Source organism: Nocardia rhizosphaerihabitans (genome assembly GCF_014646295.1).
GTDB classification, from domain to species: domain Bacteria; phylum Actinomycetota; class Actinomycetes; order Mycobacteriales; family Mycobacteriaceae; genus Nocardia; species Nocardia rhizosphaerihabitans.
Genome location: NZ_BMNE01000004.1, coordinates 339,419 through 396,337, shown reverse-complemented (window position 1 = coordinate 396,337; position 56,919 = coordinate 339,419). Strand labels below are relative to the sequence as shown.

Annotated in this window: 56 protein-coding genes (2 of these 56 only partly in view); 28 read left to right on the top strand and 28 right to left on the bottom strand. The window is 69.4% G+C overall.

Going from position 1 to position 56,919, the window contains the following annotated elements; all coding sequences use genetic code 11:
- The 5 genes from IEY60_RS19435 to IEY60_RS19415 all read left to right on the top strand — a co-directional run.
- Positions 1-1,235: the 3' portion of an ABC transporter ATP-binding protein gene (locus IEY60_RS19435; RefSeq protein ID WP_229739956.1), read on the top strand. 883 nt of this gene lie to the left of the window's left edge; the window shows 1,235 of its 2,118 coding nt (coding positions 884-2,118); the start codon falls outside the window, past its left edge; the stop codon is at positions 1,233-1,235.
- Positions 1,232-1,972, top strand: a complete 741-nt coding sequence (locus IEY60_RS19430; protein ID WP_189030280.1) for an energy-coupling factor transporter transmembrane component T family protein — start codon at positions 1,232-1,234, stop codon at positions 1,970-1,972. The genes IEY60_RS19435 and IEY60_RS19430 overlap by 4 nt, the downstream gene beginning before the upstream one ends.
- Positions 1,973-2,027: 55 nt before the next feature.
- Positions 2,028-2,705, top strand: a complete 678-nt coding sequence (locus tag IEY60_RS19425) for a DUF1345 domain-containing protein (RefSeq protein WP_189030278.1) — start codon at positions 2,028-2,030, stop codon at positions 2,703-2,705.
- Between the two features lie 200 nt (positions 2,706-2,905).
- Complete coding sequence (locus IEY60_RS19420; protein ID WP_308426110.1) at positions 2,906-3,553, top strand: DUF8020 domain-containing protein; 648 nt, start codon at positions 2,906-2,908, stop codon at positions 3,551-3,553.
- 49 nt (positions 3,554-3,602) lie between these two features.
- Entirely contained in the window at positions 3,603-4,244 is a 642-nt protein-coding gene (locus IEY60_RS19415; RefSeq protein ID WP_229739955.1) for a cysteine hydrolase family protein, read from the top strand.
- A gap of 64 nt (positions 4,245-4,308) precedes the next feature.
- Here the strand turns inward: IEY60_RS19415 and IEY60_RS19410 are convergent, their stop codons facing one another.
- The 5 genes from IEY60_RS19410 to IEY60_RS19390 form a co-directional block, all read right to left on the bottom strand.
- A complete protein-coding gene (locus tag IEY60_RS19410) occupies positions 4,309-4,488 on the bottom strand; it encodes an antitoxin (protein WP_189030276.1) in 180 nt (59 codons plus the stop codon).
- A gap of 98 nt (positions 4,489-4,586) precedes the next feature.
- Positions 4,587-6,854 carry an ATP-dependent DNA ligase gene (locus tag IEY60_RS19405; protein WP_189030274.1) on the bottom strand — a complete coding sequence of 756 codons (2,268 nt, stop codon included), beginning with the start codon at positions 6,852-6,854 and terminating at the stop codon, positions 4,587-4,589.
- A gap of 51 nt (positions 6,855-6,905) precedes the next feature.
- Positions 6,906-7,247, bottom strand: a complete 342-nt coding sequence (locus IEY60_RS19400) for an antitoxin (RefSeq protein ID WP_189030272.1) — start codon at positions 7,245-7,247, stop codon at positions 6,906-6,908.
- A gap of 60 nt (positions 7,248-7,307) precedes the next feature.
- Complete coding sequence (locus IEY60_RS19395; RefSeq protein WP_189030270.1) at positions 7,308-8,441, bottom strand: MBL fold metallo-hydrolase; 1,134 nt, start codon at positions 8,439-8,441, stop codon at positions 7,308-7,310.
- Positions 8,441-9,169: an enoyl-CoA hydratase gene (locus IEY60_RS19390; protein ID WP_189030269.1), complete on the bottom strand. Its 729-nt coding sequence runs from the start codon at positions 9,167-9,169 to the stop codon at positions 8,441-8,443. The genes IEY60_RS19395 and IEY60_RS19390 overlap by 1 nt, the downstream gene beginning before the upstream one ends.
- Positions 9,170-9,261: 92 nt before the next feature.
- Here IEY60_RS19390 and IEY60_RS19385 point away from each other — a divergent pair, with 92 nt between their 5' ends.
- The gene (locus tag IEY60_RS19385) at positions 9,262-10,380 is read left to right on the top strand and encodes an NAD(P)-binding domain-containing protein (RefSeq protein ID WP_189030267.1); all 1,119 of its coding nucleotides are present in this window, start codon (positions 9,262-9,264) and stop codon (positions 10,378-10,380) included.
- Here IEY60_RS19385 and IEY60_RS19380 read toward each other — a convergent pair.
- Positions 10,361-11,215: an aldo/keto reductase gene (locus IEY60_RS19380; protein ID WP_189030265.1), complete on the bottom strand. Its 855-nt coding sequence runs from the start codon at positions 11,213-11,215 to the stop codon at positions 10,361-10,363. The genes IEY60_RS19385 and IEY60_RS19380 overlap by 20 nt on opposite strands.
- Before the next feature lie 82 nt (positions 11,216-11,297).
- A complete protein-coding gene (locus tag IEY60_RS19375; RefSeq protein ID WP_189031259.1) occupies positions 11,298-12,800 on the bottom strand; it encodes an acetyl-coenzyme A carboxylase carboxyl transferase subunits beta/alpha in 1,503 nt (500 codons plus the stop codon).
- 99 nt (positions 12,801-12,899) lie between these two features.
- On the opposite strand from IEY60_RS19375, the gene IEY60_RS19370 reads away from it, so the two are divergent.
- Positions 12,900-13,175: a helix-turn-helix transcriptional regulator gene (locus IEY60_RS19370; RefSeq protein WP_189030263.1), complete on the top strand. Its 276-nt coding sequence runs from the start codon at positions 12,900-12,902 to the stop codon at positions 13,173-13,175.
- Positions 13,172-13,711 (top strand): hypothetical protein, encoded by a 540-nt coding sequence (locus IEY60_RS19365; RefSeq protein WP_189030261.1) that lies wholly within the window; start codon positions 13,172-13,174, stop codon positions 13,709-13,711. The genes IEY60_RS19370 and IEY60_RS19365 overlap by 4 nt, the downstream gene beginning before the upstream one ends.
- Before the next feature lie 52 nt (positions 13,712-13,763).
- On the opposite strand, the gene IEY60_RS19360 is transcribed toward IEY60_RS19365, so the two are convergent.
- From IEY60_RS19360 to IEY60_RS19345, 4 genes are read right to left on the bottom strand one after another with little or no spacing between them, the layout of a single operon-like run.
- A complete protein-coding gene (locus IEY60_RS19360; RefSeq protein WP_019044951.1) occupies positions 13,764-14,366 on the bottom strand; it encodes a GTP-binding protein in 603 nt (200 codons plus the stop codon).
- A complete protein-coding gene (locus tag IEY60_RS19355; RefSeq protein WP_019044950.1) occupies positions 14,347-14,721 on the bottom strand; it encodes a DUF742 domain-containing protein in 375 nt (124 codons plus the stop codon). The genes IEY60_RS19360 and IEY60_RS19355 overlap by 20 nt, the downstream gene beginning before the upstream one ends.
- A 7-nt stretch (positions 14,722-14,728) precedes the next feature.
- Complete coding sequence (locus IEY60_RS19350; protein WP_011207200.1) at positions 14,729-15,142, bottom strand: roadblock/LC7 domain-containing protein; 414 nt, start codon at positions 15,140-15,142, stop codon at positions 14,729-14,731.
- Complete coding sequence (locus IEY60_RS19345) at positions 15,139-18,819, bottom strand: ATP-binding protein (RefSeq protein ID WP_189030258.1); 3,681 nt, start codon at positions 18,817-18,819, stop codon at positions 15,139-15,141. The genes IEY60_RS19350 and IEY60_RS19345 overlap by 4 nt, the downstream gene beginning before the upstream one ends.
- Before the next feature lie 319 nt (positions 18,820-19,138).
- Here IEY60_RS19345 and IEY60_RS19340 point away from each other — a divergent pair, with 319 nt between their 5' ends.
- From IEY60_RS19340 to IEY60_RS19330, 3 genes are read left to right on the top strand one after another with little or no spacing between them, the layout of a single operon-like run.
- The gene (locus IEY60_RS19340) at positions 19,139-21,196 is read left to right on the top strand and encodes an AMP-binding protein (protein ID WP_189030256.1); all 2,058 of its coding nucleotides are present in this window, start codon (positions 19,139-19,141) and stop codon (positions 21,194-21,196) included.
- Positions 21,197-21,237: 41 nt separating this feature from the next.
- Positions 21,238-21,942, top strand: coding sequence for a response regulator transcription factor (locus IEY60_RS19335; RefSeq protein ID WP_189030254.1), 705 nt, complete (start codon positions 21,238-21,240; stop codon positions 21,940-21,942).
- Complete coding sequence (locus tag IEY60_RS19330) at positions 21,939-23,306, top strand: sensor histidine kinase (RefSeq protein ID WP_189030252.1); 1,368 nt, start codon at positions 21,939-21,941, stop codon at positions 23,304-23,306. The genes IEY60_RS19335 and IEY60_RS19330 overlap by 4 nt, the downstream gene beginning before the upstream one ends.
- Before the next feature lie 103 nt (positions 23,307-23,409).
- On the opposite strand, the gene IEY60_RS19325 is transcribed toward IEY60_RS19330, so the two are convergent.
- Entirely contained in the window at positions 23,410-24,066 is a 657-nt protein-coding gene (locus tag IEY60_RS19325) for a DUF8020 domain-containing protein (protein ID WP_189030250.1), read from the bottom strand.
- Positions 24,067-24,358: 292 nt separating this feature from the next.
- Here IEY60_RS19325 and IEY60_RS19320 point away from each other — a divergent pair, with 292 nt between their 5' ends.
- Entirely contained in the window at positions 24,359-25,519 is a 1,161-nt protein-coding gene (locus tag IEY60_RS19320) for a YhgE/Pip domain-containing protein (protein WP_189030248.1), read from the top strand.
- A 40-nt stretch (positions 25,520-25,559) separates the two neighbouring features.
- On the top strand, positions 25,560-26,138 hold the full coding sequence (locus tag IEY60_RS19315; protein ID WP_189030246.1) for a Uma2 family endonuclease: 579 nt from the start codon (positions 25,560-25,562) through the stop codon (positions 26,136-26,138).
- A 57-nt stretch (positions 26,139-26,195) separates the two neighbouring features.
- Here the strand turns inward: IEY60_RS19315 and IEY60_RS19310 are convergent, their stop codons facing one another.
- The 4 genes from IEY60_RS19310 to pdxH form a co-directional block, all read right to left on the bottom strand.
- Positions 26,196-26,555 (bottom strand): FKBP-type peptidyl-prolyl cis-trans isomerase, encoded by a 360-nt coding sequence (locus tag IEY60_RS19310; RefSeq protein WP_189030244.1) that lies wholly within the window; start codon positions 26,553-26,555, stop codon positions 26,196-26,198.
- A gap of 32 nt (positions 26,556-26,587) precedes the next feature.
- Positions 26,588-27,901 (bottom strand): citrate synthase, encoded by a 1,314-nt coding sequence (locus tag IEY60_RS19305; RefSeq protein ID WP_189030242.1) that lies wholly within the window; start codon positions 27,899-27,901, stop codon positions 26,588-26,590.
- Positions 27,902-28,172: 271 nt separating this feature from the next.
- Positions 28,173-29,474 (bottom strand): MFS transporter, encoded by a 1,302-nt coding sequence (locus IEY60_RS19300; RefSeq protein ID WP_189030231.1) that lies wholly within the window; start codon positions 29,472-29,474, stop codon positions 28,173-28,175.
- A gap of 50 nt (positions 29,475-29,524) precedes the next feature.
- Positions 29,525-30,220, bottom strand: a complete 696-nt coding sequence (gene pdxH / locus IEY60_RS19295) for a pyridoxamine 5'-phosphate oxidase (RefSeq protein WP_189030229.1) — start codon at positions 30,218-30,220, stop codon at positions 29,525-29,527.
- 96 nt (positions 30,221-30,316) lie between these two features.
- On the opposite strand from pdxH, the gene IEY60_RS19290 reads away from it, so the two are divergent.
- Both IEY60_RS19290 and IEY60_RS19285 read left to right on the top strand, forming a co-directional pair.
- The gene (locus IEY60_RS19290) at positions 30,317-31,441 is read left to right on the top strand and encodes a citrate synthase 2 (RefSeq protein WP_189030227.1); all 1,125 of its coding nucleotides are present in this window, start codon (positions 30,317-30,319) and stop codon (positions 31,439-31,441) included.
- 163 nt (positions 31,442-31,604) lie between these two features.
- Positions 31,605-32,507 (top strand): polysaccharide deacetylase family protein, encoded by a 903-nt coding sequence (locus IEY60_RS19285; RefSeq protein ID WP_229739954.1) that lies wholly within the window; start codon positions 31,605-31,607, stop codon positions 32,505-32,507.
- 106 nt (positions 32,508-32,613) lie between these two features.
- On the opposite strand, the gene IEY60_RS19280 is transcribed toward IEY60_RS19285, so the two are convergent.
- The 3 genes from IEY60_RS19280 to IEY60_RS19270 form a co-directional block, all read right to left on the bottom strand.
- Positions 32,614-33,249, bottom strand: coding sequence for a hypothetical protein (locus IEY60_RS19280; RefSeq protein ID WP_189030225.1), 636 nt, complete (start codon positions 33,247-33,249; stop codon positions 32,614-32,616).
- A 207-nt stretch (positions 33,250-33,456) separates the two neighbouring features.
- Positions 33,457-34,167 (bottom strand): prevent-host-death protein, encoded by a 711-nt coding sequence (locus IEY60_RS19275; RefSeq protein ID WP_189030223.1) that lies wholly within the window; start codon positions 34,165-34,167, stop codon positions 33,457-33,459.
- A gap of 28 nt (positions 34,168-34,195) precedes the next feature.
- Positions 34,196-35,281: a transcriptional regulator gene (locus tag IEY60_RS19270; protein WP_189030222.1), complete on the bottom strand. Its 1,086-nt coding sequence runs from the start codon at positions 35,279-35,281 to the stop codon at positions 34,196-34,198.
- An 86-nt stretch (positions 35,282-35,367) separates the two neighbouring features.
- Between IEY60_RS19270 and serC the strand changes: the two genes are divergently transcribed.
- From serC to IEY60_RS19255, 3 genes are all read left to right on the top strand, one after another.
- Positions 35,368-36,489: a phosphoserine transaminase gene (serC, locus tag IEY60_RS19265; RefSeq protein WP_189030220.1), complete on the top strand. Its 1,122-nt coding sequence runs from the start codon at positions 35,368-35,370 to the stop codon at positions 36,487-36,489.
- A gap of 303 nt (positions 36,490-36,792) precedes the next feature.
- On the top strand, positions 36,793-37,797 hold the full coding sequence (gene sepH, locus IEY60_RS19260) for a septation protein SepH (protein WP_189030218.1): 1,005 nt from the start codon (positions 36,793-36,795) through the stop codon (positions 37,795-37,797).
- 161 nt (positions 37,798-37,958) lie between these two features.
- The gene (locus tag IEY60_RS19255) at positions 37,959-38,702 is read left to right on the top strand and encodes a DUF6928 family protein (RefSeq protein WP_373291737.1); all 744 of its coding nucleotides are present in this window, start codon (positions 37,959-37,961) and stop codon (positions 38,700-38,702) included.
- A 6-nt stretch (positions 38,703-38,708) separates the two neighbouring features.
- Here IEY60_RS19255 and IEY60_RS19250 read toward each other — a convergent pair whose 3' ends face one another.
- Both IEY60_RS19250 and IEY60_RS19245 read right to left on the bottom strand, forming a co-directional pair.
- Positions 38,709-39,011 (bottom strand): DUF2537 domain-containing protein, encoded by a 303-nt coding sequence (locus IEY60_RS19250; protein WP_189030216.1) that lies wholly within the window; start codon positions 39,009-39,011, stop codon positions 38,709-38,711.
- Positions 39,008-39,811, bottom strand: coding sequence for a TrmH family RNA methyltransferase (locus IEY60_RS19245; RefSeq protein WP_189030214.1), 804 nt, complete (start codon positions 39,809-39,811; stop codon positions 39,008-39,010). Before IEY60_RS19245 ends, IEY60_RS19250 begins: the two co-directional genes overlap by 4 nt.
- Before the next feature lie 25 nt (positions 39,812-39,836).
- Here IEY60_RS19245 and IEY60_RS19240 point away from each other — a divergent pair, with 25 nt between their 5' ends.
- Positions 39,837-40,238, top strand: a complete 402-nt coding sequence (locus tag IEY60_RS19240) for a YccF domain-containing protein (protein WP_189030212.1) — start codon at positions 39,837-39,839, stop codon at positions 40,236-40,238.
- On the opposite strand, the gene IEY60_RS19235 is transcribed toward IEY60_RS19240, so the two are convergent.
- Positions 40,239-40,676, bottom strand: coding sequence for a MarR family winged helix-turn-helix transcriptional regulator (locus IEY60_RS19235; RefSeq protein WP_189030210.1), 438 nt, complete (start codon positions 40,674-40,676; stop codon positions 40,239-40,241).
- 62 nt (positions 40,677-40,738) lie between these two features.
- On the opposite strand from IEY60_RS19235, the gene IEY60_RS19230 reads away from it, so the two are divergent.
- Entirely contained in the window at positions 40,739-40,999 is a 261-nt protein-coding gene (locus tag IEY60_RS19230; protein ID WP_189030208.1) for a DUF2530 domain-containing protein, read from the top strand.
- On the opposite strand, the gene IEY60_RS19225 is transcribed toward IEY60_RS19230, so the two are convergent.
- Complete coding sequence (locus tag IEY60_RS19225; RefSeq protein ID WP_189030206.1) at positions 40,996-43,047, bottom strand: neutral/alkaline ceramidase; 2,052 nt, start codon at positions 43,045-43,047, stop codon at positions 40,996-40,998. The genes IEY60_RS19230 and IEY60_RS19225 overlap by 4 nt on opposite strands.
- Positions 43,048-43,166: 119 nt before the next feature.
- Between IEY60_RS19225 and IEY60_RS19220 the strand changes: the two genes are divergently transcribed.
- On the top strand, positions 43,167-43,793 hold the full coding sequence (locus tag IEY60_RS19220; protein ID WP_189030205.1) for a TetR/AcrR family transcriptional regulator: 627 nt from the start codon (positions 43,167-43,169) through the stop codon (positions 43,791-43,793).
- On the opposite strand, the gene IEY60_RS19215 is transcribed toward IEY60_RS19220, so the two are convergent.
- Entirely contained in the window at positions 43,790-46,627 is a 2,838-nt protein-coding gene (locus IEY60_RS19215) for a sacsin N-terminal ATP-binding-like domain-containing protein (protein ID WP_189030203.1), read from the bottom strand. The two genes, IEY60_RS19220 and IEY60_RS19215, sit on opposite strands and share 4 nt — an antisense overlap.
- A gap of 44 nt (positions 46,628-46,671) precedes the next feature.
- Positions 46,672-48,039 (bottom strand): DUF3027 domain-containing protein, encoded by a 1,368-nt coding sequence (locus IEY60_RS36680; RefSeq protein WP_444543801.1) that lies wholly within the window; start codon positions 48,037-48,039, stop codon positions 46,672-46,674.
- A gap of 17 nt (positions 48,040-48,056) precedes the next feature.
- Here IEY60_RS36680 and IEY60_RS19205 point away from each other — a divergent pair, with 17 nt between their 5' ends.
- The 3 genes from IEY60_RS19205 to IEY60_RS19195 all read left to right on the top strand — a co-directional run bounded on the left by IEY60_RS19205 (position 48,057) and on the right by IEY60_RS19195 (position 51,248).
- Positions 48,057-48,833 (top strand): glutaminyl-peptide cyclotransferase, encoded by a 777-nt coding sequence (locus tag IEY60_RS19205; RefSeq protein WP_189030199.1) that lies wholly within the window; start codon positions 48,057-48,059, stop codon positions 48,831-48,833.
- 67 nt (positions 48,834-48,900) lie between these two features.
- Entirely contained in the window at positions 48,901-50,736 is a 1,836-nt protein-coding gene (locus IEY60_RS19200) for an MFS transporter (RefSeq protein ID WP_229739952.1), read from the top strand.
- Positions 50,733-51,248: a DUF2771 domain-containing protein gene (locus tag IEY60_RS19195; RefSeq protein ID WP_189030197.1), complete on the top strand. Its 516-nt coding sequence runs from the start codon at positions 50,733-50,735 to the stop codon at positions 51,246-51,248. Before IEY60_RS19200 ends, IEY60_RS19195 begins: the two co-directional genes overlap by 4 nt.
- 48 nt (positions 51,249-51,296) lie before the next feature.
- Here the strand turns inward: IEY60_RS19195 and IEY60_RS19190 are convergent, their stop codons facing one another.
- A complete protein-coding gene (locus IEY60_RS19190; RefSeq protein WP_189031244.1) occupies positions 51,297-51,716 on the bottom strand; it encodes a cold-shock protein in 420 nt (139 codons plus the stop codon).
- 162 nt (positions 51,717-51,878) lie between these two features.
- Here IEY60_RS19190 and IEY60_RS19185 point away from each other — a divergent pair, with 162 nt between their 5' ends.
- Positions 51,879-52,112: a hypothetical protein gene (locus IEY60_RS19185; RefSeq protein ID WP_189030195.1), complete on the top strand. Its 234-nt coding sequence runs from the start codon at positions 51,879-51,881 to the stop codon at positions 52,110-52,112.
- A gap of 373 nt (positions 52,113-52,485) precedes the next feature.
- Complete coding sequence (locus IEY60_RS19180; protein ID WP_189030193.1) at positions 52,486-53,094, top strand: transglycosylase family protein; 609 nt, start codon at positions 52,486-52,488, stop codon at positions 53,092-53,094.
- Between the two features lie 63 nt (positions 53,095-53,157).
- Here IEY60_RS19180 and IEY60_RS19175 read toward each other — a convergent pair whose 3' ends face one another.
- Positions 53,158-53,349: a hypothetical protein gene (locus tag IEY60_RS19175; protein WP_189030191.1), complete on the bottom strand. Its 192-nt coding sequence runs from the start codon at positions 53,347-53,349 to the stop codon at positions 53,158-53,160.
- Positions 53,350-53,388: 39 nt separating this feature from the next.
- Here IEY60_RS19175 and IEY60_RS19170 point away from each other — a divergent pair, with 39 nt between their 5' ends.
- Entirely contained in the window at positions 53,389-55,689 is a 2,301-nt protein-coding gene (locus IEY60_RS19170) for a helicase-associated domain-containing protein (protein WP_189030189.1), read from the top strand.
- Between the two features lie 62 nt (positions 55,690-55,751).
- Here the strand turns inward: IEY60_RS19170 and IEY60_RS19165 are convergent, their stop codons facing one another.
- Positions 55,752-56,261, bottom strand: a complete 510-nt coding sequence (locus tag IEY60_RS19165) for an LppU/SCO3897 family protein (RefSeq protein WP_189030187.1) — start codon at positions 56,259-56,261, stop codon at positions 55,752-55,754.
- A 109-nt stretch (positions 56,262-56,370) separates the two neighbouring features.
- On the opposite strand from IEY60_RS19165, the gene IEY60_RS19160 reads away from it, so the two are divergent.
- On the top strand, positions 56,371-56,919 hold the 5' portion of the coding sequence (locus IEY60_RS19160) for a hypothetical protein (RefSeq protein ID WP_189030185.1). 312 nt of this gene lie beyond the right edge of the window; 549 of the gene's 861 nt are visible here — the first part of the coding sequence; the start codon lies at positions 56,371-56,373; the stop codon falls past the right edge of the window.

Genomic DNA, 56,919 nt, shown 5'->3' with positions numbered 1-56,919 from the left:
GACTCGGCGAACTGGGCGGCACCGCGCTGGTGCTGCAACGGCCCGAGAGCCAGACGCTGGGCGTCTCGGTGGCCGACGATGTCGTGTGGGGGCTGTCGACGGAGCTGGCCGCCGAGGTCGATGTCGACGCGCTGCTGGCCGAGGTCGGCCTCGACGGCATGGGCAGGCGCGAGACCGCCACCCTGTCGGGCGGCCAGCAGCAGCGCCTCGCCGTCGCCGCCGCGCTGGCCCGTCGTCCCGCCCTGCTCATCGCCGACGAGGCGACGTCGATGATCGATCCCGACGGCCGCCGCGACCTCGTCGCCCTACTGGCCGAACTGCCGCGCAGGCACGGCACCGCGGTCGTCCTGGTGACCCATCACGAGGCCGACGCCGTGGCCGCCGACCGGGTGATCCACCTGGCCGACGGCCGCATGGTCGACCGCCTCGCCAGCTGGCCGCGGCCCGCGCGCGACCAGCGCCGCGGCCCGATGGGCGCGCCCATCCTCGAACTGGCCGACGTGCGCCACACCTACAATCGCGGCACACCGTGGGAGGCGCCCGCCCTGCACGGCGTCGACCTGTCGGTGCGCCAGGGCGAGGCCCTGTTGATCGTCGGCGGCAACGGCTCGGGCAAGTCGACGCTGGCCTGGATCATCGCCGGTCTCATCGCGCCGAGCTCGGGACGCTGCGAGCTGCGCGGCGATCCGGTCGACAAGCAGATCGGCCGGGTCGCCCTGGCCTTCCAGCACTCCCGGCTGCAGTTGCAGAAGCAGACCGTCGGCGAAGAGATCGCCGACTGGGGCGGGCGCGCCACCGGCTCCGGCGCGGTCGGGCGGGCACTGGACGCGGTCGGGCTGGATCGCCGTCTCGCCGCCCGTTCGGTGGAGGAACTCAGCGGCGGGCAGGCCAAGCGGGTGGTGCTCGCGGCGATGGTGGCGAGTCATCCGCAGGTGGTCGTCCTCGACGAACCGCTGGCAGGCCTCGATCCGCAGGGCCGCGCCGAGATCGTGGAACTGCTTGCCCGGCTGCGGGATTCGGGGCAGACCTTGATCGTCATCTCCCACGATGTCGCCGATGTGGTCGCGGTGTGCGACCGCACGGTGCATCTGGACGCGGGCGTCGTCGTCGAGACCGCGGGCGCCCGGCGGCAGGTCGGCGCGCATCCGGCGCCGATCCTGCCCGGCCGCCCGGAAACCGTCTGGCGACTGGACAATCCGCCGCACAACGAACCGGGAAGCGGGGTCGTGCGATGAGTACCGTTTTGCTGCGTGAGGTCCCCGTCGACAGTGTCGTGCACCGGCTGTGGGCAGGCACCAAGATGATCGCCGCCTTCCTGATCAGCCTGCTGCTGATGTTCCTGCCGATGTGGCCGGTGCTCGGGGTGATCGTGGCGTTCCTGGTGGTGATCTGGGTGCTGGCCCGGCTGCCGCTGGGCGCGCTGCCCCGATTGCCGTGGTGGTTCTGGGGATTGGTGCTGCTCGGCGGTCTGATCAACGCGCCGACCGGGATGAAGGCGGTGCTCGTGTACACCCAGGTGCTGGTGTTCGGCTTCGTGCTGGTCGGCGCCTCGTTCCTGATCGCGTACACGACGCCGATGGGCGAGGTGGCGCCCGCGCTGGCGAAACTTGGTGCGCCGCTGCGCAAGCTGCGCCTGCCGGTGGACGAGTGGGCGGTGGTCGTCGCGCTGACCCTGCGCGGGCTGCCGCTGCTGCTCGACGAGATCCGCGTGCTGCGCGCGGCGCGCAAACTGCGGCCCAAGGACAACCTGCTGCACCGCGCCGCCGACAACAATCCGCTCATCGACATCCTCACCGCGTGCATGGCCGTATCGACCAGGCGCGCGGGCGAACTCGGCGAGGCGATCACCGCGCGCGGCGGCACCGGCATGCTCACCGCGCATCCCAGCTCGCCGACCAGGCGCGACGCGATCGCGCTCGGTGTCGTTGTCGCGGTGTGCGCCGGCGCGATCGCGCTGAACGCCGTGCTCTGAACTCCGGCGCGCGGCCTCCCCCGCGCCGGTGTGTGAGCGGGCGATACTGGCTGGCGTGACCGACAGCGAACGCGCGGTACCCGCCTGGCAACGGCCTTCCGAGGGCGAATCCCGGCTGTCCGCCACCGCCGCGATCCTGGGGATCGTGGTGGTCCAGGTGCTGCTGCCCAGCGAGTTACTGCCCTCGCCCGGCTGGCTGCTGCCGATCCTGGAACTGGCCGTGCTGCTGGTGCTGATCATCGCCAACCCGAGCCGGATGGACCGCGAGGAACCGTGGATCCGCGGCCTGAGTCTGCTGCTGGCCGGGTTGATCAGCATCGCCTCGGCGGTGTCGGCGCTGCTGCTGTTGCAGGCCATCTTCACGGGTCAGTCCGACCAGGGCGCCGGGACGCTGCTCGGTAGCGGGGTGCTGATCTGGACGACCAATGTCATCGCCTTCTCGCTCTGGTACTGGGAATTCGACCGCGGCGGTCCGGCCGCGCGCGCCACCGGCCGGGAACCTGTACCGGACTTCATCTTTCCGCAGATGCAGGACCCCGAGCTCGGCGGCAAGGACTGGCGTCCGGAATATCTCGACTACCTGTACCTGGCCTTTACCAACGCGGCGTCGTTCGCTCCGGCCGACGTCCTGCCGCTGTCGCGCTGGTGCAAGATGATGATGATGGTGCAATCCATCACTTCCTTGGTCATCGGCGGCATGATCATCGCGCGCGCGATCAACATCATCCGGTAGTCGCGGCTCACGGTTCGGCATAGCGAATACGGATGGAAATTCTTAGGTTTAAAATTGAAATTCACTGTTCCGCAACCGGCGAGCAGGCTATCGTTCAAGTCGAAATCGAGCTGGACAACCGCTTCACGCGCCGTCGCTAGCTTCTCGGGGGAGCCACGATCTCGGCGCCTTTCGTTTGGGTACGTCACCTGATGAACCAGATGGGAATCGTTCACATGATCATCCGCAAGATCGCCGCCGCGGCCATTCCGGCACTGGCGGTAGCGCTGGTTGGCACGGGCGTGGCAAGCGCCGATCCGGTTACGCCGGACGTCGAGTACCGCACCGAACTCATCGGCAACACAGTCGTCACCACCCTCACCCACGGCACCTTCGCCATCAACGGCGGCACCGTCGACATTCGCGACGAGGCGGGTGCGACCCTGGTCTCGCTGCCGCTCTCGGTGCGTGACGGCAGCCTGGAATACCCGCTGCCGCACACGGTTCGCGAGGACAACCGGGTGCTCGAGCTGACCGCCGTCAAGGACGTCGCCGCGGCCAAGCCCAACCTGACGCCCGTCGCCTCGCCCGCGGAAAACTACGCGGCACAGGCCAATTTCGCGTCGACCTTCGGTCTCGCCACCGCGATCGGCAGTTTCGTCGGCATGGCGATCGGCGCGGTCATCGGCCTCGTCGTCGGCGCGGCGGCAGGCGGCATCGGCGCGCTTCCCGGCCTGATCACCGGTGCCTCCGTCGGCGGCATCATCGGCACCATCGTCGTGGGTGGACCCACCCTGGTGGTGGCGGGCATGGACCTGATCAACACCTTGATGGCCCCGCCCGGCACCACCCAGTGGGCGCAGAAATAGTCTGCGAGACAACCTGATTGCCGTCGCATCGACGCCTACACTGGCTTCGGTGCGACAAGGCAACGGACTCGACATTCCCGACGACCTCGGCGATCTGTGCGCGCCCGACCGGATGGCGCTGATCGTCTACGACATGCAGGTCGGCGTGCTCGGCCAGCTGCCCGACGGCCAGGAGGTCGTCGAACGGGTGGTGCGCGTGGTCGAAGCGGCCCGCAGTGCGGGCTATCCGGTGATCTTCCTGCGGCACTTCTTCCCGCCGCGCCGCCTCTCCGGCGTGTACGCGATGCGCCTGCTGATGGGCTGGCAGCACGCGGAATCCATCGACGACGTGCAGTTCATCCTCCAGCGTGATACCCCGGCCTTCGAGCTGGTGCCGGAACTGGTGCCGCGCGAGGACGAGCTGGTCCTGGACAAGATGACGATGTCGGCCTTCGAGGGCACCCCGCTGGCCGCGCTGCTGCGCGATCTGAAGATCGGCGCCTACGCCATCGCGGGGGTGGCCCTGGAGATCGGAATCGTCCCGACCGTGGCGCATTCGACCGATCTGGGTTTCGTGCCCGTGGTGATCGGTGATGCCTGCGGCGGTCGCGACAAGGAGGCGATGGCGCGGGCCTACGACGAGTTCACGTTCCAGGGCAACGCGCTGGTCACCGATGTCGCGACGATCACCGGTCTGATGGCCGGGAACTGACCGCGCGGCAAACTTTCAGCGCGCTGTTCCGGCGGGCCGGTGGCGGCCGGCCCGCCGGGACAACTCACGCCTGATCGCGGATGGCGTTCTTGGCGGCTTCCTGGGCGGAGTCGACCTGGCCGGCGAACTTGCCGCCGGTCTTCGCATCGACGACGTCACCGGCCTTCTCGATGACGCCGTCGACCTTGTCCGCGTGCTGGGCAGCCAGGTCCATCGCCTTACCCGCCAGGTTCTTGAAATCCACCGTGCACTCCTCGCTGATTGTCGAACTCGAGTCTCGAGCGCACCAGCGCTCCACAACGCGATCACCCTAGCAACACCACAGCTTTCACGTCGACGGCTTCAACCGCGCGACCGCGTCACACCGTCCCACACGGGATGCCACAGCCGCCCGGTGTCGGTCCAGGCCTGGAAGCGCACGGTGCCGGTGAGTTTCGGGGTTACCCACTGGGCGTCGCGGCGCTCGTCGGCGGTCATCTCGTTGACGAACGGCGAACTCTCGCGGTGCAGCCGGTGCAGCTCGGCCGCGATGCGCCGCGCCTGCTCGGTGTCGAACCCGGTGCCGACGCGGCCGACATAGACGAGGCCGTTCTCGTGCGGTATCCCGAGCAGCAGTGATTTGAACTCCCGCTTGTCGCTGCGCCGCCACCCGCCGACCACAACCTCCCGCGAGCGCCAGTTGCGCTGCTTGAGCCAGGTCTGGCTGCGCTTGCCGGGTTGATACACCGAGTCGACCCGCTTGGCGACGACCCCCTCCTGCCCCTGTTCGCTGCTGGCCCTCATGGCCTCGGCGCCCGAACCGTCCAGCAGTTCCGAGACATTCATCGACGGCGCCAGCCTGCCGAGTGCCTCGAGGACCGCGCGCCGGTCGCTGTACTTCTTGCGCAGCAGGGAGGTGCCGTCGAGATAGAGCACGTCGAAGGCCACGAACACCGCCCGCGCCGAATCCGCTTGCAGCGCAGAGATATCCGAGAGGCCTTTCGCATCGAGGACCACCGCCTCGCCGTCGAGCACCACCCGGTGTCCGGCCAGTTCGGTGCCGAGCGCGGCCAGGCGAGGGTATCGGGTGGTCACGGTGTTGCCCGCCCGGCTGCGGACGGTGACGGTACCGTCGTCGATCTCGACTATCACCCGAAATCCGTCCCACTTGGTTTCGAAGGCCCACTCCCCCGCTGTGAGTGATTCCACCGCACCGGCGGTGGCGAGCATCGGCGAGAGCCCACGCGGGAGATCGCGGGAGCCGCTGTCCACCACCGGTTCCCGCCGGACCTGGTCGCGCATGTAGTGCATCAGCCACTGGTCGCCGTTGGTCTGGATGAACGCGTAGCGGCCGTGCAGGCGTTCGCCGTCGAGTTCGACGATCACCTCGTCGTCGCGCCATTTCTCGGTGACGTAGGTGCCCGAGTCCCAGATCGTCATCTCGCCGGCGCCGTACTCGCCCTTCGGGATGGTGCCGTGGAAGTGCAGGTATTCGAGCGGATGGTCCTCGGTGCGCACGGCCAGGCGATTGTGCTTCGGCTCGGTCGGCGGCCCCTTGGGCACCGCCCATGAGGCCAGGACACCGTCGCGTTCGAGCCGCACGTCCCAGTGCAGCCGGCGGGCGTGGTGTTCCTGGACGACGAAGCGGTCACCGGGGCCTGGTTCGGGAGTGGTGGCAGGCACCGGTTCGGGGGTGCGCTCAGGATCGCGCATGCTGCGGTACTTGGTCAGTGCGTCGGGACCGGTCGGCAGCGGCGGATCCAGTTCGGCGAGCAGGTCGCCGTCGGCCTGCCAGCGGGCCAGGACCTCGTCGAAACGCAACTGGCGCAACGATTTCGCGTCCTCGATCTCAGACCAGCTGCGCGGTGCCGCGCCATTGGGCTCGGTGCGGCCGCGCAGGGAGTACGGGGCGATGGTGGTCTTGGCCGCGTTGTTCTGGCTCCAGTCCAGGAAAACCTTGCCCGCGCGGGCCGACTTCGCCATCGTCGCCGTCACGAGATCCGGGTGCAGCTGTTCGAGATTGGCGGCCACCTGCTTGGCGACGGTGGACGCGCCGCGCGAGCTCACCGTCCGGTCCAGCGGCACGTAGACGTGAATGCCCTTGCTGCCGCTGGTCACCGGGAAGGCCTGCATGCCGATGCCCGCGACCATGTCGCGCACGGCCAGCGCGACCCGCGCGCATTCGGCCAGTCCCGCGCCGGGGCCCGGGTCGAGATCGAAGACGATCCTGGTCGCGGGGCCGCGCTGATCGCCGTCGAATCGCCATTGCGGCACATGGACTTCCAGCGCCGCCTGCTGGCCGAGCCAGGCCATGCCCGCCTCGGAATCGATCAGCGGATAGACCACCTTGCGGCTGGAATGCTCGATCGCGCGGCGCTGGATCCACGCGGGCGCGTGCTCGGGCAGGTTCTTCTCGAAGAAATCGCCGGTGTCGACCCCGTTGGGCCACCGTTTCCTGGTGACCGGCCGACCGGCGATGTGGGGCAGGATCGCCGCGGCGATCGCCGAATAGTAGGCGATCACTTCGCCTTTGGTCGTCCCGCTCGCCGGGTACAGGACCTTGTCGAGGTTGCTGAGCTCAACCTCGATGCCGGGCTCACCCGGCGGACCCCGGAACTCCCGGCGGACCATCGACGCGGTTCGGCGGCGGGGACCGAAGTGACCCGGCCCCCGCGCACCGAATCAGGCCTGCGGCCCCGGATCGGTCGGCGCGGGGCCGCCGGGGGTGGCGCCTGGCGTTGTACCGGGCGTTGTGCCGGGGTCGGTCTTCGGCGCGGTGGTACCGGAGTCGGTCTTCGGCGCGGTGGTGCCGGATGCAGGGCCCTGACCGGTGCCGGGCTGCGGCGGAACGACCTTCTTGGCCGCGTCCTTGCCCTTCTCGATCTTGTCGCTGTACTTGTGGCCGGTCTTCTCATCGATGAACGTGCCGGCCTTGTCGACCGCTTCGTTGATCTTGTCGGCGTTCTGCTCGACCGCCTCCTTGCCCTTACCGAGCAAGCCCTTCAAGGTGTCCACGAGACTCATCTGCCGATGTTCCTTTCCCGTTTTGGCGCGATTGCCCGTCGCTGCGCGAAGCCGAAAGGGTCACTCCACATCTTCCCACCACGAAACCCGTGGTGGGAGGTCATTCGGAACCACCCGCTCGCCCGGCTTGGGCACTACGGTGCGGGTACCCGCTTCGGCCGCGGCGGACACCAGCCGGTGCACCGGCTCCGACCATCCGTGGAAGGCGAGATTGAAAGTGGCCCAGTGGATCGGCACCAGCAGGCCGTAGCCCGCGTCGCCGAGGCACAGGTCGGCGTGCGCGCGCACCGCCTCCTCGGGATTCATGTGCACGTCGGTCCAGCGCTCGTCGTAGGCGCCGATCGGCAGCAGCGTCAGATCGAACGGGCCGAGCACGGCGCCCGCCTGCGAGAAGGCCTTCGTATAGCCGGTGTCGCCGCCGAAATAGACCCGCTTGGTCGGCCCGGCCAGCGCCCAGGACGCCCACAGCGTGGTGTTGCGGACCAGGCCGCGGCCGGAGAAATGCCTGGCCTCGGCGCAGGTGATGGTGAGACCGCGGTCGGAGGCATCGTGGCCGAGCGAGACCGAGCCGCCCCAGTCGAGTTCGATGATCCGGTCCTCGGGCACACCCCAGTGCCGCAGGTGCGCGCCGATGCCGGTCGGCACGACGAACGGCGCGAGCTGCGCGCGGACCAGTTCGTCGATGGTGGCCTTGTCGAGGTGGTCGTAGTGATCGTGGGAGATGATCACCGCGTCGACGGCGGGCAGCGAGGACAGTTCGCCGGGCACCGGGTGCAGCCGTGCCGGACCGACCAGCGGGGACGGCGAGACGCGTTCGCTCCACACCGGGTCGGCCAGCACCCGGTAGCCGTCGAGTTCGACGAGCGCGCTCGCGTGCCCGTACCAGGTCACCGCCAGCGGCGCGGCCTCCTCGGGCACCGCGGGGGTGACCAGCGGCACCGGACGCGACGGCCTGCCGACCCGGCCCTTGGTGAGGCCCGACCACAGCAGCGAGGGCGCGGCGCCGGGAGCGAGCATGCTGCTCGGCTCGGTGTTGTGGAAGCGGCCGTCCCGGAACGAGGACTTGCCGAGCGCGGTCGGCTCGATGGCCGCCGGTCCGGCGCCGATCGCCGTGGGCAGTCCCCACACCGCACGCGCCACCCAGGCGAGCCCGAGCGTGCTCGCCACCGACCCCGCAACACGTGCGAGCCCCATCAGCGGCCCACGAACTTCGCGGGGCGCTTCTCCTGCCGGGCCATGCGGCCCTCCTTCGCGTCGTCGCTTGTCCACGCCGCTTCCAGCGCGGCCCGCTGCTGGGCGCTCGCCGGCTCGCGGGTGCCGTCGTCGTTGAGCATGAGCTTCATCGCCCGCAGCGAGAGCGGGGCGAGGGCGGCGATCGACTTCGCCCAGTCCTGCGCGTCGGCGAGGGTGCCGAGCTTGTTGGCGAAGCCGAAGGCGTAGGCATCGGTGGCTGTGACCGGGTCGGCCGCGAGCAGGATGGTGCGGGCCGGGCCGCCGCCGATCAGCGAGACCAGCCGCGAGACCGTCCAGCGGTCGACCGAGATGCCGAGTTTGGCGGCCGGGACCGCGATGTAGGCGTCGGGCTCGAGCACCCGCAGGTCCGAGGCCAGCGCCAGCTGCACGCCCGCGCCGAGCGCGCCGCCGTTGATCGCCGAGATCACCGGGACCGGCAGCGCTTCGATCGTGTGCAGCATGTCGAGCAGGCCGGACAGGAACGTCTCGGAGTACACGCCGGACAGGTCGGCGCCCGCGCTGAAGATCGGGCCGCGGCCGGTGAGCACGATGACCCGCGCACCCTGGTCCACCGCGTCGAGCATCGCGGCACGCAACTGGCCGACCAGATCCTCGTTGAGCGCGTTGCGGCGCTCCTCGCGCTGCATTTCGATGGTGATCACGTCACCATCGCGGGTCACGCCGAGCATGCAATCCTCCCCAGAAGTACCGGACACCTTTGGTGCCATAACTCTGCCACAGGCGGCCGTCGACGCCCGGTAAGGCGATAGCATCGGCGGCTGTGGCGACCGACTTCGACATCCTGGTGATCGGTGCGGGCCAGGCGGGACTCTCGGCCGGTTACCACCTGCGCCGCCGCGGTCTGGTCCCCGAACGCGACTTCCTGATCGTCGACCACGCGCCCGGCCCCGGCGGCGCCTGGCAGTTCCGCTGGCCGTCGCTGACGCTGACCACCGTGAACCGGGTGCACGATCTGCCGGGGATGTCCTTCGCCGAGACGCTGCCGCCCGGCTCGGAGTCCGCACCGGCGGCCACGGCGGTGCCGCACTATTACGAACTCTACGAAAAGCGCTTCGACCTGCGGGTACGGCGGCAGGTGACGGTACAGGTCGTCTGTGATCGGACCGCCGACGGGCAGACCTGCGCAGGCCGCGGCGAGGTGCTTCAGGTCGAGACCGACGGCGCGGGGACCCTGCGCACGCGCGGGTTGATCAACGGCACCGGAACCTGGGAGCGCCCGTTCATCCCGGTGTATCCGGGGGCTGCCACGTTCACCGGCCGTCAGCTGCACACACGCGATTACCGCACGGCCGCGGAGTTCGCCGGCAAACACGTGGTCATCGTCGGCGGCGGGATCTCGGCGGTGCAATTGCTCGACGAGATCTCGCAGGTGACGTCCACCACATGGGTCACCAGGAGCGAGCCGGTGTTCCGGTCGCCGCCCTTCCGCGAGGAGGACGGGCGCGCGGCCGTCGCCGTCGTCGAGGACCGGGTGCGCCGCGGGCTACCGCCCGGATCGGTGGTCTCGGTGACGGGGCTCCCGCTGGACGAGCGGCTGCGCGCCGCGCGTGACCGGGGCGCGCTGGCTCGGCAGCCGATGTTCGAGCGGATCGAGCCGACGGGCGTGCGCTGGGCGGACGGGCGGTTCCAGGAAGCCGATGTCATCCTGTGGGCGACCGGTTTCCGCAGCTCGCTGGACCATCTCGCGCCGTTGCGGCTGCGGGGACCCGGCGGCGGGATCACGATGACCGGTCGGCTCGCCACCCAGGTCGCGGTCGATCCACGGATCCATCTGATCGGCTACGGGCCGTCGGCGAGCACCATCGGCGCGAACCGGGCAGGCCGGGCCGCGGCCGCCGAATTGACCGGCTACCTGGGGATCAGGCCAGACCGAGACTGAAAGTGGCCGGGTCGGCGCCGACCCTGGTGCCCGTGTCGAGGCGGTCGATCGCCGCCATCGCCTGCGCGTCCAGTTCGAAGGAGAACACGTCGAAGTTCTCCGCGATCCGCGACGGCGTGACCGACTTGGGGATGACGATATTGCCCAGCTGAAGGTGCCACCGGATGATGACCTGCGCGGGCGTGCGTTCGAGTTCCTTGGCGAGGGTGACGATGGTCGGGTTGTCCAGCAGCGTGCCCTGACCGAGCGGGCTCCACGCCTCGGTCGCGATCGCCTGATTGGTGTCGTATTGGCGCAGCTCGGGCTGGGCCAGGGCGGGATGCAGTTCGATCTGGTTCACCGCCGGGATCTCGCCTGTCTCGACGATCAGGGTCGCCAAGTCGGCCACCCGGAAGTTGGAGACGCCGATCGAGCGGACCCTGCCCTGCGACTTGAGCGCCTGGAAGGCACGGAAGGTGTCGACGTAGCGGCCTGCCGACGGCACCGGCCAGTGGATCAGGTACAGGTCGAGATAGTCCAGGCCAAGCCGCCGCATGCTCGCGTCGAAGGCGCGCAGTGTGCTGTCGTAGCCCTGGTCGGCGTTCCACAGCTTGGTGGTCACGTAGATCTCGTCGCGGGGGATTCCCGAGGCACGGATCGCGCGGCCTACGCCTTCCTCGTTTCCGTAGACCGCGGCCGTGTCGATACTGCGGTAGCCGACCTTCAATGCCTCGGCCACCACCGGCGTGACGTCGTCCTCCGGCACCTGGAAGACACCGAAGCCGAGCTGCGGGATGACGTTCCCGTCGTTGAGCACGATGGTGGGAACTTGGCTGCTAGCGCTACGGAAGGTCACCCGTTCGACGGTAGAAGTGGTTCGCCGTACCGTCAACGACGCCACCCTGCGTGTTTCCCCAGCTGCGAAAACAGGGCGTAGGTCAGTGAACGGCCCCGATCCGCCGATATCGCGCCTGCCGCAGCGCCCGCAGGTCCGCCGTCGGCTGTGCGCGCAGGGCGGCCAGCTCCTCGGTGACCGCGAGGACCATCCTCCGGGCGAACGCGACCGGTTCGTCGGCGGCGTCGGGGTGTTCGTCGACGATCCGGTCCACCACGCCGTCGGCCTGGAGATCCACCGCGCGGATACCTTGTGCCGCAGCGAGTTCCGCTGCGTGCGTGGTGTCGCGGAAGACGATCGCGCTCGCGCCCTCCGGCGGCAGGGGAGCCAGCCAGCCGTGTTCGGCGGCGAGTACCCGGTCGGCGGGCAGCAGTGCGAGCGCGCCGCCGCCGGTGCCCTGACCGAGCAGGATCGAGACGGTCGGGGTGTCCAGGGTGACCAGGTCGGCCAGGCAGCGGGCGATCTCGGGGGCCAGCCCGCGTTCCTCGGCTTCCTTGGACAGGGCGGCGCCGACGGTGTCGATCACCAGCACCAGCGGCAGGCGCAGCTCGCGGGCCAGCGCCATCGCGCGCCGCGCCTCCCGCAGCGCTGCCGGACCCATGGTGTGCTCGCCTTCCTGGCCCGATCTGTCGTGACCGAAGACCACGCAGGGCTGGCCGCCGAAACGGGCGAGGGCGAGCACCACGGTGCGGTCGGATTCGCCCTGGCCGGTGCCGCTGAGCGGAACCCGTTGTGTCACATGGCGCAGCAGGTCGCGGATGCCCGGCCGGCCGGGTCGTCGGGTGCTCAGTACCGAATCCCAGGCAGTCGCCGAAGGATTCGTGGCCGCTGTCGGCTTGCGAACGGGCGCAGCCCAACCCGGCTCGGCCGATACCGGAAGGACGACACCGCTCGCGACGCTCAAGGCCCGGTGCGCGATCCGGCGGAACACCTCGACGGTGACCACACCGTCGATCACACCGTTGCGGTACAGGTTCTCCGCCGTCTGCACGCCGGGCGGAAAAGGCTTGCCGTACAGCGCCTCATAGACACGCGGACCGAGGAACCCGATCAGCGCACCGGGTTCGGCGAAGGTGATGTGGCCCAGCGAACCCCACGACGCGAACACCCCGCCCATCGTGGGATTGCGCAGATACACCAGATACGGGTGCCCCGCCGCCTTGTGCACCGTGACCGCGCCCGCGATCTTCACCATCTGCACGAAAGCGACTGTGCCCTCCTGCATTCTGGTGCCCCCCGAAGTCGGGGACGCGATCAGCGGAAGCCCGAGCTCGGTAGCCCGCTCCACCGCGGACACGATCCGCTCCGCCGCCGCGACCCCGATCGACCCGGCCAGAAACGCGAACTCACAGGCGATCACGGCGACCCGGCGCCCGCGCAGCAGCCCCTCCCCCGTCAGCACCGACTCATCCGTGCCCGCGCGCCGCGCCGCGGCGACGAGCTCCTGGCGATACCCCGGGGAGACCGCGGGCTCGATCGCTGGGCGGTCCCAGCTCTGGAACGAATCGGGATCGAGCAGCTGCGCGATCAGGTCATCCGCGGACATGTGCACGTGCAGAGCCTAGCGGGGGCCGCGGGTCACGACATCGCGGCAGAGCATTCGAGAATCTTGACAATGTGTTGTGTTTTTACAACACTTCATTGTGTGAGCCCAGTCAGACGAGGGGAAACCCTCCCGATCTTCAATCGCATCGCGGTGCTCCGCGCGGAACACCGGATGAGCCGGGCAGCGCTCGCCGACGCCGTCAACGTCAATGTGCAGACGATCGGCGCGCTCGAGCGCGGCGACCACTATCCGAGCCTCGACCTGGCGCTGCGCATCTGCGATGTGTTCGAGCTCCCGGTCGAGGCGGTGTTCTCCCGCACCGAATTCGGCCCGCTCTCGGCCGAGCTGTACCCACGAACGAAAGGCACGCCATGACCAGCGCGACCGGACTGATCGACCGCTACCAGAACTATCGCGTCCGTCGCTGGCTGATCCAGGAACAGCGCACCGCGGGCATGCTGAAAGGCTGGCGGCCGCAACGCCGCAGGCGAATGCTCGTGATCGGCGTGGTGACCGCACTGCTCGGCATCGCGGTGGCAGGCGTGCTGTGCGCACTGGATCTCGGGGCGGCCCCGGTCGTCGCGCTGATCGCGCTGGTGCTGTTCCTGCCGAGCTGGACGATGCTGCGCATCGCCTCCGGCGGCCAGGACCACGCCCCCGACCCGATGCTCGACGAACTGGAAATCGCCGAGCGCAACAAAGCGCGCTCGGCCGGCCTGGCACTCACCCAGTCCCTGACGATGCCGCCACTGGCCTACCTGATCTTCGTCAGTGCCATCGCACCACACGCCGACGCCTACCGCACCGCCTACGCGGGCGGCCTGATGATGCTCGCCGCCCTCATGGCAGGCGGCTGCGCCCCGGCCATGATCCTCGGCTGGACCCGCCCCGACCCCGAACCGGAATCCTGAGCGGGATCGAATGCGGGGCTGCTGCCTTCATCGCGGCAGCCCCGTCTCCGGGTCAGTAGCCCTGCATGACCTTGCGCAGGGCGTACTCGGTCAAGGAGACCAGGGCCTGCTTGGCTGGTTCACGGCGGCGGGCGTCGATCGACATGATCGGCACGTCGGCGGGGACCGCGAGGGCCTGGCGGATGTCCTCGAGGGGGTACTTCGGTGCGTCGTCGAACTCGTTGAGCGCCACCAGGAACGGCAGACCGCGAGCCTCGAAGTAGTCGACCGCGGCGAAGCTGTCTTCCAGCCTGCGGGTGTCGACCAGCACCACGGCGCCGATGGCGCCGCGGATGAGGTCGTCCCACATGAACCAGAACCGGTACTGGCCCGGCGTGCCGAACAGGTACAGGACCAGGTCGTCGGCGAGGCTGATCCGGCCGAAGTCCATCGCCACCGTGGTGGTCGACTTCATCGGAATACCGGTCAGGTTGTCGATTCCGGTGCTGGCGTTGGTCACCAACGCCTCGGTGCGCAGCGGAACGATCTCCGACACTGCACCGACCAACGTGGTCTTACCGACACCGAAGCCACCGGCGACAACGATCTTCGCCGAAGTCGGCTTGCTCGTGCGGGTGTCGACCTGCGCCGTCGAATCAAATACGCCGGAGTCCACTGAGAACCCTTTCGATCAGCTCGCGACGTTCATCGTCGCTGGAATCGTCTTTCAAAGTCGCCGAGACCCGGACATGACCGGCCTCGATGAGGTCGGCCACGAGTACCCGCGCTACACCGATCGGGATACCCAATTGGGCAGCTATCTCGGCAACGGACGGCGATTGCCTGCACAACTCCACGATGGACGTTTCGAGGTTGTTCAGTTCGAACTGCCGCTCCATGGCGACCGGATGCGATGCAACGAGCGCCTCCAACGCCAACTCGACCGCCGGCCTGGTGCGGCCGGCAGTCAAGGAGTACGGGCGGACGAGGCTGGGCTCGGCGCTCCCCATGCGGTGATCGTCTATGTCCATCCCACCATCAGGAACCCATCGTGACGCGTGGCGTGGCCTGGACGGTCTGGCCCACACGCTCGACCAACAGAGCCATTTCGTAGCCCACCTGACCGATGTCACACGAGGTGTTGGTCAGGACCGCGAGATACGAGCCGTCGCCGACTGCCATGAGCAGTAGGTAACCGTGCTCCATCTCGACGACGGACTGCAGTACCGTACCGCCTTCGAACAGATTCGACACGCCGACGGAAAGGCTTGCCAGTCCGGCGGTCACGGCGGACAACTGCTCGGCGCGGTCGACCGGAAGCTGGGCACTCGCGGCCATCAGCAGGCCGTCAGCCGAGACCAGGACGGCATGGGCTACGCCAGGAACCTCGTTGGCGAAGTTCGAAACCAGCCAATCCAGCTGACGGTTCGTACCACCTAGATCGGGGTTCATCGGTCTCCTTTATCTCCGGTTAGGTTCATTGCCTTCATTGCGCGGCCATCCCGGACGCCCTGCTGGTGACGACTCAAGCTGGACCTGATCGTTTCGGGATCACGTTGCGGGGTGCTGTCGGCCTTGCCGGTCACACCGCCAGGCACGAGCCTGCCGCCCGGGTTGCGTTGAGGCAAGCCCGCAGCGGTACGAACCTCGGGCTGAGCCTCGCTGGCCCGGCGCGCGGCCTGCCAACCTTCGTCACCCGGTGATTCGAAGGCAGCCGCCATCTGGGACCGGTCGGAATTCTCGTCCGTGAGCCACGCCGACATCATCTCCGCGAAGATCGGCGTCCCGCCCATGACGGAATCGCCCTCCGGTGCCGGCTGCAACCTGGTCTGGAAGAACGACGCAGCCTTGGCCGGATTCGACCGGTAGCTGTGCCGACCCGGATCGCGCCCTGCCGACGCAGCGTTCTCCGGTCCCGCAGGATCCGGATCCCGTTGCGGCAGCGCCACTCCCGGCCCGGCGTTCGCCTGCGGTACCACAGTAGCGCCGGGATCGCGCTGGGGCAGCCCAATCGGCGCAGCCGGACGCTGCGGCAGCCCGTTCGGTGCTTCCCGCTGCGGCAGACCGGCCGCGGGAGCGCGCTGCGGCAGACCGTTCTCGCCGGAATCACGCTGCGGCGCAGGGGCGCCGCGCTGCGGCAGACCGTTGGCCGGACGCTGCTGCTGACCGGCCGCCGGATCACGCTGCGGCAGACCGTTCGGCTGGGCGCCACGCTGCGGCAGACCGGTGGCCGGATCGCGTTGCGGCAGACCGCCGGTCTGCTCACGCTGCGGCAAGCCGTTGGACGGGTCACGCTGCGGGAGCCCGCCGGTCTGCTCACGCTGGGGCAGACCATTGGACGGATCACGCTGCGGCAGACCACCGGTCTGGTCGCGGTGCGGCAGACGCGGCGCCGGATCACGCTGCGGCAGACCGTTGGACGGGGAGCGCTGCGGCAGCCCGGACGCCGGATCACGCGTCACCGGACCGGAATCACGCTGCGGCGCACCGTTGCCCGCGGGGTCGCGCTGGGGCAACCCGGTCGACGGATCACGCTGCGGCAGACCACCGGTCTGCTCACGCTGCGGGAGGCCGTTGGACGGATCGCGCTGGGGTAGGCCACCGGTCTGTTCCCGCTGGGGTAGCCCGTTGGCGGGACGCTGCGGCAGACCACCGGCCGACGGGTCGCGCGGCGGCGCGCCGTTGGCGCCCGGCGACCGCTGCGGCAGACCACCGGCGGTGGTGTCGCGCTTCGGCGGCGCGGAGTCACGCGGCGGCTGGGCCTGATCGCGCGACGGAGCACCGTTGGCACCCGGCGACCGCTGCGGCAGGCCACCGGCCAGCGACTGCGGTGCACCGGCGGGCTTGGGATCGCCCGGCTGCCCTGGCGCGGGCGGTGCGCCCTGCGGACGCTGCGGCCCGCCGGGTCCGCCCGGCGTGACGCTGCGCTTGGGCAGGCTGGCCGCGGCGAGCTTGCCACGCTGCGGCGCGTTGCCCTGACCGGGCGCGGCCGGACGCAGGGTCGGCGACGACTGCTCGGCGGCGTCCTGCTGCGCGCCCTGGGCCATCGAGTTGCCCGGCTGACGCTGCGGCAGACCACCGGCACCGGCCGCGATCGGACCGCTGCCCGGGTCGACGGTGACCATCACGTTGCCACCCGGGGTGCGGGTGATCGCGCGGGTCTGCATCGTGCTCGGCTGGTTCTGCGGGTTCGGGCGCACCTGCTGCGGCGTCTGCTTCTGCAGCTGCTGCGGCGCCATCACCGGGCCACCTGCGCCGGTGACGATCAGGCCGACCGGCACGTGCACGGTGACGGTGACGCCCGGATCGCGCGCGGTGTCGAAGGTCGGGCGCAGCCGCACGGTCAGCCCGTGCCGCTCGGCGAGCCTGCCGACCACGAACAGACCCATGTGGCGGGCGGTGTCGGGGCCGGGCTCCGCGGTCTGCTCGAGCCTGCGGTTGATCTCCGACATCTCCTGGGGCGGCATACCGATACCGCGGTCGGCGACCTCGATCAGCAGACCCTGGTCGTGGGCCTGGGCGAAGGTGAACTTGACGTCGGTCTCCGGCGGGGAGGCGCGCAGCGCGTTGTCGAGCAGCTCGGCGAACAGGTGCGCCATATCGGAGGCGGCCGGTTCGACCAGCGAGCCACGCGGGGTCGCGCCGAGCTTGACCCGCTCGTAGTCCTCGACCTCGGAGATCGCGGCGCGCAGCACGTCGGCGATCTCGACCGGGGCCGACTTGGTCCGGCGCTGCTTGGTGCCGGCGAGGATGAGCAGGTTGTCACCGTTACGGCGCATGCGCGCCGCGAGGTGGTCGAGGCGGAAGAGGTTCTCGAGCAGGCGCGGATCCTTCTCGTCGTACTCCATCGCCTCGATGAGGGTGAGCTGATGGTCGACGAGCGATTTGGACCGGCGGGCCAGGGTCTCGAACATGTCGTTGACCTGCGAACGCATCTGCGCCTGATCACTCGCCAGGCGCAGCGCCTGACCGTGGATGTCGTCGACGGCGCGCGCGAGCTGACCGATCTCCTCGTCCGAGCGCACCGGCATCGGCTCGAGCGGCACGTCCTCGGGCGCGGCGCCGTTACGGAGCTGGGCGACCTCGTGCGGCAGATCGGACTCGGCCACGCGCAGCGCGGCAAGGCGCAGGCGGTGCAGCGGCACGATCATCGAGCGGGCGACGAACACGGCGAGCAACAGCGCGGCCAGGATCGTCGCGATGACGACACCGGTGTAGGACCAGGCGCCGGTCGCCGCGGTGGCGGCCAGCTCGTCCATCGCGGACTCGATGGCCTTGGTGGCCGAGTCGACGACGCCCTCGTAGCCGACGAGGCTGGTGACGAGCGAGGTACGCATGTCGCCGATGGGCAGCTTGCCCGCCGCCACCTCGGGGCTGCTGACCAGGTTCTGCCGGACTTCGGCCTGTGCCTTGAGGTCGGCGATCACCCGATCGCCGTCGGGGAAACGGTTGGCGAGCACGTCGAGCAGGTGCCGCTCGGTGGCGACGCCGGTGATGAAGTCCTGGGAACCCTGCGGCAGACCGCGCAGCATCCCGGAGAGGCCGGCGAGCTGGTCGACGAGGATCGAACGGGTGTTGAGCGAGTCGACCAGGCGCAGCTTGGCCTGGTCCATGACCGGGTCGCTCACCTGGGCGATGGTGGTCTCGACGATGTCGACGCTGTCTTTACGCATCTGCTCGACCGAGGCCAGCGCTGCCTCGGCCGACGAGGTGAGGGCCTTGCCCTGCCCACGCACGTTCTTGGCCTGCGAGATCATCCGCTGCAGCGCCTCGTGCGCCCGCGGGATATCGGCCAGCCTGCCGAGCGAGGACTCGGCGGTGGCGATCGCGGCATCGAGGTCGGCGAGGTCCTTGTCGGTGACCAGGGTGACCCCCGGCCCCGCGGGGACCAGCTGACTACCCGACACCCGCGCCGAAGTAGCACTCAGCGAGGTGACCGACGGAATCGAGTCGACCTGCGCATTGATGCTCGACAGCCGGTTGGCCTCCGAGAACTCCGAGGTAATTCTCGACACGCCGAGCCCGACCGCGACCGCGAGCGGCACGGCAAGCACGGCCGTAACCTTCCAACGCAGGTCCCAGTTGCCGAGCGCCCAGCGCTTGCTGCCGGACCTAGCGGCGTCACGCATCTCCCACTCACTTTCCAAACTGGCCTCGTACCTTGAGCCATCAGCGAACCTCCACAGGCGCAATGGTGGCTCGCCAGGCGGAGCTGGCCGAGAACTGCGGCTGGCCGAGAAATTGCGTCTACGACTGCCCGAATAAGTGACAACAGATTCTAACGGATCAATAACTTCTTGGCTGACTCCCGGTAGAGGTCCGCTCGATGACCTGCCCGTTCCAGGCAAAACCAAAGGTCGCGGCACCCCCTCGGGTGTCGCGTGAAGTCTGCCACAATCATCAGGATCTATCGAGCGGGCATCGAAGCGAGGCTAGGGAGTCACGGGGTTGGACACCGAACACGAGTACCGACCGGTCTATCAGACCAGTCTGGTCGACCCAGCCGACTTCTGGTCCGCCGCAGCTCGAGACATCGAGTGGGATATCCCACCGCAGCAGATCGTCGACGCCGCCGACAAACGCGCGGCCCGCTGGTTTCCCGACGCCCGGCTCAACACCTGCGTCAACGCGCTGGACCGGCACGTGCGGGCGGGCACCGTCGCCGAGGGCGGGCACGCCGATCAGGCCGCCCTCATATATGTCTCCGCTATGACGGACACCACCACCGTCTTCACCTACGCCGAACTGCTCGACCAGGTCGCCCGATTCGCGGGCGCCATGCGCGATCTCGGTGTCGTCGCCGGTGACCGGGTCGTGATCTACCTGCCGATGATCCCCGAGGCCGTGATCGCGATGCTGGCCTGCGCACGCATCGGCGCGGTGCACTCGGTGGTGTTCGGCGGGTTCGCCGCGCCCGAGCTGGCCGCCCGCATCGACGACGCCGAACCGGTCCTGGTGGTCACCGCCTCGGGCGGGATGGAACCCAACCGCCGCATCGAATACCCGCCGATCGTGCTGCAGGCACTGGACCTGGCGCAGACGGCCTCGGTGCGCACGGTGATCGTCAAGCAGCGCCCGCAGTTCCCGACCATCGAGTTCCCGGCCGCGCAGCCCGCGACCGATGTGCTGCCGTCCTCGGAGCAGACCGTGGCCGCCCGCTGGGTCGACTGGGACGCCACCGTCGCCGACGTGACACCGGCCGAGCCGGTCTCGGTCGCCGCCACCGATCCGCTCTACATCCTCTACACCTCGGGGACCACCGGGAAGCCCAAGGGCGTTGTCCGCGACAACGGCGGGCACGCGGTCGCGCTGTCCTGGTCGATGCGCAATATCTACGACGTCGGCCCAGGTCAGGTGTTCTGGGCGGCCTCCGATGTCGGCTGGGTGGTCGGCCACTCCTACATTGTCTACGCGCCGCTGCTCGTCGGCGCGACGACCGTGCTCTACGAGGGCAAACCGGTCGGCACCCCCGACGCGGGCACGTTCTGGAAGATCATCGACGAGCACGACGTGCGGGTGCTGTTCACCGCGCCGACGGCATTACGCGCGATCCGCCGCGCCGATCCCGAGGCGACCGCGGCCCACCGCCACGACCTGTCCCGGCTGCGCGCGCTGTTCTGCGCGGGCGAGCGCCTCGATCCGGCCACCTTCGAGTGGGCCACCGACACACTGCTGGCCGGTCACCCCGACACCCCGGTCGTCGATCACTGGTGGCAGACCGAGACCGGCTGGCCGATCTGCGCCGACCCGCTCGGCCTGCAGGAACTGCCGGTCAAGCCAGGTTCGTCCTGCGTGCCGGTGCCCGGTTACCGGCTGCGCGTCCTCGACGCGAACGGCAACCCGGTGGCGACCGGCGTCGAGGGCAATATCGTCATCGGGCTGCCGCTGCCGCCCGGCGCGCTGACCGGCCTGTGGCGCGACCGCGACCGGTTCATCCGCTCCTACCTGTCGGCCTTCCCCGGCCACTACCTGACCGGCGACTCCGGCTACTTCGACGAAGAGGGCTACCTCTACGTCCTCGGCCGCAGCGACGACGTGATCAACATGGCCGGGCACCGCCTGTCGGCGGGCAGTATCGAGGCCGCGATCGCGGGCCACGACGCCATCGCCGAATGCGCCGTGATCGGTGTCCCCGACGAGCTCAAGGGCCACCTGCCGCTGGCGTATGTGGTGCTCAAGCAGGGCGTCGAGGTCGATCCCGAGCAGCTGCGGACCGAGCTGGCCGAGCGGGTGCGCGAGCAGATCGGCGCCATCGCCACCCTGCACAGCGCGATCATCGTCTCCGGCCTGCCCAAGACCCGCTCGGGCAAGATCCTGCGCAAGACGATCCGCCAGCTCACCGCGGGCGAACACGTCGAGACCCCGGCCACCATCGAGGACCCGGCGGTGCTCACCGCGCTGGCCGACCGCATCCTCGCCAATCCCCCGCTCGGCGCACCGCAGCCCGCCGCGGAGGACTCGCCGACCCCCGATCTAGACGGCGACCCGGTGGCGCCGACGACCTGACCACGGCGGTCGGCGGCGCGCAGCGCCCATAGGATTGCACCGTGACCGATCGTGCTGCCTCCACTGTCCTGGTCGTCGACGACGACGAGGATGTCCTCGCCTCGGTCGAACGTGGCCTACGACTGTCCGGGTTCCAGGTGCTGGTGGCCCGCGACGGCGCCGCCGCGCTGCGCGCCGTGTCCGAGCGCGCGCCCGACGCCGTCGTCCTCGACATGAACATGCCCGTGCTCGACGGCGCGGGCGTGGTGACGGCGTTGCGCGCGATGGGCAACGACGTGCCGATCTGCGTGCTCAGCGCCCGCGCCTCGGTCGACGACAGGATCGCGGGCCTCGAGTCCGGCGCCGACGACTACCTGGTGAAGCCGTTCGAGCTGGCCGAACTGGTGGCCAGGATCCGCGCCTTACTACGCAGGCGCACCGACGTGCCGGAGCCCGCCGCACCCGGCGCGATCACCGTCGGCCCGCTGCAGATCGACGTGGCAGGCTATCGAGCGCTGTTGCACGGCAAGGAAATCGAGCTCACCAAACGGGAATTCGAATTGTTGTCGACCCTGGCCAGGAATGCGGGTGTGGTGTTGACGCGGGAACGGCTGCTGGAATTGGTGTGGGGTTACGATTTCATAGCCGATACGAATGTCGTCGACGTGTTCGTCGGATACCTGCGCCGCAAACTCGAAATAGATGACACGCCAAGGATTTTGCACACCATTCGCGGCGTCGGGTTCGTGCTCCGGGAACCGAAATGACCGAGGCCCCGCCGAAAAGCCGTCGGAGACAATCGTTTTCGCTGCGAACGAGAGTCGCGGGCGCGGCCGCGGCGGGTGCCGTCATCATCGTCACGATCGCCGCGTTCGTGGGTTTCCAGGCGATCGAACGCAACAATGTGACCCAGACCGATCAGCAGCTCGAGATCGCCTCGCGGATCGTGCTGATCGAGCCGGTATTGGCGACCGGTTTCGTCAACCTGACCGGCTTGCAGACCACGATGGCGCTCACCGTGCGCGACAACGGCCAGGTGACCGCGTCCAGCTCGACCCAGCTGCCGGATCTGCCGCCGGGCTCGCAGACCGTCGAGGTGAACGACCAGCCGTACCGGGTGCTCACCACCACAGAGAACCAGCCTGTCGGCCGCACCGTCTCCCTCGCCATCCCGACCACCGAGTCGGCCAAGGCCACCGCCGACCAGCAGCGCTGGGTGCTGGCCGGCGCGGCGATCGCGGTGGCGGCCGCAGCGGCGCTGGGCTGGCTGCTCGCCGGGCGCGCCGTCGGCCCGATCGTGAAGCTGACCAAGCAGGTCTCGGCCCGCAGCGCCTTCGGTGATCCGGACGACCCGGCCCAGCCGGTCGACGGTTCCGGTGTCGACGAGGCGGTGAAGCTGGCCGACGCGGTCAACACCATGCTTGCCCGCGTCGACGAGGCCCAGGCCGAGACCGCCGCCGCGCTGGAGACCGCCCGCGACTTCGCCGCCGTCTCGGCCCACGAGCTGCGCACCCCGCTGACCGCGATCCGCACCGACCTCGAGGTCCTGCGCACCCTTGACCTCACCGACGAGCAGCGCCGCGAGATCCTCGACGACCTCGCCCGCAACGAGACCAGGGTCGAGACCACCCTCACCGCGCTGGAACGCCTGGCCCGCGGCGACCTCACCGCCGAAGCCGACCACGTCCCCACCGATGTCGCCGATCTGTGCGATCAGGCCGCCCACGACGCCATGCGCCACAATCCGGGCCTGTCGGTGCGGATCGATACCGACGCCGAGCTCGTCACCCGCGGGCTGCCCGCCGGCCTGCGCCTGGCCGTCGACAACGCGCTGACCAACTCCGTGAAACACGGTGGCGCCACCCACGCCGTCGTTTCGGCGCATCGCACCCCCGACGATCACATCGTCATCGCCGTCGACGACAACGGCACCGGCGTGCCTGTCGCCGAGCGCGGCGCGGTCTTCGCCCGCTTCGCTCGCGGCACCAATGCCAGCAAGGGCGGTTCCGGGCTCGGTCTGGCACTGGTGGCCCAGCAGGCCCAGTTGCACGGCGGTCGGGCCTATTTCGAGGACAGCCCGCTCGGCGGCGCGCGTCTGGTGCTCGACCTGCCGGTCCGCCGCACACCGTAGACAGCGCAAAGCCCCGCACCCGTGTGACACGGATGCGGGGCCGAATTCACTTGCCTGGCAAACGTTCAGCCATCGAGCGGCGGAACGCGGAGTCCACGAGGGATCAGGGCAGGACCTGCGGGACCGACTCCGGGATGACCAGGCCGATGACCGCACCGATCACGGCGCCGGTCAGCGCGGTGGAGATCACCGACGGGATGGCGCAGAAGACGTAGCCGATGATGAACGCGGCCAGGGCGGGCACGCACATGATCGCCGCGGCGATCGCACCGATGGTCGCGCCTGCGGCGGCGCCGTTCTGGACCGGGTCGTGGTTGGCCTTCGACGGGTCGGTCGCGATGTTCTTCAGCTCGGTGCTGGTGTCGGCCGACAGCTGCGGGGCCATCGACAGGGTCTTGCCGTCCTCGGAGACCACCGAGGCGATCGCGATGGCGTTGCCGTCGACGGTGTTGAGCTTCAGCGGGACCTCGCCGACGGTGACGCCCGCGGCGGACACCACGGTGACGGCGTCGGGGGTGACGACGAACCGGGCGTTGTCGACGGTCGCGGAGATGGTGCGCAGGTCCGGCGAGACGACGGTGCGGAAGTCGACGCCCTCAGCGGCACCGGCACTGGACAGGCCGGTGGCGATCTGCGCCTGGCGCTCGGTGTCGATGTCGGCGGCGGCGGTGCCTGCGGTGACCAGCGAGGTGGCCACGGCCAGCGGCAGCGCGGCGACGAGCGCGCGACGGCCGACGCGAGTGATGTTGCGGTGGAACATGTTCGATGTCTCCCTCCCGATGCCCCCGGCGAATCCCCGAACCCCCCGGACGAATCGAAAAAATTCTCGATGTCGATTGACTCGAGATTTGTACCGGACAGACGGTGCCCATGGAAGGCACTGTGACGCAAGCCATATCAGCAAGGGGTTTCACAGTCCCGGTGACCGGGAAAAACCGCGTCCGCCACACCCTCCTGCACACCCGCAGCAATCCCCACGTGGCGGCCTTCCTCACCGAACTCTCAGACATCTCCCACGACCCGGCGCGAACTCTGCCGATACCGTCGGCGCCGTGATCGGAAAACGTGCTCGTGTCGCCTGTCTCGTCGCTGCTGTCGCGCTGGCGGGTGGTGGTATCGCCGCGTGCGCCGGGCAGGACAGCGCGCCGACGGGGATCGCGCTGGTCAACGCCGATACCGGGCCGACCGGAGAGCGCGTCGCCAAGGCCGTGCAGGACGCGGGCGGCTACGAGTGGACGGTGGCCGAGCCCGGCGAGATCGACGCGGCCGACTACGCCGCGGTGATCACCCTGCCCGCCGACCTCACCGCATCGATGGCGACACTGGCGACGCCGGAACCCAAGCGCGCCAAGGTCACCGTGAGTACCCACGAGGACGCCGACAGGGACACGGTCAACGGCGCCGTCGACGCGGTGACGCACCGGATCGGCGCGTCCGGGGTCGACGCCGCGCTGGCCGCGGTGTCGCAGGCCCGCAATCAGATGACCTCGGTGCAGTTCACCGCCCAGCTGCTCAACGCGGGCGTGAACGCGGCCGCCGACGGCGCGAGTCAGTTCAGCGGCGGGGCCCAGGAGATGCTCGGTTTCCTCGACTACGCGAAACAGGGTGCGGGACAGCTCACCTCGGCCATCGAACTGCTGAACCAGACCGTCGACGGCGCCGCCAAGCAGGCCACCCAGCTCGCCGACGCGCTCGGCGCCACCGGCGTCACCATCGCCGGCGTACAGCGCAGCGCCGCCGCCCTCGGCACCGGCCTCGACCAGATCCTGCCGCCGCTCAAGGCCCTGCCGATCGCCAACGACCCCCAGCTCGCCGACATCATCGTCAAACTCGAAGCGCTGCGCGGAGTTTCGAACCAAGCCGGTGCCCAGCTGGACGGCCTGAGCGAATTGACCGGCGCCGCAGTAGATCCCAACACCGACCTCGGCACCCTCCTGCGCACCGTCGTCGACCGCCTCAACAGCGCCCGCGACCAGCTCACCCAGGGCGCCGAACTCGCCAAGGGCCTGCCCACCCTCGCCGAACAGGGCGGTGCCCAACTCCTCTCCGCCGTCGAACAGCTCACCGGCGGCGTAGGCGCCCTCCAGAACATCGTCGGAAACCTCACCACCCAAACCGGCAAGGCCCTCGACGCCCTCCCCCCACGCGGCACCGCCCAGAACTCCGCCCTCGCCCTCGCCCTCACCGACCCGGTCGAAGTCGTCCGGGAATAGGACCCAGAAGTGCCGATATCCTGGCGGTAAGCTCACCAGCATGACGATCCAGCCGACGGATTCGCTGCCTCATCTGATGACCGAGGAGCAGTACCTGCGGCTGCCGGAGGCGGCGGCGCGTGAGATCGAAGTGGTCCACGGGCACGTCATCGTCAGCGAATCGCCGACGCCGGAGCACAATCGCATCGCCCGCCGCCTGGCCGACGCGATGGAGCGGTTGCCGAGCACCGAGCCGTGTCTTCGGATCGACACCGACATCGACGTGGTGCTGTGGAGGGTACTGAAGTTCACCTTTCGGCGTCCTGACGTGGTGGTCTACCGCTGCCTGGACAAACCGGGGGCGAAGCCCGAAGCCACCGATGCCTTGATCGTGGTCGAGGTGTCGTCACCGTCCACGGCCGCCGAGGACCTGCTCGACAAGAAGGCGCAGTATGCGCGCGTCGGGATTCCGCTCTACCTGGTGGTCATGCTGGACAGCAAGTTCGGGATCGACGAGGTGCTCGAGTTCCGTCTCGACGCGCATGCCCGCGAATACAGGCTGCACCAGATCCATCGCGGCACCGTCGCGCTCAGCCACGTCGTCGTCGGCGAGATCCCGATGGCTGAGCTCACTCGCTGACACAGACAACTGTGGCCGGGTTCCGATCGGAACCCGGCCACAGTGTTGTTCAGCAGGTCAGTTCGCGTCGAGCAGGTCGATGACGAAGACCAGGGTCTTGCCGGACAGGTTGTGGCCTGCGCCGGCGGGGCCGTAGGCGAGCTCCGGCGGGATGGTCAGCTGGCGGCGGCCGCCGACCTTCATGCCGGGGATGCCGTCCTGCCAGCCCTGGATCAGGCCGCGCAGCGGGAACGTGATGGATTCGCCACGGTCCCACGAAGAGTCGAACTGCTCGCCGGTCTCGAACTCGACGCCGACGTAGTGCACCTCGACGGTGCCGCCGGGCACCGCTTCCTTGCCTTCGCCCTCGACGAGGTCTTTGATCACGAGCTCGGTGGGCGCGGGGCCCTCCTGGAATTCGATCTCCGGCTTGGTCATTCGGCTATCCCCTTCGATAGTTTCAGTTCGGACTAACGGCCAGCGATGTCACGGTAGTCACGCTCACCGTAACCGGTGTAGATCTGGCGCGGGCGGCCGATCTTGAGCGGCTCGGAGTGCATCTCACGCCAGTGGGCGATCCAGCCGGGCAGGCGGCCCATGGCGAAGAGCACGGTGAACATGCGAGTCGGGAAGCCCATGGCCCGGTAGATGACGCCGGTGTAGAAGTCGACGTTCGGGTACAGGCGACGCGAGACGAAGTAGTCGTCGGTGAGGGCGGCCTCTTCGAGCTGCTTGGCGATGTCGAGCAGCTGGTCGTCGCCGCCGATCTTCGACAGGATCTTGTCGGCGGCCTGCTTGACCAGGGTGGCGCGCGGGTCGTAGTTGCGGTAGACGCGGTGCCCGAAGCCCATGAGCTTCACGCCGTCTTCCTTGTTCTTGACCTTGCGGATGAATTCCTTGACGTCGCCGCCGTTGGCCTTGATCTCGTCGAGCATCTCGAGCACGGCCTGGTTGGCGCCGCCGTGCAGCGGGCCCCACAGCGCGTTGATGCCACCGGACACCGAGGTGAACAGGTTGGCGTCGGAGGAGCCGACGAGACGCACGGTCGAGGTGGAGCAGTTCTGCTCGTGGTCGGCGTGCAGGATCAGCAGCATGTCGAGCGCGGCGGCGATCTCGGGGTCGACCTCGTAGGGCTCGGCCGGGAAGCCGAAGGTCATCCGCAGGAAGTTCTCGACCAGGCTCAGCGAGTTGTCCGGGTAGAGGAACGGCTGGCCGACCGACTTCTTGTACGAGTAGGCCGCGATGGTGGGCAGCTTGGCCAGCAGGCGGATGGTGGACAGCTCGACCTGCTCGGGGTCGCGCGGGTCCAGCGAGTCCTGGTAGTACGCCGACAGCGCGTTCACCGCGGACGACAGCACCGGCATCGGGTGCGCGTTGCGCGGGAAGCCGTCGAAGAACCGCTTCAGGTCCTCGTGCAGCAGGGTGTGGCGGCGGATGCGATCGGTGAAGTCGTCGAGCTGGGCCTGGGTCGGCAGCTCGCCGTAGATGAGCAGGTAGCTGACCTCGATGAAGGTCGAGCGGCCCGCCAGCTGGTCGATCGGGTAGCCGCGGTAACGCAGGATGCCCGCTTCACCGTCGATGTAGGTGATGGCCGACTTGGTCGACGCGGTGTTCATGAAACCGGGGTCATAGGTGACATAACCGGTGCTGGCCAGCAGCTTGCCCAAGTCGAGTCCGTCGTTGCCCTCCGCGGCCGTGGTGACCGAGATCGGGAACTCGCCACCGGGGTACTGCAGTACCGCCTTGGCGTCTTCGGCGACGTTGGTGATGTTCTCAGCGGGCACGGAAGGATCCCTCTCAGGCTAGAACCGTAGGCACCGATGCGGTCGGCACGCGGTGCACTTGCGCTAACGCTAGCTGTTGTTCGGAGCAGACAAGCAATCAGGGTTGTCCTGTGCTGTCCTCACACCGGGGCCGATCGACGGTGAGGTCGGCGGGCATGCGGCGACCTGCGCCGATCCCCTGTTCGCCGCCGTCGCGAGCCGGTGCCGGCGGCCGCGGGAAGGCGCGTCGGGCGCAGACCGGCAATCAACACGTATTCCCTTCTCGCACAGTTCATTTGACCAACGATTCGGACTGCGCGCGAGTCACCCGGTACCGCACGAAGGCGGGGAAGGCCAGCGCCGCCAGCGCCACCCCGATCACCACCAGGACACCGCCACCCGCGGCAGCTACAGCGGTACCCAGGCTCGCCGCGGCGAAACCGTGGGCAACATCACCGATCCGCGGCCCACCTGCGACAACCACGATGAACACGCCCTGCAGCCTGCCGCGCATCTCGTCGGTGGACACGTTGAGCAACATCGCCGTGCGCAGCGCCGCCGAGATCATGTCGACCGCACCGCCCAGTGCGAGGAACGCCACCGCGATCCACAGCCACACCCCGAGCCCGAACAGGTGCCCGGCCAGGCCGACCGCAACGCCGAACCCCACCATCGCCACGCCCCACACCGCGATGCATACGATCACCGCCAGGCCCTGCCTGCGGATACGCGGCACCCAGCCGGAGAAGACACCGCCGAGCACCGCGCCCGCCGAGATCGCCGCGAACAACAGGCCGAGCGCCACACCGCCCTCGGCCGGATCGTGGAAGGTCTCGTGCGCGATCTGCGGGAACAGCGCGCGCGGCATGCCGAACACCATGGCGATGATGTCGACGACGAAGGAGGCGAGCAGGATCCGCTGCCCGGTGAGATAGCGGAAACCGTCGACGACGGCGCGCAACCCGGCCCGGCGCTGATCACCGGTCGGCGGGAACGCGGGCAGTTTCCACACCGCCCACACCGTCGCGAGCAAGGCGATCGCGTCGATCAGATACAGCGTCGGCAAGCCGAGCACCGGAATGAGCAGACCCGCCAGCACCGGTCCGGCGATCATGCCGACGTTCTGCACGGTCATGCTCAGCGAACTGGCCGCGGCGATCTGCTCGGGCGGCAGCAGCCGCGCGATGGCCGCGCTGCGGGTGGGCTGGTTGACCGCGAAGAACGCCTGCTGGGCGGCGAACAACCCCAGCACCAGCCACACATTGGTCATCCCGAGCGCGGCCTGCACCCAGAACGCCACCGCGGTCGCGCCGGTGCCGGCCGTGGTGATGATCAGCAGCGTGCGCCGGTCCATGACGTCGGCCAGCGCGCCGCCCCACAGCCCGAACACGACCAGCGGGACCAGGCCGAACAGGCCGGCCAGGCCGACATAGCCGGAGCTGCCGGTGATCTGGAAGATCTGCTGCGGAACCGCGACGACCGAGAGCTGCGCACCGATGACGGTGACGATGTTGGTGGTCCAGAGCCTGCGATAGTCGGGATTGCGCAGGGGTTCGGTGTCGGCGAGCAGCTTCACTCGCCGCAGATTAACCATCTCCGCGCGATCGGAGAATGGATGCGCGCGGTGACTTACCCCACCACTCGTTAGGGCTGCAAACGTTCCACGGTTGTGCCTGTGGCCTCGATCCGCGCCACGATCCGGTTGTGCAGCCTGCCCCGCCTGCCCTGCCAGAACTCCACTTCGTCGGGCCGCAGCAGGTACCCGCCCCAGAACGGCGGCACCGGGATGTCGTCGACGTCGGCGAAGCGGGCCGTTGTCTCGGCCAGCGCCCGGTCCAGCTCGGCGCGCGAAGTCACGGGCCGCGACTGCTGCGAGGCCCAGGCCCCGAGCCGCGCGTCACGTGGCCGCGCCTGCCAGTAGGCCGCGGTCACCTCGGCGGACACCCGCTCGGTCACCCCGCGCACATGGACCTGCCTGGCGAGCGCGGGCCAGACGAAGGAGGCCGCGGCGTACGGGTCGGCGGCGAGCTGGTTGCCCTTGGCCGAGTCGTAGTTCGTATAGAAGGTGACGCCCTCCGGCGAGAGTCCCTTGCACAGGACGGTGCGGGCGACCGGGCGCGGAGCCGGACCCGTCAGGGAGACCGTGGCCAGCACCATCGCATTGGGTTCGGCGACGCCGAGACCGCGCGCCTGCTCGATCCAGCGGCGCAGCAACGGTTCCCAGCCACCTGCCACCCAGGACTCGTCGAGATCGGCTTCCTCCGGCTCCGGCAGGTGGGCACCGTAGTCGACGCGCATGGCGGCGAGGTCGGCCGCGGTCGCGGGTTCCTGGTCACGCATGAGCACAGACGGTACGCCGCAGGGGCGACGCTACTACCCGGTATCCCCAGGGCTATGGTTCAGAAAGATCGGCATGCCCCTGCAAGGAGAGTCACCATGACTACCAGCTCGGTACCACAGGATTTCGTCAGCGGATTGGAAGGCGTGGTGGCCTTCACCACCGACATCGCCGAGCCGGACAAGGACGGTGGCGCGCTACGGTATCGCGGCGTCGACATCGAGGATCTGGTCGCCAACCGGGTCACCTTCGGTGACGTGTGGGCCCTGCTTGTCGACGGCCAGTTCGGCCACGGCCTGCCGCCCGCCGAGCCCTTCCCGCTGCCGGTGCACACCGGTGACGTGCGCGTCGACGTGCAGGCGGGCCTGGCCATGCTCGCCCCGATCTGGGGCTACGAGCCGCTGCTCGACATCGACGACGAGACCGCCCGGGAGAACCTGGCCCGCGCCTCGGTGATGGCGCTGTCCTATGTCGCGCAGTCCGCGCGCGGCATCTATCAGCCCGCCGTTCCGCAGCGCAAGATCGACGAGTGCACCACCGTCACCGAGCGGTTCATGACCCGCTGGAAGGGTGACCCCGACCCGCGCCACACCGAGGCGATCGACGCCTACTGGGTCTCGGCCGCCGAGCACGGCATGAACGCCTCCACCTTCACCGCCCGCGTCATCGCCTCCACCGGCGCCGACGTGGCGGCCTCGCTGTCCGGCGCGATCGGTGCCATGTCCGGCCCGCTGCACGGCGGCGCGCCCGCCCGCGTGCTGCCGATGATCGAAGCGGTCGAGCAGTCCAGCGACGCACGGGCGCTGGTCAAGGGCATCCTGGACCGCAAGGAGAAGCTGATGGGCTTCGGGCACCGGGTCTACCGGGCCGAAGACCCGCGCGCCCGCGTGCTGCGCGCCACCGCCAAGCGCCTCGACGCGCCCCGCTACGAGGTGGCCGCGGCGCTGGAGCAGGCCGCGCTGGCCGAGCTGCGTGAGCGTCGTCCGGACCGGGCGATCGAGACCAATGTCGAGTTCTGGGCCGCGGTGATCCTGGACTTCGCCGAGGTCCCCGCGCACATGATGCCCGCCATGTTCACCTGTGGCCGGACCGCGGGCTGGTGCGCGCACATCCTGGAGCAGAAGCAGCTGGGCAAGCTCGTCCGCCCGGCCGCGATCTACACCGGCCCGGGCCCGCGCACGCCGGAAGAGGTGGCCGGCTGGTCCACCATCGCGCGCGACTGAGCCTCCCTCGCATCTGACCGGGCGCCGGTCGGCACACGGTGTGCCGACCGGCGCCTGGCTCATTCTCGGCTAATGGTCGCTTCACCTACTTGCTGCGCAATCGACCTGCGAGAACACGTTCAGCACGCACCGCCCTTGGTAGGGCGATACGATCCGGGCGAACGTGATCGGCAAGGGGTGGATTGTGCAGGACAACGGACTGTCGCGGCGTCGCCTTTTCGGCGTCTGCACTGCATTCGCGGCCAGCGTGATCACCGGATGTACTGCCGCACAGGGCGATTCAGCTCCCGTGCCGCCAGGTCGAGCAGCGGTCGAACCGCTCACCGCGCAACCGATCTCCACCGCGATCACCCCGCCCGCGACGGTGCCGCCCGCGGTCTCCCCCGCCGCGATCGCTGCCCGGCACGCGGGCGCGCAACCCCACACCTGGGGTGTCGCACTACCCGGTATCACCAGCAGTTTTCCCACAGCGGGCAAGCAGCTCGCGCTCACCTTCGACGCCTGCGGCGGACCCGGCAACAGCCAGCTCGACCAGGCTCTGATCGACCTGCTGATCGCCGAACAGGTCCCGGCGACCCTGTTCCTCAACAAGCGCTGGATCGACGCCGACCCCACCCGCGTCCAGCGCCTCGCCGAAAACCCGTTGTTCGAGATCGCCTCCCACGGTGTCGCCCACAAACCACTCTCGGTCACCGGCCGCGCCGCCTACAACATCCCGGGCACCGTCTCGGCCGAGGAGGCCGTGCACGAGGTGTGGGCCAACCACGAACGGATCACCGAACTCACCGGCAAACCACCGCGGTTCTTCCGCGCAGGCACCGCCCACTACGACGATGTCGCGGTCGCCATCGTCAACGAACTGGGCGAAACACCCCTCGGCTTCACCATCAACGCCGACTTCGGCGCGACGGCGTCAGCGGCCCAGGTCCGGCGCGCGATGAGCGCGGCCATCCCGGGCGGCATCGCCCTCGCCCACATGCACCGCCCGAAATCCGGCACGGCGGCGGGCATGGCCGCGGCGATCCCCGCACTGCGCTCGGCGGGCTACACCTTCGTCCACCTGTAGTCGCGGTTCTCACCGGAATTCGCGTAGCAACGCCGTAGCTCACCTTTGGCAACACAGGTTGTCGAGCTCCGGAAAACCTGGGTGAGCGGTAGCTCGTTCCGGTGGCTCAGGTCAGGGCGGAGAAGTCGATGGCGACGGAGCTGCCCCGGTCGACGGTGAAGAACGCGGCATCGAGGCGAGCGCCGAGTTCGATCTGGCCGACCGCGGCCAGTGGTACCGGCTGAATGAGGCGCACCCGCCATGGCGTCGGTTCGTCCCAGGCGCGGAGTTCGAGGTCGAGGCGCAGGACCGGATCGTCGCGGCCGGTGTAGTCGGCGGCGATCGGCGCTACCGCGAGCACGGTGGCCTCGGCACGCCTGCCGTTGGCCAGGATTTTGGCGGCCGCGCTCCGGCCGGACTGCGGGATCTCGGGCACGAACAGCACCACGCGCTCGCGGTCGCCCGGGTCGACCCGGCATCCGACGGTATCGCCGGGCTGCATCCATTCCAGGTCCTGGCTACGCACCCGCTGTCGCACCCGCGCGTCGTAGGCGAGCTCACCGGGCACCTGCACCCGCACGGAGAACCGGTAGCCGCATTCCCCGCGTCGCGACCGCACCGACATCACCGTCGCGGTGGCGGGTAACCCCCTGATCAGCAATTCCCGCCGGGAACTCTCGGCAAGCAGCCCCGGCCGCCTCCCGAACACCCAGGCAAACCGGTCGAGCAGGGTCCGACCGGGGTCGACCGCAACGAGGCTCATAGCAAAAGAGTAAAGCGAACGCCCTACTCACAAGGGCAAATTCCCCGCACTCCCGCACCACACCACACATCCGCGGTCGCGTCTCGTCGCGGACATCCACACCGCACCCGTGTTCGCGCGCTGCCTCTCGATACCGATGTTCGGTGTTCGGTCGGTACCGAACACCGAATCAGCTGACGGAAGGCTGGGTGCTCCGATCTGGTCCGATCACGATCCTCGAACAGCTCGTACCAGTAGTTCGTGGACGAGTTCGATGTCGTCGAGTTCGGTATCTACGCCTTCTGGAACTCTGCGGACAAGTTGAAGGGTGCCTGCCTTTCGCTTGCCGAAAAAGAGGTCCACATGTTGCTCGACGTCACTCTTGAGCTGGTCGCCGGCAGCCCCCAGTTGCGCGCGCGCCCTCGGACCACACACTCGATCCAGAGTGAGGCGGATGATATCGAGAAGGTCGGTGGAGGCCTTGTCGGTGCCACGGTCGAACGTTGACTGCAGTTTCATCGCGACCAGCGGTCCGGGTTCGGCGACCGCCACGATGATCTCATTTCCATCCTGAGCTCGGATGAGCACGGCGGTAGCAGTATCGGCGGCCCAAGCATGGGAGAGGACGTGAAGGCGGCCGGTCGGATCCTCCGGGAGCGGGTCGAAGTCTGCATCAGATACTTCGAGAATATCGACTTGGACTTCGCCCAGCGCTGTTGGAATGAGCACTCCCGCAGGTCCACTGGCCCGGCCGGTACTGGTCACGAGCACCTGCAATTGACTCGGCTCCCCGGCACGACGGCGGTTGACCGTGTCGAGATCGCTCGTCGCGCGATGCGGGCCGGACACCCGGCAGATGACGGCGAGGCCTCCGATGACAACAACGGGCTTGCCCGTGCGGGCTTGCGTTTCGGGAATGGCATGGACCAAGGCGGTCATCGATGCACCCGCAAGGTCCACGATCGGGCTACCAGACACGCCGGTGTCCTCGAGGTGGACTCCACAGGTCGAGGACCTCGCGGCCGCGGCCCGGGTCCTGCGCCAGATCCAACGCCACGAACAGCGGGTCGGCCAGCGGCCAAGAGCCACCCTGGCCGACCCTGTGGTGGCAAACGAACCCGAGCGGCGCGGCGCGCAGTGTGGCGGCCCGATCGGCGCGGCTACGCGCCGTGCCCAATAATTTCGCAGCCCGTCTCAGAACCCGTGGGTCTTGCACGTAAAAGTCGAGGGGGCTGTCTGCGCGCGCTGCGATCGGCGCTCCATACGCGGCGGCGGCATGTGTGTCGCTGAGTGCCCATCCGGAGCGGGCTAGATCGTCGCGATTGACCCTGAGCGCGTCATTGACGGATTGATCATCGGTCGGAATCTGTGCAACATCGACCGCCTCGGGCTTCCACGCCGACGCCAGTTCCCAGAACAGCTCTGGAATTGCCGGGAGGTTGTCGACACCGACGAGTCCGGCAGCGCGCATTCCGGATACGGCTGCAGACACTGAGCTCGGTGCACGACCGACCTCCTGGGCGAGCTTCCGAATGCGGGCAGGCTTGTCCGGGTCGAGCAGCATGAGGGCCGCCACCTCGATGCCAACCCGCCCGGCGAACGGGTCGGCTCCTCGGGGTGCGTCATGTGCTGGGACAACGTTGGTGTGGACAAACAATCCGGGCGCGCTGAGATGGAGTTGCCCCCGAAGGTCGAGCCAGCTCCACCCTGCCCGGCTCAGTCCAGCCCGCGCATCCTCGGTGATACGCGAAGCAACAACGATCGGCACGGCATGACTGCGCTCCGCAGGAGTTGTCGCATTCCGAACAAAGTTCGGGAGCTCTTTGGAGGACAACAGCGACACCCGCTTGATGTCGAGGGGCAGAGTGTGCCCGTCGGGAAGCCTCAAGTAGGCGTCCGGGACGACAGGTTCCCCATCTGAGCTCGACGGAACAACGACGGTCAAGCCGATAGGAGCCACAGCGTCAGCGAGCCTGACAATGGCCTCGTCCTCGTCTGGTGATCGCATCTCCCTATCATCGAGAATGTTCGGTGGTCGGTCAATACCGAACACCGAACATTCCAAACTCGTGGTGTCCCGCCTCACAGCACCACCCCCACCCCGACAACGCCAAGCCCCCCACCACTAAACTCACCCCCATGACCAGTGCGTTCCCGACCATTCCCGCCGACCTCAAGCCCGCCGACGGACGGTTCGGCTGCGGCCCGTCCAAGGTCCGCCCGGAGCAGCTGCAGTCCCTGGTGACTGTCGGCGCCTCGGTGTTCGGTACCTCGCATCGCCAGAAGCCGGTCAAGGACGTGGTCGCGCGCGTGCGCAACGGCCTGCGTGAGCTGTTCTCGCTGCCCGAGGGCTACGAGGTCGTGCTCGGCAACGGCGGCACCACCGCGTTCTGGGACGCGGCCGCGTTCGGCCTGATCCGCGAGCGTTCGCTGCACCTGACCAACGGCGAGTTCTCCTCGAAGTTCGCCTCGGTCGCCAAGGGCAACCCCTTCATCGGTGACCCGATCGTCGTCTCCTCGGAGCCGGGCAGCGCGCCCGAGCCCGTCTCGGACCCCTCGGTCGACCTCATCGGCTGGGCCCACAACGAGACCTCGACCGGTGTGTCCATCCCGGTCTCGCGTCCGGTCGGCTCGGAGAACGCCCTGATCGCCATCGACGCCACCTCCGGCGCGGGCGGCCTGCCGGTGAACATCGCCGACTCCGACGTCTACTACTTCGCCCCCCAGAAGTGCTTCGCCGCCGACGGTGGCCTGTGGATCGCGATCATGAGCCCGGCCGCGCTGGCTCGCGTCGCGGAGATCAAGGAATCGGGTCGCTGGACCCCGGAGTTCCTGTCGCTGCCGATCGCCATCGACAACTCCACCAAGGACCAGACCTACAACACCCCGGCGCTGGCCACCCTGCTGCTGTTCGCCGACCAGATCGAGTGGATGAACGCCAACGGCGGCCTCGACTGGACCGTCAAGCGCACCATGGATTCGTCCTCGCGCCTGTACTCGTGGGCCGAGTCGAGCTCCTTCGCCACCCCGTACGTCACCGATCCGGCGCACCGTTCGCAGGTCGTCGGCACCATCGACTTCGACGACGCCGTCGACGCCGCCCAGGTCGCCAAGATCCTGCGCGCCAACGGCATCGTCGACACCGAGCCGTACCGGAAGCTGGGCCGTAACCAGCTGCGCGTCGGCATGTTCCCGGCGATCGACCCGGAAGACGTGTCGCAGCTGACCCGTTCGATCGACTGGGTCGTCGGCCAGCTCTGAGATAAGACCGCAATCAGGGCCGGTGCCCGGTGAACCTTTTTCGGTTCGCCGGGCACCGGCCCTTTGCATGGAGTTCGCAACATTTGCTGACGAGCACTCGATCGCCCGGCGGTATTTGATGTTGATCCATCACCAAAATCCCTGCACACGACCAGGATTCGTGTGGTGAGCCGATCAGATTAGCGGGACCTGGCGTCCCGGTGCGCGATTTCGGTCGTGCGTGTCTGCTGCCGCGGGCAAGTAATGTGCACTACTGTCTAGGAAAGTGGGCGGTGTCGTAGCCGACGCGATAGGGAGGTAACGGTGCGTGAACTTCGAGTGATCGGGGTGACGCCCGACTCCACGCACATCGTGTGCAGTGACACCGAGTCCGGCACCAAGTTCCGGTTGCCCGCCGACGACAAGCTCCGCGCGGCGGCGCGCGGCGACCTCGCACGATTCGGCCAGATCGAGATCGAAACGGAAGCATCTATGCGTCCTCGCGATATCCAGGCCCGTATTCGAGCCGGAGCGTCCGTCGAGCAGGTCACGGCGGAGTCCGGGATGCCGGCCACCAAAGTCGAACGTTTCGCCTACCCGGTGTTGCTGGAACGCGCACGCGCCGCCGAACTGGCGCAGAAAGCGCATCCGGTCCGCCCCGACGGTCCCGCTGTGGAAACGCTGCACGAGATCGTCACCGCGGCTTTCGCCGAGCGCGGCCACACCATCGAACAGGCCGAATGGGATGCCTGGAAAGACGAAAAGGGTTTCTGGGTCGCCCAATTGCAGTGGCGCCACGGGCACTCCGAGATCGCGGCGCACTGGCGCTACCAGCCGGACGCGCACGGCGGCTCGGTGTCCCCGCTCGACGACCCGGCCAACGACCTGATCGATCCCGATTTCGGTCGCGCCCTACGCGGGCTCGCCACCATCCTGCCCACCCCGGCGGAGCAGGCCGCACCGGTCGTCGAACCGCCGACCCCGGTGGAGCCGCGCCCGCGCGAGCAGGTCGCCCCGACCGCGCGTCCGGCGAGCCGTCCCGCCCAGCCGACGCTGGACGAGTACTACGAGCAGCGCGCGGTCGCGGCCGGTGGTGGGGCGGCGGCGATTCCGGCCGCTCCGGTGCCCGCTGCGCCGATCCCGGCCGTTCCGGCTGTTCCGGCGACGCCGAGTCAGCCTGTGGCTCAGGCACAGGACAAGGAGCCGGCGGCGAAGGAACCGGCGCCGGAGAAGCCGGCCGCGAAGCCCGCCGCAAAGGCCAAGCGCGGCAAGGCGCCGATGCCGTCCTGGGAAGACGTCTTACTGGGCGTCCGCAGCTCCGGGCACTGAGTAGTTACCCACGCTCTCACTCCGGGCTCGACCGAATCGCCAGATCTCGCAAGGACATGGGTAACTCGCCGGGTACGAGCTGACGCGACTCGCTCCTGCCCGACAGCCGCCGACGCCGCGGGGCTACCCACCTGGGTCTGGCTCGAATACGCGGAGAGGCGGTGACTGTGCATTCTGCTTCCACCCTCTGGTATGTCGATACCCCGGATCCAGTGGCTGTATTGCGGGACCACCCCGAACCTGATCCGGCCGCCGCTGCCGCGTTGGTCGGGCAGTTGTATGCCGAGCACGATGTGCTGCCGATCATGATCGGGACGCTCAACGGGTGTGCCGCACCGGATCGGGACGAGGTCTACATCGGGTGCTATCCGGGGCTGACCGTCGTGTGCACGGCCGAGGCGGCGCTGGTGCGGCCGACGAAATTGCCGGATCTGCTGGTGCGGCCGCTCGCCTCCGAGCAGACCTATCTGGTGTCGTTCGACGAGACGCTGCACTGGGGTGCGTTCGCGCATTGGGAGCGGGGCGAATTCCGGCGCTCGTACAGTTCCACCCGGGTCGACATCCTGGAGAACGAAGGGCTGCCGATGGTGTGGGAGCGGCCGTTCTGGGCGGGTGAGCATCCCGTGCCGTGGTGGGGTGGCACGCATCCGGGAGCGCAGTCGCTGCCGTTCGATCCCCCCGACTTCGCCGACGCGGCCAATGCCGAATGGCTCGGCTTCCACTACCGCACGCCCGCCGAGCCGGGCGACCTCGCACCGGCCGACCTGGCGGTCTGCGGGTTCACGCTCTATCCGAAGGGCCAAGCACCGCAGCCCCAGCCCACACAGGGCGCGCGGCCGGGCGCGGCCACCCGGCGCAAGCGGGGCCTGTTCGGCTGGCTGCACCGCACCGACCGGGTGCTGTGACGGAACTCAGCCGCTGAGCTCCTCGACGATCACCGCCAGCCAGCCTGCCACCACGCCGATCGCCGCGCCGGCCAGCACCCACCGCACCACCGGCGTGAACCGCCAGCGCCACGCCGTCGGCGCCACCCCGATCGCGGCGACCAGATTCACCGCGACCGCCAGCAGCGGATGCACCGCGGCCAGCGCGGCCCCGAACGCGTAGACCGCGACCGCGCCGAGCACCGCGACCAGCACCACCACGGTGCAGCCCGCCACCCAGGGCACCGAATCCGGTTGGGCGCGATAGGGACCGTCCGGCTCCTGCCTCACGATGTCCGCACCCGCTCGTAGAAGGCCATCGCCGCCGCGGTCGCCACGTTCAGCGAATCGGTGCCGGGCGACATCGGGATCCTGGCGCGAACATCGGTGGCGCGCATGGCTTCCTCGGTGAGTCCGGGTCCCTCCGCGCCGAGCAGCAGCGCGACCCGCTTGCCCGTCATCGCCGTCGCCAGATTCACCGCGGCCGGATCCGGGGTCAGCGCGATGATCTGGAAACCGCGCTCGCGCAACAGGTCGAGGCCACCCGGCCACGACGGCAGCTGCGCGAACGGCACCCGCAGCACGTGTCCCATCGAGACCCGCACCGCGCGCCGGTAGAGGGGATCGGCGCACCGGTCGCCGAACAGCACCGCGTCCGCGCCGAGGCCCGCGGCATTGCGGAACATCGAGCCCAGGTTCTCGTGGTCGTTGACGCCTTCGAGCACCGCGACCGTGCGTGCGCCGTCGAGCACCTCGGCGGGCGTCAGCTCGGCCGGGCGCGGCGCGACGGCGAGGACACCGCGGTTGAGATGGAAGCCGACCACCTCGGCCATCACCTCGGCACTGGCCCGGTAGTACGGGATGTCGCGGCCTGCCAGGTCCCCGGCCAGCGGCTCGTAGCGTTTCCCGACACCGAGCAGCGCGCTGGGGGTGAACCGGGAGCCGAGCATGCGCTGCACGACCACCACGCCCTCGGCGATGACCAGGCCTTTCCGCCCCGGCAGGTCCGGCCTGCGGTCGGCGGAGGACAGGTCACGGAAGTCGTCGACCCGAGGGTCGGCGGGGTCGTCGATGTCGATCACTTCGGCCACTGGACAATCCTGGCATGATGGACGTATGAAGATCGTGCAGTTGATCTTGAATATCCTGTGGGTGATCCTGTGCGGCTTCTGGATGGCCCTCGGCTATCTGCTCGCGGCACTGATCTGCTTCATTCTCATCATCACCATTCCGTTCGGCATCGCCTCGTTGCGGCTCGCCGGATACGTGCTGTGGCCGTTCGGCCGCACGGTGGTCGACAAACCAACCGCGGGCGCCGGCTCGCTGATCGGCAACGTGATCTGGTTCATCTTCGCGGGCTGGTGGCTGGCGATCGGCCACATCGTCACCAGCGTCGCGCTGGCGATCACGATCATCGGACTGCCGTTCGCCTGGGCGAACCTCAAGCTGGTCCCGCTGTCGCTGTTCCCGCTCGGCCACGAGGTCGTCGACGCCGACGACGCGCGCGCCGCGCACTGATCACTCGGATTCGGCGACGATCTGGTTCATGATCTCGACGGCCCGGTCCAGGATCTCGATCTGCTCGGGCTCCAGGCGCGAGAGCTGATCGGTCATCCACGCCTCGCGGGCATGCGTCTCGTCGGCGACGAGCGCGCGCCCGGCCGGTGACAGCGACACGATGATCTGCCTGCCGTCGGTGGGGTGCGGACGGCGTTGCACCAGATCCAGGTCCGACAGGGAGGCGATGACGCGCGTCATCGACGGCGGCTGCACCCGCTCCTTGCCTGCCAGCGCCCCCGGCGTCATCGCGCCATCACGCGCCAGCGTCGCCAGAGCCGACAGCTGGGTGAGCGAAATCTGCGCGTCGGCACGGCGGCCGCGCAGATGTCGCGTGAGCCGTACGACGGCCAGTGAGAGATCACCGGCCAGGGCACGGACGTCCGATGGCGTTGTCACAGTGCAGAACTCTACGGTACGGCCGCGCCCCCTGACGGGTTTCACGCGGCTACTGTTTGGGTATGGATATCGGCCACGTCAGTTCCGAGATGCCCGCGCTGCCTCGCCGTCTGGTAGATCCGCGGCCGGTCGTCGCCGTCGGTTTCGTCGCCTGGCTCGTGGCTGCGGTGCTGGTGTGGCTGAATCCGGCCTGGTCAGAGGCCCGGTCGGTGTGCCTGATGGGCCTCGCGGTCGGCGTGCTCGGCCTGTCGATCTTCCTCGCGCAGCGCCGGTCGGCCCGGCGCGGCGACAAGGGCGCCCAGGTGGGGCTGCGGACCGACTAACCGGTCACCTCGAATTCGGCGCTCGTCCCGGTGACCGGACGCAGCGCCCCGTCGGCGCCCAGCGCGTCGGCGTAGTGCACGAACCGGTGCACCCCCGGTGTGGCCGCCGTGGGGATGTCCCAGGTGAATCTGGCGATCGAGATCGCGTCGCCTTCCTTGCGCCAGTGGAATCGCACGTCCCACTCCCCCTCGTTGGCCACCCGTGTCCAGTCGCCCGCGCCCGTTCGGCGCTGCACCACCAGGAACGTGTCGCCCCGGCGCGGATTGTGTTTCGGATGGGCCGAGACGAACTCGACCGCCACCCGCTCCCCGCGCCGGCTCTGCGCGGGCGGCTGCACGAGGACATCGCCGAAGGCGCGGCCCTGCGGTGTCGCGTCCGGGCCGGGGGTCGAGGCGAGGTTCGGTTGCAATGCCGAGACATCGCGGGGCGCCGGACCCCGGCCGATCGCCCCGCCCGCCACGAACGCCGCGGCGAGCCGGGTGAATTCCTGGAGGTAGGCGCCCAGCGTGTAGCGCCCGAACAGGGTCGAGGCGCCCTCGTACTGCTGTGCGTCGTACTCCTCGGGCGTGGTGACGTATTCGTGGTAGGAGTTCGCGTAGCCCTGCAGCAGCACCTGTTCCGGGTCGACGCCGAGCGCCGCCGCCACCGCCCGGCGCACCCGCAGACCGGCGACGATGGTGAATTCAGCACCGGCGGCGGCCAGATACAGCCCGCCGATGCGGATCAGCTGGATCGGCACCACATTCGGCACCCACGGCACCGGCGGGAGCAGACCGAGCGGCACCGCGATCGCCTTGGGCGCCTGGGCATCCGCGAGCCAGGCCGGATGCGGCTGGTCGATCCCGCCGAGGAAGTCCACCAGCGGATTGCGCACGCCCTCGGGAATCGGTCCGCCGGGCAGGCCGGGACCGTCCTCGACGCTGCCCGCGATCAGCGAGACACCGGCGGCGGCGGGCGAGGTGCGCCGCGGTGCGCCGTCAGGAGTGAAGCGGCCGTCGACGGTGACATCGGCCAGGTCGATGTAGCACAGCAGCGAGTCGACCGCGCCTGACATCGCAACAGCTTGCGCTGCGGCCCTTTTCGACGCCGCGTACTGGCGTTCGCCGAGGATCCGGGTGTTCTCGAACTCGTCGGTGGTCGGCCCGTCGCCCGGGGCGAGGTTGAGATTGGGCGACATGTCACCGGCATTGGTCTGTGCGAACGCGGCGATATAGGACGGCGGACCGTCCAGATGTCGCACGCCGTGTTCGATGTGCTCGGCGGCGAAGCTGGCGTAGCCCTTGTTGTCCGAGCTGATCAGGCGGTTCGCGTTGGTCATGGAGGTGTTGTGGGTGGCGAACCAGGTCAGCGCGCCGACCTCGCGGCCCGCCCTGATGAAGACCAGCGTGGTCACCGCCGGGTCGACGGCGCCGGGGAACACCGCGCGCTCGGCCTCGGGATTGCGCTCGAAGGCGACGCGGGACCGGTTCACGCTGGCATCGTGCAATTCGGTGCGACCCAGCGCGATCGCGCCCGGCCCGAAGTCGGCGTCGGCCGCGGCGATCGCTTCGACGATGCCGTCGACCTCGGCGTCGTACACCTGCTGCTGAAACCCGAGCGTCGCCAGCGTGTAGGCGTAGTCGTGCGCGGAACCACCACAACTGGAATGGGTGTGGGTGGAGGTGAGCACGACATTTCGCTCGGTATAGCGATCGCCGAATCGCTGTGCGAGCGCGAACAGTACACCGCGATGGACCGACCCGAACACCGCGCCGTTCTCCACCGATACGTAGGCGATCCGATTTCCGCCCGCCCCGATCACGAACGCGCGCGCCCGCGGGCGCAGATGAATTCCGGCGGTGGCCTGATCGAGTTGCGAGTAGCCCATCATGCCGCATTCCGCGGCGGGTCCGGTGAGATCGGCGATACCGAGACCGAATTCGAATCCGTCCGGTTTCGGATTCGCGTGCGCGGTGGGCGTTCCCGTGCCGGCGATCACGGAGACGGCCGGGACGGTGGCCATACCCAGCGCCGAAGCGGTGAGGACGGTACGGCGGGACATGGGCATCAGGCGACTCCTTCGCAACTTCCGTTTCGGAGACAACCACACCAACTGGTCAGATGTCCAGAACTTTCTCGCGGACCGGCGAATTGACTGTTTGCCACGCGAGCGCTTAACTCGCACACGTGTCCTCCCGATTGAGCGTCGAAGAACGACGAGCCCACCTGATCGAGGCAGCGATCGGTCTCGCCGAGAAAAAGGGCGTTGCGGGCGTGACCACCCGCGATGTCGCCCAAGCGGCAGGTGTCTCGCTCGGTGTGGTGCATTACTGTTTCGAAAACAAGGACGCGCTGATGACCGAGCTGGTCAAAGCGTTGTCCATGGAATTGCGCGATTCCGTCGATGCGGATGATTCGATCTGGGCCGATGCCGGAACAGGAAAAGAAGCGCTTCAGAAATTGGTGCGCGGCGCACTGGAACTGATGTGGCGCAACATCGAGGCCACCCCGGAACGTCAGCTGCTCACCTACGAAACGACAACCTACTCGCTGCGCGAGGGTGAGACGACACCGGCCAAGATCGCGATCGCCCGCGAGCAGTACGCGTTCAACGACAGCACCGTCGCCGACGTGATGGACCACTGCCGGGAAGCCACCGAAACCACCTGGAACACTCCCATCACGGAGCTCAGCCGGTTCATCCTCAACGTCATCGACGGCATCGTGTTGCGCTGGCTGGTCGACGACGACAGCGAGGCCGTGCAGTCCCAACTCGATCTGCTCGCCGAGATGGTCACCGCGCACGCGCGTTAGCCGCGCGGTACCTGGACGTGCACGGCGTCGTCGGTGTGCCACCACGGCACCCGGACGGTGCCCGACAGCGCGCCGCGCAGGTACACCTCGAGTGTGTCGTGCAGGACCAGAGCGCCTCGGGTGTCTGCCGGTGACCACAGCTGACGCAGCACCACGCCCAGCGGGTCGGCGGCCCAGGTGGTTCGTCGGCCGGTGCCGAGCACCTCGGCGCTGAGCTCCTCCGAGACCAGGGGCAGATCGAGCAGGGAGGCGAGTGCGCCCGCATGGGCGGTGTCGCCGGCCACCAGTCGCTCGGGCGGGACTACCAGGCCGAAGCAGGGCTGGTCGAGGACCATGGCGGCGCCCGCGTCGACGACCGCGCCGGACAGGGCACGGACCTGCTCGGGGAGATCCAGTTCTCGGGGGTCGAGCGCGCCGGTTTCGACGGCGGCGGCCAGGCGGGCGTGGGTGTGGGCGATGACTTCGGGCGACGGGGTTTTCGACGGGTCGGCGAGGGCGTCGAGGAGCTCTTCCGCGAGTTCGGCCGACATCACGTCCGGGCGGACCAGGATCGGGCGCAGGACGTCCAGATCCGGCCCTGCGATGCCGTCGACGTCGAAAGCCGGGAGCAGTCCTGCGAATTCGTCGTCTGCGGGGTGCCGGAGGCGGCCGAGAGCGATGCCGTCGATGTGGGCGTGGCGGTGCAGCCACCAGGCGGTGTAGCCGTCGCGGTCGGCGAGCAGGGCGCGGGTGCGCGGCTCGGACAGCAGGTGGCGAAGCGCTGTGGGCCAGCGGTTTTCGTCGACCAGATCGAGGTCGCGGACGGCGGCGAGCTCGCGGGGATCCGCGGAAAGACTGTCCCACCAGTCGTGTTCGTCGTCGAGGTCGTGGTCGGGGCCGATCGGGTCGGGGTCGGTGAGGACCGCGAAGTCCCAGCCGACGCCGATCGCGCGCAGGGCCTGTTCGCCGTACTCGGCGACCACATCGTCGGCGACGGTGCCGAACGGCGAGTCCGCTTCCAGGACGGCGGCCAGCGGGGCGCCGGGGAGCAGCAGTTCGTCGGCGGGGCGCAGTTCGCCTGTCTCGTCGGGCAATTCGAGCAGACCGAGCCAGGCGGGCAGCATCTCCGGTGTGGCGAACGGGGCCAGGTGCAGGACCGCGTCGACGGTGTCGGGGTCGGCCGGGTCGTGCTCGAGCAGGTCGCGCAGGCCCGGATCGGTGAGCAGGTCCTCCGCGGTGGCGCTGCGGGCGCCGAGGCGGGCCAGCAGGGCGTGCGTGGCGTCCGGGTGGACCAGGCGGGCCCAGTGCACCGGGACAGCGACGGTGAGCTGGTCGTCTAGCACGACCGTGCGCGGCCCGGTGACGAGCCTGCCGTCCGCCAGCGGCACCGCGAGCGCACCGAGCTCCTCGGCGGTCACGGTGTCGACCACGAACGGTTCGAGCGCGGCGTAGAACCGCTGCCACCAGTGCGGTTCCCGATGCAAGCCGCTCGACAGGTCGGCCAGGGCCGCGGGGCCGAGACGATGCACGTCGAGGACGGACAATTTCTCCTGCTGAGCGCGGCCGGACAGCTCCGGGATCACCAGGGGGCCGGTGATATCGGCGAGAAGGGTCGCCAATTCCGGCGTGAGGTCGGGGAATACGCTCGCGCGGGTGGGGATGCTGCCGGGAGTTTCTGCGCGGGTGCGCGGCGTCTGAGTGGGGCTGCCCTCGGTGAATGCATGGAGCTGCGCCGGTTCCAGCTCGCTCGGTTCCAGTTCCCTCGGGTCCAGCGCGGACGGTTCCAGCTCGGCGCGGGGAGTGGGGCAGACAGGGAGCCAAGGGTGGGCGCGGAGTTCGGTGATGACGGCTTCGCGGAGGAGGCCGTCGGCTTCGCTGCGGGCGAACCCGGGAGCCGGGACCAGGACGAGGCGGTCGCGGGGTGGGAGGGCGCGGGCGAAATCGGCGTAGCCGGTGGCGATCTCGGTGAGACGGGCGCCGGGCAGGAGGCGGCGGCGATCGGGCTGCATGGGGATGTCGGCGACCAGGGTCGCGGGGAGGGACAGTTCCTCGTCGGAGCGGGTCGGGGCGCGCAGGACGTCAGGAGCGGTGGCGACGGGACGTCCGTCGCGCAGGGGCAGCAGCCAGCGGGCCCTGGGGGTGCTGTACTGCCACCAGCGCTGGGTGATGCCACTGGACTGGGTGATGGCCAGCTCGGTGAGGCCGTCGACGCCGAGGTCGGTGACGGTGCTGCTGAACTCCGCGTCAGCGATCCGGATGCGGTGCAGGGCAGGGAGTTCCAGGAGGAGGTCGGGTGCTTCCGCGCGCATCGCGTCGAGCAGGGCGTCCGCGTCCACGTCGTCGCGCAGGTGGACGACGATCTCGGTATCGGCGCCGGTGACCGGGGTGGTCGGTACCGGCCAGGCCAGGCGTAGCACCGGTGGCGCGATCGCCGCCAGATCGTCGGGGACCTGGATTCCGATGTCGTGCAGTGCGTTCAGCGTCGCGACGCGGGAGAAGCGGATCGATCCGGTCGTGGAGCGGACTTCGATCTCGTCGCCGACGGACCGCACCGCTGTGAAGCCGACACCGAACCGCCCGACCTGCTCGACATCGGCCTTCCCCGAAGCCCGCAGTGCGGTCAGCGCGTGCACACCGGAAACATCCAGCGGCACACCCGTATTGGCGACATGCAGGCGCCCGTCGAGCACCCGCACGCTCAGCTCACCCGCCACCCCCGCCTTCGCGGCGGCATCGGCGGCATTCTGCGCGAGCTCGGTGAGCACCCGATCCCGGTAGCCCGCGGCCACCAGATCCGCCTCACTCGCACTGTCCTCACGAAGCCGAGTCGGCGAATCCCGCCAGGCGGCAAGCACTCCGGCACGCAGCTCCGCGGTGCCGAAGGGGTCCGCCGAACCGTTCAGCGCGCCACCGACGATCCGTGCTCACTCACCGAATCGCCCGCACCCGCAGCACCGGACTCACCGCCCGCAGCCTCCTCAGCCTGCGCACCGTTCGCGGTACCCGACTCAGCCGACTCCACCGCGATGCCTTCGCCGCCCGTTTCGGAATCACCCACAGCCGCAGCACCCGAAGCAGATTCGGCCAGGATGCCCTCGGCGCCGGTAGCAGGGTCGCCCGCCGTCGAATCGGCGTCAGCCTTCGCAGCCGAGGCGTTGTCGACAGCGCCTGCCTCGGCGGCAGTTTCAGCGCCGGGAGCCTGCGCCTCCGTGGCAGCGGTCTCGCCGGACTTCGCTTCATCACCCGATGCAGCGCTCTGCGCAGCTGCGGCAGGTTCAACATTCGATGCTGCCTCGGTGGCCGGGGCAGCCGCAGCGACAGTCTCCGCAGCCGGGGCGGACACGGCTTCCGAGGTCAGCTCCGCGGCCACGACCTCGTCGGCCGACTCCGGGCGGGCACCTTCGGCGAGCGCCGCGCGTTCGGCGGCGGCCGCGTCGGCAGCTTCCGCCTCGGCGGTCTCCTGCGACTCGGTGGGCTGTGCGGGCTCGACGGCGGCCGCTGCCTCGGCTTCGGCCGCAGGCCGCACGATCTCGACGAAATCCACGGCGTGGTCGTCGAAGGCTTCGTAGCGGGGCGAACCGTTGCCGCTGGGGGCGACCACGTCGGAGTGGGCGCCGCAGCCGTATTCGATGTGGACGACGTGGCCGTCGGCGCCCATCGCGTTGCCGCAGACGCCGAAGGACTCGCGCAGGGCGCCTGCCAGGGGCAGGTAGAAGCCGCACAGGCCGCAGGTGGAGGGGGCGGCCTTGGCCATCTCGGTGTCGGGGCCGAACTCGGTGTACCAGCGCTGGGCGGCTTCGAGGCGGCCTTCGAGGCTGAGCACCTGGGTGCGGCCGAGGCCGATCTCGTAGGCGACCTCGTCGACGATCGGGTCGCCGGTGGCCACATAGCCGGGGACCAGGCGCGGATCGTCGGCGGGCGGGGCCAGCAGGTCGCCGGGGCCGAGGTCGCCGGGGCGCACGCGCTGCTCCCACGGGATGAAGTCGGGGGAGATCAGGGCGTCGGGGCCCGGCAGCAGCGCCGACTCGCTGACCGTGGCGTACTCGGCCTCCGGCGGCGCGGCGACGACGACGGCCCACTGCCAGCCGCGGTAGCCGGGCAGGGTCGCCTCGAACCGGTGGGTGGCTGCCGTCTCGTCCTCGGCACTCACCCCCAGATGGACTCCTACCCCGTCGGGTTCCAACTCGACGAGCGCACGACGTGCGACTTCGGCCGCATCGGCCAGAACAGGACGCACGCCGGACTCCGAAACAGATACTGCGCTCACGGCATACATTTTGCCGTATGAAGTGCAATCGGAGTTCGTTGGCCGTCGCAGTGCTGGTCAGCCTGCTCGGCGCGGCGGCTTGCGGCGGCTCGGAAGAGCCTGGCCCGCCGCGCTGGCGCGTGGAGGTGATCGGCTCGTCACCGCACGATCCGGGCGCATTCACCCAGGGTCTCGAGGTCGTCGACGGCGTCCGCTACGAGAGCACCGGCATGTGGGGCGTGTCGAGCGCGCGGGCCGCCGACCAGGCCACCGGCGCCGAGACCGCGCGCGTCGACCTGCCGGATCCGATGTTCGGGGAGGGAATGACCAGGGCGGGCGCCATCGTCTGGCAGCTGACCTGGAAGGACGAGGTCGCCATCGCGCGCGACCCGGTCACCCTGGCCGAGACCGGCCGCACCCGCTACGAGGGCGAGGGGTGGGGCCTGTGCGCGCAGCCACAGCGGCTGGTGATGAGCGACGGCACGCCCACCCTCACCTTCCGCGATCCGGTGACCTTCGCGAAAACCGGCTCGGTGACCCTGACCGGCTACCGCGACCCGAAGCCGAACGAGCTGGACTGCGCCCCCGACGGCACGGTGTACGCCAACAACTATCCCTCCGACGAGATCCTGCGCATCGACCCGGACACCGGCCAGGTGCTCGCCGTCATCGAGGCGGGCGGCTTGCTCAGCCGCGGCGAGCGGGCAGGCACCGATGTCCTCAACGGCATCGCGCATCTGCCGGGCACCGACCGGTTCCTGCTCACCGGCAAGTACTGGCCGCGCCTGTTCGAGGTGCGGTTCGTGCCGAAATGACGCGATGTGGCCGACACTGCCGCGCCGCGAGTGAACGCCGTGCGCGCGCGTGCGCCAGAATTGGACTGTGACTACGCCCCGCGAACCATCCGGTCCCGACCGTGGTCGCCGGGACGGTAACGCCGCGGGCGCCCCGCCCGGCCGACACCCCGGCTTCGGGCAGTACCCGCCGCGTGCGGGTCATGACGAACAGCCGCGGCGGCCGTCCGCACCGCGCAAGGTCTTTCCCCGCCCCGACTCGCCTGATCCGCCGACGGTCAGGTCGCGGAGCCTGTTCCGGCGCAAGGCCGACCCCGCTGCCGCGGCAACTACACCGCTGCGTGGCGCTCCCGGCCCGAACCCACCACAGGAGCGGGGCCGGCCGGCCGACGACAAACGCGCCGCCGCGCCGCCGACCCGCCCGCTCCCCCGCGACGAAGAACCCGTCGACGACGAGGTCCAGCAGCGGATTCCGCGCAAGCTCACCGTGACCCGCGTCGCGGCCATGCGCAGCAGGGAACTCACCGAACGCGGCTTCGCGACCTTCCAGCGCGCCGCCAAGGCCGACGGCGCCGACCAGTCCGGCCTGACCGCGCTCACCTACGCCACGATGGCCAACTTCGCGCTCGACGCCGCGATCGCCGTCTCCCTGGCCAATACCTTGTTCTTCGCCAGCGCCACCGCCGAGTCCAAGACGAAGGTGGCGCTGTACCTGCTGATCACGATCGCCCCGTTCGCGATCATCGCGCCGCTGATCGGGCCGCTGCTCGACCGGTTGCAGCGCGGTCGAAGGCTGGCACTGGCGACGACGTTCGGGCTGCGCGCGATCTTCGCGGTGCTGCTGATCGTCGAGATCGACACGTGGGGGCTGTATCCGCTGGCCCTGTGCATGATGGTCGGCTCGAAATCATTCGCGGTACTCAAGAGCGCGGTCACGCCACGAGTGCTGCCACCGGATATCGATCTGGTCCGCACCAACTCACGATTGACCGTGTTCGGCCTGGTCGGCGGCACTATCGGCGCAGGTGCGCTGGCCGCGCTCGCCGCGCTGATCGCCGGCTCCACCGGCGCGCTGGTGCTGGCCACCGGCATCGCCATCGCCGGCGCGTACCTGAGTCTGCGGATTCCGTCGTGGGTGGAGGTCACCGAGGGCGAGGTGCCCGCGACGCTGAGCTATCACGGCCCCGACGCGCACACCGAGGTACTGGAGCCGGGTACGGAGTCGTCGGTGCCCGCCAGGAAGCGGCGTCAGCCGCTGGGCCGGGCGGTGGTCACCGGGCTGTGGGGCAACAGTTCGATTCGCGTGCTCACCGGTTTCCTGACCTTCTACATCGCCTTCGTCGCCAAGGGTTCCGGCGGCAGCCCGACCGAGCAGGCGGCCATGCTCGGGGCGGTCGGCGCCGCGGCGGGCTTCGGCAACTTCGGCGGCAACGCGACCGGCGCCCGGCTGCAACTCGGCAGGCCATCGCTGGTGGTGCTCGGCTGCACCGCCGCGTGCGCCGCGGTCGCGCTGTTCGCGATGCTGACCGGCAATCTGTTCGGCGCGGTTTTCGCCGCGCTGGTCGCTTCGGCGGCGAGCGCTTTGGCGAAGGTGTCGCTGGACGCCGCGATCCAGGACGACCTGCCGCCGGAGTCCATCGCGTCCGGTTTCGGCCGGTCGGAGACGGTATTGCAGCTGAGCTGGGTGATCGGCGGGGCGGCCGGTGTGCTGTTGCCGATCGAATTCTGGAAGGGTTTCGCGGTGATCAGCGTGGTCCTGGTTGCCGGGCTGATCCAGACCTTCGTCAGCTACACCGGGCATTCCCTGCTGCCGGGTCTCGGCGGCAACCGTCCGCAGCACGCCGAGCAGGAAGTGCCGACAACCCATCCGTTCCGGGCAGGCCCCGGTGCGGTTCCGCGAGGGACAGGAGACCCCATCCGGTGAGCAAGCTCAACGTCCGCACGATCGTCGCGCTGGTCGCGGTCGGCCTGTTCGCCGTCGCCGCGGTGACCGCCGGGCTGGTCGCGTACGCCGTGTCGAAGGCGCCCGAGCACCAACCGCAGATCACCGCGTTCGCGCACGGCGAGACCATCACCGTCGACCCGTTCATGTACTGCACCGTCACCATGCAGGACTGCCGGTACGGCGAGATGGCCGAGCTGCCGGTGCAGTCGGGCAAGCCAGTGCAGATCTCGCTGCCGGACCAGATCTCCGAATCGCCCTGGCTGGTGCAGCTGATCTACCAGCGTCCCTCCGGCGAGCAGGTCGACCGGGTGCTCAGCTTCGCCGACTACCCCGCCGGCATCCGCGCGCTCACCGTCGAATCCCAGCCCGAACCGGACCTGCGCCTGATCGGCATCGAGGTGCAGCTGCCGATCCTGGCCCGCGACACCGCCACCGGCCGCGAGAGCTACATCCCGCACGCCGCCTGGTCGATCGCCACCCCGGAGGTATAACGCCGAAAGCCCCGGCCTCGCAGGGAGGCCGGGGCAACAGAGCCGGAGCTAGTGGTCGAGTTCGCGGGCGACCGCGCGGACGACCTCGGAGATGCGCTGGGACAGCTTGCGATCCGGGTACTTGCCCCGGCGGAGGTCCGGCTGGACCTTGGTCTCGAGCAGCGTGATCATGTCCTCGACCAGGCCGTGCAGCTCGTCGGGCGACTTACGCGGGCCCGCGTCCTTACGGGCGGGCTGCTGAGACTGGTTGCCGCGCACGGTCGGCGGCGCCTCGAGCAGCTTCAGGCTGAGCGCCTGCGGGCCACGACGGCCCGCGGCCATGCCGAATTCGACGCGCTGTCCGGGCTTGAGCCCTTCGACGCCCTCGGGCAGCGCGGAGGAACGGACGTAGACGTCCTCGCCCTCGTCTTGGGAAAGGAAGCCGAAGCCCTTTTCGACGTCGTACCACTTCACCCGGCCGGTCGGCACTGCGCTCACCCGTTCATCATTCGACACCCGGACCCTTGTGGTCCGGGTTACTTCGTACTCTTTGTCGCGAAAAGAACGCGCCCCACAACAAGGCAGGACGCGATGTGTCCAGAGTCTACCCCGGTGGCCATACCGCGAGCACATCAGTTTTACGGTGCAACGGTGACCAACACACCTCCGCCCGCGGGCGGCCCCCGGCGTCCCAGTGATCGCCTGCTGCAAATCGCCGTCGCACTGTTCGGGATCGGGATCCTGGCCGTGGTCGCGATCTTCGTGACGCCGATCGTCTCCGACAGCTCACCGGGACTGTGGTTGTACGGCCTCGCGATGCTCGCGCCGGTAGGTTTCCTGCTCGGCCTCGTGTTCGCGTTGTGGTCGGGCCGTCGCGCGCGTTGACGCGTCAACCGGTTACCCCGATGGATCGATGCCAAGACAATGGTGTGATCCTCATCACATAACAGCATGGTCACGAAGTGAGCGTGCAACCGTCGCGCACACGCGGCACCCCGACTACCTGCGCGGACGCCTCCGGGATCACCCTGAGACCACCCCGATACCCCTCCGCACACGCCGGTTACCAAATAGTGACTTTCCCCGCTGTCCGTCGTACCGTTTCTCTCAGCCGGGGCAACCCCCGGAACCACCGGCCCGCCGCACCGAACCTCACCCCGCGGGTACCGGACCCCGATTGGAATCAGGGGTGAGGGCGGACCGGGAGACCTCTCAGTCCGGACCACATGCAGGTGCGCACGAGAGGAAGAAACCCGATATGAGTGGACGCCACCGCAAGCCGACTTCCACCGGCCGCACTGTCGCCAAGGTCGCCGTCACCGGCGCGATCATCGGCACCGCCAGTGCAGCTTTCGCAGGAAACGCCAGCGCGGCCCCCGACTCCGACTGGGATCGCCTCGCGCAGTGTGAAGCCGGCGGCAACTGGGGCATCAACACCGGCAACGGCTACCAGGGTGGGCTGCAGTTCTCGCCCTCCACCTGGAACGCACACGGTGGTGGCGAGTACGCCGCCACGGCCAACCAGGCCACCCGCGAACAGCAGATCGCGGTCGCCGAAAAGGTTCTCGCCTCGCAGGGTTGGGGCGCATGGCCCTCCTGCTCGTCCAAGCTGGGCCTGAGCAGCGGCCCGACCGAGCGCATCGCTCCCTCGGCCCCGAGCTGGGCCCCGCAGGTCAACGTCCCGCAGGTGCAGGATCCGAGCCAGGAAGTCTTCCAGGCCGTCGACCGCGCGCTCACCGTCGTGCAGCAGCAGGGTGTCGCCGTGCCCCAGCAGGCGCTCGATTTCTTCAACTCGGCCAAGGGCACTCAGCTCGACCCGGCCGTGATCGACTTCTTCGAGGCGAACAAGGGTCTGCTGCCCTCCTGATCGCCCCCGCAGACAACAAGAGCCCGCATCCCCTCAGGGATGCGGGCTCTTGTCTTTCCCGAACTAAACCCGGTTGATGACAGTCTGCGGGTGGATGTACGGCAGCTTGGCCGCCGGGACGGGAAACTCGGTGTCCTCACCGAAGGGCGAGAGATTACCGGCGCGGGTCGACGACAGTTCGGTCACGGCGTGCTCGCCGTCGGCCACCTGCGGCCAGCCGTTGTCGACGTAGGGTTTCTTCGATTTGTTCACCACGGGCTCATTCTGGCATACGCACAAAGTAGGCTGGATCGGATGATCGCGACGGACTCCCTCGCCGATTGGCTCGGTGCACGCACCGACGCCCAGCTGGTGAAACTGCTGCAGTTGCGACCCGATCTGGCGGTGCCGCTGCCCGCCTCGATGTCGGTGCTCGCGGTGCGCGCCCAGCAGCGGGCCTCGGTGCTGCGCGCCGCCGACGATCTCGACACGCTCGAGTTCGCGATCATCGAGGCGCTCACGGCCAACGAGGATGCGCGCACCATCGGCACCGCGATCACCCCGCTGTCCAAGACCACCCTGCACGCGCAGCTCAAGGACCGGGTCACCAAGACCGCGTTCACCGCCGCACTGACCCGCCTGCTCGACCGCGCGCTGGTCTGGCAGACCGGAGACGGCCTGCACTTGACGCCCAGCGCCGCCGAAGCCCTCCCCTGGCCCCTCGGCGCGACGACGGCGCTGCCGGACGCGCTCACCGAGCCCGAGGTCACCTCCGCGCTGGCACAGGCGAGTCCGGCCGAACGGGCGCTGCTGGAGAAGCTGGCCACCACGGGCCCGCGCGGGCGCACCAGGGACGCCGCGCCCGGGACGCCCCCCGACCGTCCGGTGCCGCGTCTGCTCGAGGCCCGGCTGCTGCACCGGATCGATGACGAGACGGTCGAACTGCCGGTGACGGTCGGCCAGGTGCTGCGCGGCGAACCGGTCACCGACCCGCACGCCCTCGCCCCGCCCAAGCCGACGCTGACCAAGCACGCGCCCGCCGAGGTGAACGCGGTCGGCGCAGGCGAAGTCGGTGAGCTGCTGCGCGATTGCGCCGATCTGCTCGACGCGCTGGGCCGTCTGCCCGCCCCCGCCCTGCGCGCCGGCGGACTCGGCGTGCGCGAATTGCGCAGGCTGGCCAAGCAGACCGGCGTCGACGAGCAGCGCACCGGCCTGCTGCTGGAATTGCTCGCCGCCGCGAAGCTCGTCGAGAAGGGCCTGCCCGAGCCGACACCCGAACTCGACACCACCGACGACTTCTGGGCCCCGACCCCCGCCGCCGACGCCTGGCTCGACGCACCGCCCGCGACCCGCTGGGTGCTGCTGGCACAGGCCTGGCTGGACCTGGACCGCATGCCCTGGATGATCGGCCTGCGCGACGCCGCCGACAAGCCGATCGCCGCGCTCTCGGCGGAGCTGCGCGTGCCGCACGCCGTGCGTGACCGGCACGCGATCCTCGGCCTGCTCGGCGAGTACCCGAGCGGCTCCGCGCTGTCCGCGTCCGATATCGGCAGGCTGCTGGCCTGGCGGATGCCGCGGCGGCGCAGGCACTTCCGCCTCGACGCGGTCACCGCGACCCTCGCCGAGGCCGCCACGATCGGCATGCTCGGCCGCGGCGCGCTCGACTCCGCCGCCAGGGCCCTGCTGCACGGCGCGCCGACCAGCGTCGCCGACGCCGAGGCCGAGATGGCCGCGGCACTGCCGGAACCGGTCGATCACGTGCTCGTCCAAGCCGACCTGACGGTGATCGCCCCCGGCCCGCTGGTACCGGAACTCCGCGCCAGGATCGCGCTGGTCGCCGATGTGGAGTCCGCGGGCGCTGCCACGGTCTACCGGGTCGGCGACGCCTCGGTGCGCCGGGCGCTGGACGCCGGGATGACGGCCGCCGAACTGCACGCCCTGTTCGCCAACCACTCCCGCACGCCGGTCCCCCAGTCGCTGACCTACCTCATCGACGACGTCGCCCGCCGCCACGGCCAGCTGCGCGCCGGCATGGCCCAGTCGTTCCTGCGCAGCGACGACCCGGCCCTGCTCGCCCAGGTCCTGGCCGCACCGGTGGCCGACACCCTGGCCTTGCGCGCGATCGCGCCGACCGTCGCCATCGCCCTCGCCCCGCTGGGCGAGCTGCTCGAACAGCTGCGGGCGGCCGGTTTCGCCCCGGCCGGTGAGGATTCCGCCGGCGCGATCGTCGACCTGCGTCCCCGCGGCGCCCGCATCGCCGTGCGCCCCCTGGCCCGCAAGCCGTACCGCCCGAGCCCCCCGAGCGACGAGCAGTTGTCCCTGCTGGTCACCGAACTGCGCGCAGGCGAACGCGCCGCGGGCGCCCGTACCGGCCAATCGGTGCGCACCGACGGCACCCGCACCGGCACCGCGGCCACCCTGGCCCTGCTCCAACTGGCCGCCAGGGTGGGCCGCCCGGTGAACATCGGCTACGTCGACGCGCAGGGCGTCGCCAGCCAGCGCGTGGTCGAACCGATCCGCGTCGGCAACGGCCAACTGGATGCCGTCGACCCCGTCACCGGCGCCACCCGCCACTTCACCCTGCACCGCATCGCGTCGGTAGCCCTACTGGACTGACACCGCCGCGCACCGCACTCCCCGACCTCGAGCCGCGAACTCGAGCGCGCCGGCACTCAGAATTACGGCTTGGCCATGCAGAACGTGGTCTTCGGGTCGGCGACCGTGCGGAACTGGGTCGCGTCGGTGCCGCACTGGAGTTCGTCGGCGACTCCGTCGATGCGCTTGACGACCTTGAACGTCGCCTCCGGCGCGGTGCAGGCGACGGCCTCGGCGGGGCGCGTGCCCGCGTCGGCGTAGCAGTTGCCCTGGGCGAAGTTGGGGGCCAGACAGAGACCGGTCTTGGTGTCGCCGACGGTGCCGTTGAAGGTGGCGTCGGAGACGGCGCAGGTCAGCGGGGCAGTGCCGACCTGGACGATCCGGTAGTTCGACGTCGCCGCCGAGCAGTCACCGACGCTCGCCTTCATCGCGTCGGCCGCGTTGTCGGTGACCTCGACGCAGGCGCCCTTGGTGACCGCGCCCGCGGACGAGTCGCTGTCCGACGAACAGGCGACGACCGCCCCGACCAGTGCGACCGTCGCCACGGGGGCGGACACGATCCGCGCCAGCAGTCGCTTTCCTGGGAAAATCACTGAAAACCTCACTCACCGAACGGTTCAGGCATACATGGCCGCCGGTGACGATACCCAAGCCGGTGTCGTCCGCGCTCGACCGCGTCGAACCCTGGCTACGATCACAAAGATGACCATCGACGACGTCGCAGGCGAGCTGTACGGCCTCGACCCGGGCGAGTTCGTGGCGACCCGCACCGAGCGGGCCGCCCAGGCCCGTGCGGACGGCGATCGCGACCTGGCCAAGGCCATCACCGCGCTGCGCAGACCCACGGTCGCGGCGTGGACGGTCAACCTGCTGGCACGGCACGCGCCCAAGGAGATCGCGGCGCTGCTCGACCTCGGTGACGCCCTGCGTTCGGCGCAGCGCCAGCTCTCCGGCGACAAACTGCGCGCGCTCGGCGCGCAACGCCAGCAGGTGGTCAACGCGATGACCAAGCGGGCGGGCGAACTGGCCGCCGAGCACGACCGGCCCGCGAGCGAACAGGTGCTGCGCGAGGTCGGCCAGACCCTCACCGCCGCGCTGGCCGATCCCGACGTCGCCGATCAGGTCCGCGCCGGTGTCCTGCCCGCCACCGTCACCTACGACGGTTTCGGCCCGGCCGGGCTGGTCGCGATCACCGGGGGCAAGGCCGCCGCGCCTGCGAAGCGCGCGAGCACCCGCCGTTCCGGCAAGTCA

Bases quoted from the DNA above. Each gene is read 5' to 3' on its own strand.
- IEY60_RS19345 (WP_189030258.1), bottom strand. From the start codon at position 18,819: ATGCGTGACGCCGCTAGGTCCGGCAGCAAGCGCTGGGCGCTCGGCAAC.
- IEY60_RS19290 (WP_189030227.1), top strand. From the start codon at position 30,317: ATGACTACCAGCTCGGTACCACAGGATTTCGTCAGCGGATTGGAAGGC.
- IEY60_RS19330 (WP_189030252.1), top strand. From the start codon at position 21,939: ATGACCGAGGCCCCGCCGAAAAGCCGTCGGAGACAATCGTTTTCGCTG.
- IEY60_RS19180 (WP_189030193.1), top strand. From the start codon at position 52,486: ATGAGTGGACGCCACCGCAAGCCGACTTCCACCGGCCGCACTGTCGCC.
- serC (WP_189030220.1), top strand. From the start codon at position 35,368: ATGACCAGTGCGTTCCCGACCATTCCCGCCGACCTCAAGCCCGCCGAC.
- IEY60_RS19205 (WP_189030199.1), top strand. From the start codon at position 48,057: ATGAAGTGCAATCGGAGTTCGTTGGCCGTCGCAGTGCTGGTCAGCCTG.
- IEY60_RS19400 (WP_189030272.1), bottom strand. From the start codon at position 7,247: ATGAGTCTCGTGGACACCTTGAAGGGCTTGCTCGGTAAGGGCAAGGAG.
- IEY60_RS19350 (WP_011207200.1), bottom strand. From the start codon at position 15,142: ATGAACCCCGATCTAGGTGGTACGAACCGTCAGCTGGATTGGCTGGTT.
- IEY60_RS19430 (WP_189030280.1), top strand. From the start codon at position 1,232: ATGAGTACCGTTTTGCTGCGTGAGGTCCCCGTCGACAGTGTCGTGCAC.
- IEY60_RS19375 (WP_189031259.1), bottom strand. From the start codon at position 12,800: ATGTCCGCGGATGACCTGATCGCGCAGCTGCTCGATCCCGATTCGTTC.
- IEY60_RS19280 (WP_189030225.1), bottom strand. From the start codon at position 33,249: ATGAGCCTCGTTGCGGTCGACCCCGGTCGGACCCTGCTCGACCGGTTT.
- IEY60_RS19310 (WP_189030244.1), bottom strand. From the start codon at position 26,555: ATGACCAAGCCGGAGATCGAATTCCAGGAGGGCCCCGCGCCCACCGAG.
- IEY60_RS19420 (WP_308426110.1), top strand. From the start codon at position 2,906: ATGGGAATCGTTCACATGATCATCCGCAAGATCGCCGCCGCGGCCATT.
- IEY60_RS19390 (WP_189030269.1), bottom strand. From the start codon at position 9,169: ATGCTCGGCGTGACCCGCGATGGTGACGTGATCACCATCGAAATGCAG.
- IEY60_RS19240 (WP_189030212.1), top strand. From the start codon at position 39,837: ATGAAGATCGTGCAGTTGATCTTGAATATCCTGTGGGTGATCCTGTGC.
- IEY60_RS19300 (WP_189030231.1), bottom strand. From the start codon at position 29,474: ATGGTTAATCTGCGGCGAGTGAAGCTGCTCGCCGACACCGAACCCCTG.
- IEY60_RS19230 (WP_189030208.1), top strand. From the start codon at position 40,739: ATGGATATCGGCCACGTCAGTTCCGAGATGCCCGCGCTGCCTCGCCGT.
- IEY60_RS19315 (WP_189030246.1), top strand. From the start codon at position 25,560: ATGACGATCCAGCCGACGGATTCGCTGCCTCATCTGATGACCGAGGAG.
- IEY60_RS19170 (WP_189030189.1), top strand. From the start codon at position 53,389: ATGATCGCGACGGACTCCCTCGCCGATTGGCTCGGTGCACGCACCGAC.
- pdxH (WP_189030229.1), bottom strand. From the start codon at position 30,220: ATGCGTGACCAGGAACCCGCGACCGCGGCCGACCTCGCCGCCATGCGC.
- IEY60_RS19405 (WP_189030274.1), bottom strand. From the start codon at position 6,854: ATGGTCCGCCGGGAGTTCCGGGGTCCGCCGGGTGAGCCCGGCATCGAG.
- IEY60_RS19365 (WP_189030261.1), top strand. From the start codon at position 13,172: ATGACCAGCGCGACCGGACTGATCGACCGCTACCAGAACTATCGCGTC.
- IEY60_RS19275 (WP_189030223.1), bottom strand. From the start codon at position 34,167: ATGACCGCCTTGGTCCATGCCATTCCCGAAACGCAAGCCCGCACGGGC.
- IEY60_RS19325 (WP_189030250.1), bottom strand. From the start codon at position 24,066: ATGTTCCACCGCAACATCACTCGCGTCGGCCGTCGCGCGCTCGTCGCC.
- IEY60_RS19395 (WP_189030270.1), bottom strand. From the start codon at position 8,441: ATGGGGCTCGCACGTGTTGCGGGGTCGGTGGCGAGCACGCTCGGGCTC.
- IEY60_RS19355 (WP_019044950.1), bottom strand. From the start codon at position 14,721: ATGGACATAGACGATCACCGCATGGGGAGCGCCGAGCCCAGCCTCGTC.
- IEY60_RS19225 (WP_189030206.1), bottom strand. From the start codon at position 43,047: ATGCCCATGTCCCGCCGTACCGTCCTCACCGCTTCGGCGCTGGGTATG.